We start from the raw sequence: 57,671 nt of genomic DNA, 5'->3' as shown, positions 1-57,671 counted from the left end.
CAGCTGTAGAAAGCTATATGGCGCTTGGATTCATCCTTCTGGCCTTGCTCTTTATCCAGATGATGGTCTCACCCCTTTACTGGCTGCTGATGTCTGAGTTGTTTCCTATGCGAGTGCGCGGGGTCCTGACAGGCCTGTCAGTATCATGCCAGTGGATTTTCAACGCTACAGTGGCCTTTCTCTTCCCTATCCTCCTGCACTCTGTCGGACCGAACACATTTTTTGTTTTCGCGCTCATCAATGTGATGTCGTTCTGTTTCGTGGCACGCTTCTTGCCAGAAACAAAAGGTCTCTCACTGGAAAAACTGGAAACCCATCTTCAGACTCACCTTTCTCCTAATACTTAAAAAATGCAGAGTTTTTTTCAGTATGGGATGAAGCAACCATCCGTTTCAGTGACGATATTGGAAAGATGACTTGCCTCCTTCGGGTTGCCATAAAAGGTTTTGGCAACCCGAAGGGTGGATTTTCTCTCAAAAGTTTTTTCGGCTAATAATCAAAAATATTTTCAAAGCCATTTTTCTAAAATTCTTTCCTACTGCATAAATTATTTATTCCTTAGACAACTTTCATGCTGCGTCACGCGTTGTAAAAGCCGTTCAGTAGTCTTTTGGTTCTGCCTAAGACATGACAGAAAGTGGTATCCTTATGATTGCACGTCTTTTCAGGACTACGATCGGCGGCGCTCTCGCCTCTACCGGAGCAGCCCTTGTCCTCAGCCGCGTCAGGACCGGTTCTTATGGTCCTGGTGTAAACTGCACTGCACATTGGCTTTATGGGAACAAAGCTGCGGACGTGAATAAGCTGGATGCTGCTCACTCCCTTACGGGCATAGCAACAAATACAGCCGCCGTTCTTTTCTGGAGCTGGTTCTATCATAAAGCCTTGGGACGGCAGCCGAAGATGATGCGAGCTCTAATTGCGACAGCCGCGCTCGGACCTGTATCCTGTCTAATAGACTACAAGGCCACACCAAAACGCTTTACGCCGGGCTGGGAACTTGTATTTTCACGCACCGACATGGCCATCATCTATTTAGCAATGGTCCTTGGTATGCTCTCGGGAACTTTCCAGACATCGCCCTCTTGTGAAAAAAGCGAAAGCTCCAAGACAGGACGTGTTGTCAGTTAGCCCCGATGACAGCGGCAACGAAGTTGCACAGAAGATTGATTTCAGCTTGTCATAGCGCGTTGCAATCCCCCGCTCTTCAAGCTTTTCGATAAAGGGATCGGCGTCATAAGCCTTGTTTGCGATGACGGTTTCGGGATCGACTTCATCGAGGAATGGCATGGATTTTGGTGGTTAGTCCGTCACGGGACCGTTCGACGGTATCGATACAGCACGACTTCGGTAAACAGGTGGTTATCCGCAACCTCCCTACCGACATGACCTTTGCGACCCGTGAGAAGATCTTTTATCGACACCCACGGATCATCGCTCAGACCCTACCGTGCATTCACACTCTCCCCGTCCATAAAAGGGGAGAAAACATCACAGATCAAACGGGAGTAGAAGCGGCATAATCCTCCCGTTTAACTGACGACACGCCTTAATCAGCCAGTAACGGGTTATGAGCAACCGCAGCTTCAAACCCAGTGAAACTCTTTTCAAGGTCAAGTTGAGTCCGGGCTTTTTCACTTTGCGCTGTGAAGTCCTGACAGGTTTTGCTTGTCAGGTCCTGACAAGCTGGCACCACATGTCCATCGGCCCAAAGACTTTCTCCCGGTATAAAAGAATAGATGAGGCCGTTGCGTGATAGCTCTTTCATGTCCTGATAGCTCAGAGGCCATGTCGTCGCGGCGCGTAGATACTCCTGCGTCAGGTCCCCACGGGATACGCCCTCATCGTCAGTAGACAGCGCAACAGGCACACCGGCTCGTCTGTACAGAGCAAACGGATGAGATTTTCCCTTAACATTCAGAATAACGTCATTACTCGTCAGGTTGATTTCAACCATAACCTTTTTCTGTGCCATCTCTGCCAGCAGGTCAGTCGCATCCTGTTCCCACGCAATATCAATGCCGTGTCCGATACGACGTGCATTCGCAATTTCTACTGCCGAACGAATGTGATGGGCCAGTCCTTCTGGCGGAACCAGACCGGGGGTGAGTTCACCCGCATGCAGGCTCAGTTTCACATCGGGATACTGCGCATTGAGCGCCTGAAACATGCGCATATGCTGATCATAATCCCGCATGGCTATCACATTATCTTCGGGCGCAACGATATTTACCCCAACAAAACGCGTATCCGTCCGCACAACCTCATACCCGGCATAGAGCTGTGCAAATACAACAGAGGGCTGAAAAGTACGCACGGTCTGATATAAATACCGCACTTTCACACCACACCCCGGGTGCGCCTGAGGGGTCCCGCACTCCAACACATGCTGAGCCTGCTGTTCCATCTCATCGGTCTCGTGCCGGACATCTGCGACCAGTTTAGGCAGAAGAGGCTTGAGCGCCTGTTCAGCCTGCGGATAATTTTCATCCTTGAGGGGATGCGTCATTCCGGCAGCAATCATGCCACCCAGACCAGGCGAAATCATCAGTTCAACATAATGCACATGGTCTAATGCCGCCCGGTCTTTGACTTCTGCCAGACTATCCCCTGCATGCTTTTGCGTGATGGGGAAAAAACGGTTGAAGGTTGCAAAAAAATGGTCATGCCCTGAACGATCATTCGCAGTGGGCACAAAATCACGCATGGAAAGAGCATCAATCATACCATTTTCCGCATCCGGATTGGCTGACAAGGCCGCTGCCGGCACCTCCCCTTTATCATGCCCTGTGCAGCCATGCGGCAGAATCTGGCCATGATCCAACGCCACGCACGCGCCATCCTGCGCAGCCCATTTCAAATAGCTTTCCGCATAAATGGCTCCGACCATGTGATTATGAAGGTCAGCCCCCTTGGGAAACTGGCGCAGGAAGAGCGCAAGACGGGCGGGGTCTGACTGGAGTGTTGTAAAAATATGTGCCGTTTTCTGCTCATCTGTTGTTTGCGCCAGACATAGGGTGGCGGAAAAAGGCAGAATTGCGCAGGCCAGAAGCAAAGAGCGGAAAAGCATGAAGCACCATAGATGGAGGAATTGACAGGTTCGAGATAGCAGCCCGGAGAAGCCCGAGAGAGCATTTTTACAGTATAATGATAAAATACGCTCTTGTCGCAACCGTAACTAATGTCACAGTCCATTTTCTGCGCAGCCCCTTACTCCGCTGGCGCTTTGACAAGAGAGGTATAGAGAAGATCAACACGCAGCTACTTTTTAGATCTCTGCCGGAGACTGCCTGCTCTCTTTCAGAAGAGTTTCCTTGATGCCCTCCAGATCATCGTCTGTCAGAATCCGATACATTTTGGGTTTCTGAATGAGAGCCTCATATAAAGGAACTTTGGAAATATTGCAGAGAGCCTTACTGCACGAGCCTATCCAGCATTGCAGGCAGAACAGGCAGTGGCACATCCTGTTTTTCAGCTCCCGCTTCCCCTACTCCGGTTGCCAGCCATGCAGCAGCAGCGCTGTCTCCGCCGGAAGGAAGCCAGTTTTCCGGCGTGTTTATCCAGCTCAGAAGATCCTGCATGACACGCGCCCCCTGCCGATCTCGCAGCAGCAGGTGATGCCCGCCAGAGATAAGGTCCAGCCGTGTTCCCGCAGGCATTCTTTGCCAGACAGGCACCATGGCGGTGGGCGGAACAAGCTGATCATGGTCGCCATACACACACAACACAGGTCCATGCAGCCGTGGGGCTGCGAGTGCCGCCTGCTTCATCAACGTCACAAGGCCTTGCAGGGCTTGCAGCCGCGTGGCGCGTAGAGTCAACGGGTCATAATACAGGCGAGCCAGCGCCATGATGTTGTCACTGGCCACCTCATGCACGGGGAGTTCCCGTCCTGTTACAAGAGAGTTTGGAAACAGCTGCGCCATAACGCGCAACGGTAAATCTGTTGCCCAGCTAAAATTCCACACAGCAGGAGCAAGTAGAATGGTGCCTGCAACATGCGGCGCATCAGGCTGCGCCATCAGCTGCATCAACACCGCACCTCCCATACTTTCACCCACCAGATAAAGCGGCGTCTGCGGATAGGCCTGCTGAAGCTGCACGACTTCATCACGCACATCTTCCACCATCCGTGTAGTTCCCGCCCAGCCGCCTCGCTGAGGGGCCTGCCCGAACCCGCGTTGATCAGGCGCGACAACCGTCACCCCATGAGCGGCGAAAAACGGGGCGGAAGACTCCCACGCATCCCGGCTGTCATTAAACCCGTGTAGTGCCAGCAGAATGGCGCGAGGCTGCGCAGCAGGCCAGAGACGAGCCGGAATTTTCGCCCCGTCCGAAAGTGTAAAAATCTTCTGCGGCGCGACCATCTGCCCTAGCTGCGCAAAACGTGCCGGAGGCTTTGGCACAGGCGGCAATGTTGTACTGCACGCCGGAAGCATTAGCGTCCCGCAGGCTACCAGACACGACAGCACGACTTTTCTGAGCGTATGGAACACTGATCTGCTCACGCGGATGGGAAGGAAGAAAGCATGGAAAAGCACATTTCAACCCGCTATCATTGCTAACAGATCCGCGCCAGTCAGGACTGATCCGGACTGAAAGCATGATGCGCCTTTGCGGACACACTACCCTGCCTTAACACCAAGGATGTGCCTCCATGCTTCTTCAAGCTGCCAACCCTGTTCCGCGCCCCCGGCTGGGGCATATTGAAACTATTGTGGTCGACCATCGCAAAGTGGCGTGTGATGGCGGCCTGGCCGCGTTGGGGCATCCCCGCGTGTGGCTTGCCATTGGCGGGCATCAGACTGTTTGCCCGTACTGCTCCCGCCTGTTTGTGTTGCAGCCCGGTGCATCAGACGCAGGCCAGCATTAAGACACAAGTCCCATCCATTCATACACTATTCTTTTGCGTGAATTTATTTTTGCACGTATTTAATTGACATTTATTGGGCCTTCTCAATACATATTCACTCAGCAGTTCTGCTGCCTGACACGCTGTGTGTTGCGCGCCTTTTAACCGAGGCAGCAGCACCTGATTAGATTAAGCAAGGATCCTTCTGCATGCGTTCTACCGCTTTTTTCCGCGCCCTGCTGCTGGCAACAGTTCTGGCTGTCCCGACAGTCGTTGGTCTGGCGCAGCCTGCTGCGGCACAAAACGCGGTTTCCGGCACGGCAAACGGCCCTGTGCCTCAGATTGGCTCTGCGCCGATTACAGCGGTCGCGCATCCTTATGCCGCACCAGATGGCGCGCAGGCTGCTGTGGACGCCGCCTTTGCAGAAGCCCGCAAGACAGGCCGGAAAGTGCTGATTGATTTTGGGGCCAACTGGTGCCCGGACTGTCGCGTTCTGGCGGGTGTGCTAACGAACCCGGCTGTCAGCCCGTGGGTTGATCAGACATTTTCCGTTGTGTCCGTGAATGTCGACCACTTTAACAAGAATATGGATATTGCCAAAAAGTTCGGCATTACCATTAAAGCCATTCCGGTCGCTCTGATCGTCACGCCGGACGGCAAGGTGCTGAATGGCGATGAAACACTCGCCTTAGGTGACGCGCGCCGTATGTCTGGCCAGGCAGTTGTGGACAAGCTGGCAGCGTGGGCCAAACGCTCCTGACCGGAGATCAGACAGGCGGCAGGTACTGCTCTATCTGGTCCAGTTCGCGCAGAACTGATCCTATATCGAGAGGTTTTTCAGACTGCGCAACATGGTCGTCGTCCTGCTGCCCTGTAGGCATCAGCTTCCCCCAGTAAAGCAGGCCGGCCTGCATGCCCATCAAAAGATTACAAGGGTTCTGGTGATGTTCGGCCACCAGTTCAAACATCACGGTACCGGGCTGGCACCAGACACAGTTGGCCATTCCAGACCCCAGTTGCCCCATAATCAATCTGGCGCGCCTGAAAGTCTGAATCTGTTCGGCCGCCGACAGATTTTCTGCCCGGACACATAAAAACCCCCGCGCCTGCAATGCCGCTGTTAGCTCGGCTTCGTTCGGGATTCTGCGGTTACTGGCAGGACCGCGTTCAATAAAAATGCGCAGATCTCGCGGGCCAGTGGAGGGCTGCGCCGCTGCGAGAGAGTCGTAAGCTGCCCGAGAGAGGGGCGAGACCGAAAAATCTGCCGCCCCACGTACATAATCTGCATAGAGCACCCGGCGGAACGCATATTGTTTGCCGTGCTCCGTCGGAATGCCCTTTTGAGCATCAAACCCGGACAGAGCCAGCGTATCGGCCTGCCAGGAGCGCATGCTTGCAGGCAACATGAGCCGTGCATCCTGATGCCCGGTTATGCGCAACGCGTGCAAGGTTGGCAGCGTATGGGAGAGCCAATGGTAATAATTACTGTTCCAGTGATCACAACAAACTGCTGCAGGCGTAGATTCGTCTGGCACCGACACCAAATCCTCAGGCCGCACCGTCAGCGTCGCGACAACCGCAGGGTCCTGCACATAGGCCGTTTCAAGCAGCGGTTTTCCGTCCTTAAGAAAAACCATCAGGGAGCGATCCAGCACAACATCCCGCAGTTCGTACAGACGCAGCGTTACCGGCTCGGAGACCCACCCTCGGAACACAGAAGTTTCACCTGTTTCCAGAACGCCGCCATTTACCAGAGACACAGGCACTCCGGGAACAGTTTCCAAAACGGTCACACGGCTGGCAACGTCTTTAAGGCTCATCGTACTCGTGTTGACTGTGCGCCGGAATAGTCTCCTGAAAAAGCCCATTGGTCCCTGCTCTTCTTTCTAGCCTGTCCAGAATGCATGATCGCGTTTTCTCTCCATCCTACCGTATTCTGGTGCGGCTCTGGTGACAAATTCCGGTACGTCCATTACCGCGTTCTATGCCATCAACAGACCATGCTATGATGCGTTACCTTTCCAGCCCCCTCTCGCTCTTTTTGTCTGAGATCCTGCATGCCTCGTTTTTGCTCTTCCCCTCCTGTTCTTTCTGCCTCAGCAGCAAACCGTTCCGCTCGTGCGCTGACACACCTCATGGTGCGCTGCCTGTGGGGACTGGTCCTGATGTTCGCGGTTGGCGCAAACCTAAGCGGGGGTGATCTGGCAAGCGGATGGCAGTCGGCAGACGCAGCAGAAAGCGCGCCGGTTTCCACCACCGGGCACAGCGTCGCCACCCTGATAACGGACACAGACACAACAGATGGGAAGGCCCCGCTACATGTTGCTCTGAGGCTGAAACTGCAGGACGGCTGGCACACCTACTGGCGCAACCCCGGTGACGCGGGAGAAGCACCGGATGTGACCGTGACGGCAGAGGGCGGCACAAGCGGGAAAGCCTCTACCATTCTGTGGCCAACGCCACACCGCATTCCCGATGCCTCGCTGATGTCCTACGCTTATACGGGCGACGTTGTACTGCCCATGGAACTGGCTCTCCATCCGGCGGAGGGGCAGGCGCCCAGCCCAACAACCCTGAAGGCCCATGCAAGCTGGCTTGTGTGTGAAAATGTCTGCGTGCCGGAAGAAGCTGATCTGGCCGTAACCTTACAGCCGGGCCCGGCTCACCCCTCTGCCGAAGCGCCCCTGTTTGCTGCGGCGGCAGAGGCCACACCCGTGCCCTCCCCTTATGCTGCCACCGTCTCGGCAGATGGCACGTTGAGCATCAAGGGTAACGACCTTTCCGCCCGCTCCGTACAGGATGCGTGGTTCATGCCGGATGAGCCGGGGCTGATTGATCAGGCCGCTGCTCAGAAAGTTGCTGTGCAGGACGGGGGTCTCACCCTGCATCTTAAGCGCCTGCCAGACTTTGCTTCCACACATCCCCTCAGCGGATTGCTGGTTTTGAAAGATGCAGCGGGCAGTGAAAGAGCTTTATCTCTCACAGCCAGACCAGTTCCTGCTCTGGCAGGCGCAGCGTCCACAGTCAGCCAGAGCGCAACATCCTCCCCGCTCGCCAGCACGTTGACGCAGGCCGGATTTTTGCAACAGGTGGTGTTTGCCTTTCTGGGCGGCATGATCCTGAATCTGATGCCGTGCGTCTTCCCCATTCTGGCCATGAAAGCTCTTTCTCTCGCGCGACTAGGTAAAGCCGAACGCCGCACACAGGTCACGAGTGCCGCCTGCTACAGTCTGGGTGTGATGGTGACGTTTCTTGTCCTGGGGGGCGTAATGATGGGCTTGCGTGTGGCTGGTGCAGCGGCAGATTGGGGCTTTCAGTTTCAGTCTCCCCTGTTTGTCACACTGGTGACCTGGCTGCTGTTCGCCATGGCGCTTAACCTGCTGGGCGTGTTTGAATTTATGCCTGTCTCGGCAGGGAGTTCCCTGACAAGCCATGCCCATGGCCACTGGCATGATGTGGTTACGGGCATTCTGGCCGTGGTGGTCGCCACGCCCTGCACGGCTCCGTTCATGGGGGTTGCCATTGCCGGGGCGCTCTCCGGCCCGCCTGCAATGGGACTGATTGTTTTTGCCGCCATGGGCCTAGGACTTGCTGCTCCTTATCTGCTGCTGACCACCATACCCGGACTGGCCGCGCGTCTGCCCAAACCCGGCGCATGGATGCAGTATTTGCGCCAGTTTCTCGCGTTCCCGCTTCTGGGCTCCTGCGTGTGGCTGCTCTGGGTGGCATCGCTGGAAGGCGGGGCGTCCGTTGTGCTGCTGCTGGCGACAGGGCTGGTGCTGCTCGGCTTTGCGGCATGGATTTATGGCGTGGCACAGGTGCGACTTATTCAGCAGGGACATACGCGCACCAGCACGGCTTTACATGGTCTGGCTCTGCTGGGGCTTCTGGCGGCACTGGCGCTCGTTCCAGCCCTGCGCCATGAAAGTGCAGCACCAGCCGCCAGCGGTAGCCTGACCACCGGGCTGCCCAAAGGAACGGAACCGTTTTCCGAAGCACGACTGAAAGAACTGCACGCCGCAGGCAAACCCGTTTTTGTGGATATGACCGCAGCATGGTGCATCACCTGTCTGGTCAATGAGCGGGTGGCACTGGATATTCCCAGCACGCAGGCCGCGTTTGCAGCCCGTGGTGTGACAGTACTGCGGGGAGACTGGACCAATCATGACCCCGCCATCAGCGCATTTCTGAAAGCGCATGGACGTGACGGCGTACCGTTCTACCTCTATGTGCCAGCCAACGGCCCGGAGGTCGTGCTGCCGCAGATCCTGACACCGGGACTGGTTGCAGGCACGGTGGCGAAATAGCTTCATTATCCCGTATGGAAAGTTCCACCCGGAACGCTATCTGGTCCAGATAGACGTCATCAGGCCCCCGTCAAAAATGGGGGCCTGATCAGAAAGTCCTCTGCTGGAAAAATCAGGCGGACTGTGACAAGCGAACGTCTGCTTTAGGGTTGCTCAGCAGATAAGGGCCGCCTGCACGCACCTCGAGAAGCAGAATCCCCAGCCTTCCCTGTGTCATATGTTCACACAATGGCAGGACAGCATTGCCATTTGTCCAGGCGCACACTTCCTCTCCTGCGCCATACCACCCTTCCGACGTTTCAGTCTGCACATGAGAGGTTATCTCGTAACTCCGGCTGCCTGAAACAAAGACAATTTTAGCAACCATTACCCCAAGATAACGCCGATCATCCACAAAGGGACCAATCACATCTGAAGGCCGGCTGGCACGAGAGACAATACGGACAGACTTTGTATGCGGTGGTAGCATGAAGCTGTAGTGCGTACCATCATACCGTAACGGGCGCACAGTTCTCCCTGCCTCAATCACCAGATGTAAATCCGGATCACCTGTCAGCTCAGCCATTTCAGACACTGGCTGATCCTTACACAGTGTTTTTGCACGTTGCTCGAGTTTGCGGAACAACGGCTCCACAACAGCACGATCAACACACAACGGAGCCGCGGCATCTTTTTCCCAGGTACGGGAAATGCCATAGAGACGTGTGACCTTGCCGGTCTGCTGGAAAGACGATCCGGATCGGGTATCAAGGTAACTTTCGGTCAGCACGTTATCGGCCATGATGACAGAATGCTGCTCTGTCTCTACGTGATAATACGTGTAGGACGTGATGGTTTTATCATAAAAAACAGAACTGCCGTTGACCAGCATCCGAACGGGTACAAAATTCCCCTCAAAGAACAGGCAATGCTCCGGCGTGATCAGCAAATCTTTGGACGGAACTCCCTCGGCAATGGCATCCTTGCAAACACGCACCGGGTAACCTGCCATATCGTCCGACAGTGCGCTGTTCACTACAACAAACTGCCTGCCGGCCCAGACTACAGGCTGCGTTACAGTCTGCCCGTCGATATAGGTAACAAGAACATCCCCGACCTGAATTTCTTCGACCGGCACACATCCCTTACTCGTTTCAATCATCGCCCCGGCAAGGAAACAGGCGCCTGTGTCACTCTGCTCACCGAACAGAATATAGCCATCCCGGTACAGAGCTGTTGGGATCGCATTGCCATTCGTGTTTGTGACGAAGTTTTTCAGAGTGACAAGTGTAGTCGTATTGCCATTGACCGTCCCCTGAATCAGCAGGTCATTCCCGCTTATGCTGGTTGTTAGCGTATTCGAGCTATAATCAGTATAAGACTGAATCTTGATCTGATCCCCGTAGACGAAATTCTGTACATGCAGATCCAGATTGGACAAGCTGGAAAGCGACGTATTTTCAATCTTCAGAAGACCACCGGGGGTATTATGAAAGTCAATTTTTGCAGTCCCACTGATGTCATCAATGAGATTGTAAAAATAGACAGACCCGCCACGGATGTTGATCTTGGGTGACATCAGGTTTGAGCATTCCAGACCAGCAACAAAAACGCCACCGCTGTTTACGTTATAAACACCCTCAAAACCTGTAAAAACATGGTTCACCACCAGCTTACCATTGGTGATATTATAAACACCTGTGCGACCATTAAAGTCGTTACTGATAGAGAGTGTTCCGTTATTAATATTGATTGTGCCGCCAGCAGCATCCTGCAGGATACCCGCAGTGTCTGACTCGTCTCTTACAACCTGAACCGTCGCACCCTCCGTAATATTGACGGTGCCCGCATTCAGATTGAGATAACCTTTGATGGTAAGGGTGGCCCCGTTATTGACATTCAGAATGTCACCATTCGTGCCCAGCCCTTCCGTGGCATCGGCAGGAGGAGCCTCCCAGTTTTGGTTGCCATTGCCAGCCCAACTTCCCATGGACTGGTCTGTCGTAATGTTCGTGATAGACATTTTGATATCTTTCTTGTTTGGAAAATATCAATTTTCTGCATGCGGGCTCGACAGCGCTCTTCCGTAAGGGAAGTCCTGTGGAAGGAGGGAAGACGTAAAGATATATGCAGAATGTTGATATTATCTCTTTATTTTGGACATCAATCCCCTATCTCAGATGAAATAAAAAGAATATATCAATAAATGTAAAATTCCTGTGAGTTTGTTTGTTTATATATTACTAAAAATATAGATATTTAATGCTTCTTTATAGTGTTTCTGTACTCAATATTTCAATATACCAATGAAATAGTATGGAAAGTCTGCCGCCCGTGCCGCCTCAATGAGCATCACGTCCCCGCTTTGCGTATGCCCCAGATATTTTTAAAAACCAGTCTGAAGAGACACATAAGCTCCGGTTTGATTTCGGTAAGTCGCAATGGTCCCTAGAGAGACATAAGCTGCTGTAATATTTAGGTGCTTATTTACAAAATAGCTGGCGTACACATCAAACCAGTTGCTCTCAGGTGTGAAATTCTGGTTGCGCGGCTTGGTCCGATATTCCACCCCCACAACCAGCCCTGGAATAAAGGATGGTAAATAGCCGAGCGATCCTTCAAACTGCGGATAATAGTTGTCGTTCCGATCCCCTCCGAAGCCAAGAATGCCCCACTGGTTGCCTTTGGTCAGGCGCATGGTGGTATCCACAAGCAGGCCCAGTTTGGGGAACAGTTTAGTGGCGGCAATATAGACGTCCGCGCCATCGGTATGTTTGGAACCCACGGCATGAATGACCTTTGCATCGCCATCATGCTTATACATAGCCCCCACAGCCACCTGCGGCAGAAGGGTTTTATCCAGCACATGGCCAAAAAGCCGGACCTTGATGCCCCCTGTATCCAGATCAAACTGATAGCCATGACCAATACCCAGCTTGCGCCCGGTTGAGCCAGTACGGAAGAAGTTGTGCGCGTAGGAAATTTCCACGCGGTCATAAAACCCCATGACGGCACCCACATTCTGGTCCGTATAGTTGGTCAGGCTGACATAGCTGTAGTGAAACGCCATCCCCATACTTTTCTTGCTGCCATAGCCCCCAATAGTGGCCCAGCTGGCAATACCGCCGCCACTTGAGCCTTCCAGAGAACTCAGACCGCTGGTACCCAGAGTGCGCTGACCATCGAAAATCTTGTCAAACGTGAGCCCGGCATCCGGTTCATCAGGAGCCTCTCCGGAAGAGGCCTGTGCCGTCCCTGTTGTGGAAGACGCTGGTTGCGCAGCCACCGGTGCCAGCGTGACACGCGGGATGCTCCCTGTAACCTTACCCGCAGAAGATGCTGCGGCCGACGGCGTTTGCGCTCTGGCATTCTGGGCAGACACAACAAGCGCGAAAGCCGCCAAAACCGGAGCGAACAGTTCACGTAAACTCTTCAACCTAAGTCCGAATGTTGTGGCGCTGTTTTGCAAAATCAGCAGGACCTGTGTGACCTGTTTCCTACGCTGAAAACCCATGCGACCAACCTTGTTTCTCAGCATAGTGCTCCCCTGAATGCTGCTGCCCTGACATCTCAGACCATCGAGACACCCCACACTGGTCTGAAATGCCTTATGAAAATTTCAAATTTTTGCGATGATTTTCAAAAACACGCTTTTAGGGCTTGTTATTACGTGTTTCATCGCCCCGGAAGAGAACGGACATGCTGGCTATGCATTGTGTGACAAACCCTAAAATCATGCCGCCTTTACAGGCTGATATCTCTGTCTATATTCGTACGTATATAGATGTGTAAACAGATCGAGGCCGTTCTTTTCGTGCTGATTTCAAACTATAAGTTATTCATACTCTGCATATTTCTGAGGGGTCTGGCCGATGAGCAGTGTGCAGGAGACTCGGTCGGGTCTGGCTAAAGGGCCGAAGAACACCTCCCTCGTCTTGCAGGCTCCTTCCCCACCCCTGTATGCTAGGCAAAGAAGGGGCACATATGCCCACCTCCTCCATCCGTCTCACCTATTCCGGCCCTGGCCTGCAAGAGTTTCATGACCAACACAGATACACCCCACCTGGTACTGGTAGATGGCAGCGGCTTTATTTTCCGCGCCTTTCATGCCCTGCCTCCCATGACCAGCCCGGACGGGGTGCCCGTTAACGCCGTTTACGGGTTTACAAATATGCTGGCCCGCCTGCTGCGAGAGCATGTGGGCACCCATCTGGCGGTTATTTTTGATGCAGGGCGCCAGACATTCCGGACGGAAATTTACCCACAATATAAAGCGCACCGGCCCGAGCCGCCGGAAGATCTGCGCCCCCAGTTTTCGCTGATCCGTGACGCCACGCGGGCCTTCAACGTGCCTGCCATTGAGCTGGCCGGCTGGGAAGCGGATGACCTGATTGCCTCCTACGCCACAGCCGTGCGGGAAGTCGGGGGCACCTGCACCATCGTCTCTTCCGACAAGGATCTGATGCAGCTGATCGGCCCCGGCGTGTGCATGCTGGAACCCATGAAGCAGACCGCCATCAGTACCCCGGAAGTAGAAGCCAAATTTGGCGTCACCCCGGATAAGGTGGTGGATGTGCAGGCTCTCATGGGCGACCCAACGGATAACGTGCCCGGTGTGCCCGGCATTGGCCCCAAGACGGCCTCTGCCCTTGTAAATGAATACGGCACGCTGGAAGCCGTGCTGGCTGCGGCACCGGAGATGAAAAAATCCAAGCGCCGCGATATGCTGATTGAGCATGCCGAGGCCGCGCGCATCTCCCGCAAGCTGGTGGAGCTGGCGCGGGATGTGCCGCTACCAGTGCCGGTCGAGGAGCTTGGCGTTCGGGAACTCGACAAGCTGATGGTGGCCGAGTGGCTGGAGAGCATGGGCTTCCGCTCCGTGCTGAGCCGTCTGGGTGTTGGTCATCCCTCTGGCGCGCACGCTCATCGCACCGCCCGCGCCGCAGCGCATGCGTCTGTTACCGGTGCCACCGCTCCCACAGGAGCAGAAACACCCGTCGCTGAGGCCGGTCAGTCTGCCGAAGTTGCTGCTTCCCTCACCGCCGAATACGGCCCGTATGAAACCGTGCGCACGGCGGAAGAGCTTCAGAAATGGGTCAGTGCTGCGCAGGAAGCGGGCATTTGCGCGGTCGATACAGAAACCGACGGACTGGACCCGCTGCATGCCAACATGGTCGGCATCTCTCTGTCCACCGCCCCCGGCAAAGCCTGCTACATTCCTCTGCGGCATGAAGGCACGCTGGAAGAACCGGCTGGTGAGCAACTCCAGCCCACTGCCGCACTTGATATTCTGCGCCCCCTGCTGACTGACCCGGCGGTTCTGAAAATCTTCCAGAACGGCAAATTTGATCTGCTGGTGTTTGACCACGCCGGGCTGGATTTCTCCACCATCGCGCCGGTGGATGACACCATGCTGATCTCCTACGCACAGTCGGCCGGGCAGCATGGACAGGGGATGGATGAGCTCTCCACCCTGCATCTGAGCCATACCCCCATCAGTTATGACAGTGTAACCGGCACTGGGCGGAACCGCATTCCGTTCACACACGTCCCGGTTGCTCGCGCTACGCCTTATGCAGCCGAAGATGCCGATGTCACGCTGCGGCTGTGGTACGTGCTGCACCCCACGCTGCGCACCAATCAGGCGCTGGCGCTGTATGAACAGCTGGAACGCCCGCTCTCCCCCGTGCTGGCTGGCATGGAAAAAGCCGGGATTGCGGTAGACCGCGCCGAACTGGGACGTCTTTCTGAAGATTTTGCCACCCGTATGGCCGTCATGGAAAAAGAAATTCATGAGGCTGCAGGACGGGACTTCAATGTTGGCTCCCCCCGCCAGCTTGGGGAAATCCTGTTTGATGAAATGGGCCTGAAGGGGGGCAAGCGCGGCAAGGCGGGCGCATGGAGCACAGACTCTTCCGTCTTGCAGGATCTGGCTGATCAGGGGCATGACCTCCCGGCCCGCGTTCTGGCATGGCGGCAGCTGGCCAAGCTGAAAAGCACCTATACGGATGCTCTGCTGCGTCAGGCCACGGTGGATGACCGGGTGCATACATCCTTCCAGATGGCCATTACCTCAACGGGCCGCCTGTCTTCTAACGACCCGAACTTGCAGAACATCCCTATCCGCACGGAAGAGGGGGGCCGTATCCGGCAAGCCTTTATTGCACCACCCGGCAAAAAGCTGATTTCGGCTGACTATTCTCAGATTGAACTGCGCCTGCTGGCCGATGTCGCCAATATTCCGGCCCTGCGGGAAGCTTTTGCTCTGGGGCAGGATATTCATGCCCGCACTGCCTCGGAAGTGTTCAATATCCCGCTGGAAGGGATGGACAGCCTGACCCGTCGGCGGGCCAAAGCCATCAACTTCGGGATTATTTACGGCATTTCCGCTTTTGGACTGAGCCGCCAGCTTGGCATTCCCGCAGGGGAAGCGCGCGCCTATATCGATGCCTATTTTGCCCGCTATCCGGGCATCCGTGATTACATGGAGCGCATGCGTGAGCAAGCCAAAGCCAACGGCTATGTGCTCACACCATTCGGGCGACGCTGCTACGTGCCGGGCATTCATGAAAAGAGTGCTGCACGCAGGCAGTATGCGGAACGGCAGGCTATTAATGCCCCCCTGCAGGGTGGTGCCGCCGACATTATCAAACGCGCCATGGTCAAGCTGCCGCGCGCCCTGAAAGATGCGGGTCTTTCCGCCCGCATGCTGCTCCAGGTGCACGATGAATTGCTATTTGAAGCCGACGCCGCAGAGGCCGAGGCTGTTGCGGCTCTGGCACGCAAGGTGATGGAAGCCGCAGCAACACTGTCCGTACCGCTGGTGGTTGAGACAGGGATAGGCGGAAACTGGGCAGAGGCACATTAAGTTATGACACCAAGTGAAAAACGATTTGCATTGATTGCAGCTGGCGTTCTGGTTGTGGCCAGCGTGACCGGCTACGTGGGCACACGCGTTGCCCTGCATTATGGTCCAACGCTGGATACGTATGGCAATGAGGTCGGCGGTTCCTTCCGCCTGATGGATGCCACCACCGGCACCATGACGGACCAGACCTTCCGGGGCCGATGGATGATGGTGTTGTTTGGCGCAACCCATTGTGCGGAGGATGCCTGCACCCCGGCGCTAACCAACATGTCCGCCGCACTGGACAAGACTGACCCCGGCAAACGGAAAGCTGTCATTATTTTTGTCAGCCTTGACCCGGACCGTGATGATGCCGAACGCCTGCGTCTGTATGGCCAGAGCATCAGCCCTCGCGTGGTCGCGGGCACAGCTGCCCCCGGCCCGCTGGCAGATCTGGCGAAGGAATACCACACCACGGTTGAAAAACTGCCTGATCCGGAATGGACCTATGCCATGCGCATGTCCCCCCGCTTTGTCGTAATGGACCCAAACGCCCGTTATGTTGGCACGGTCGACGCTAATCTCAGCGCCGATGCCATGACGGAGGCGCTGAAGAAACTCATTCTACCCAAAAATTAATATTAAACCGCATATCTTATTGCGCTATTCGGAGAACCCAGCATGCCTGAAACAACGCCGCAGGATTCCTTGTCTGTTCTAAAAGGCCTCTCAGCCTATGGCAGAATTTCGGGCCGAGTGGTTTTTCAGACAGACGCGCAAAATCAGCCTCTTCCCATCCCGGCTTATGACGGACAGCCTGTGCAGGCCTTCAACCGCGGGCTCTCCCTCTATCACGCACGGGCTGATGCAGGAACGCAAACGGTCAGGATGCCGCTCACACAGCTTGTCCTGTTTAGTATGGAAAATGCCCGTTTTGTGCTGCACCCCGGTCTGGATGGCATGATTATCGATAGCCAGAACCAACCTGTTATTGAACCCTCCTGCTTCTGCCAGCATGACCTGTATCAGCACAGCCACCGCCTGCCGGACATGCCCGTGCACGAGGAACAGGATGAAGTGTTTCTGGGGTTTGATGCCGCCTGGCGAAATTATTACCACTGGATGCTGTACGGAGTCTCCAAAACACAGCTGGCCAGCAGCCTGCTCTCACCCCACGTCAAGATGGTCGTACCAGAAATGCCGATGGCTGCTGCGACCCGCCACCCGACTTTTACAACGCAAACGTTTGAAACCTCTCTGCGCCTTTCAGGCGTTCAGGATCGCATTTTCCGCGCACCGGATGGCGTTCACCATGCTAAAAAACTGCACTTCTTCTGGCACACACCTACCATGCCGGAACTTTACCTGAACTGTGCCGAACCTTACAGACATTTTGACGCCATGCCGGTTCCGCATCGGCCTGATCTGCCCACACGATTTTACGTCACGCGTGAGGGAGGGCATGACAGCCGCATCAGCCCCGAAGAACAAACCCAGATTGAACCCGTTCTAGCACAGAAGGGGTTTGAAAAAGTCTTTCTGGAAAAAATGGATCTTGAAACACAGATTGCGCTTTTCCGGCAGGCTGACTGCATTCTTGCTCCACATGGCGCAGGCCTTGCCAATATGGTCTTTGCACGGCCGGGCACAAAACTTTTGGAACTCAACCGTCTTCTGGATGGCCAACCTCATTTGAGAAACTGCTTTTACGTAATCACTCTGCAACGCAAACAGCCCTATATGGTCCTGAATCTGCAAGACCAGCCCCTGACATCTGAGTTGCTAGAAAATGCTTTAACCAGACTGGAAAACACGCCAACCCCGTTTTAAAAGAGAGTTCCCATGTCCTGCTCTGCCGAGTTTTTGTCAGACCTTGTAAGCCGGTTTTCCAGTCGGGCATCTGCCTATGACCAATCGGGCGAGATCGCGACAGATAATCTGGCAGACCTGCACAAAGCCGGGCTCCTGGCGCTGACAGTTTCCCCGCGCTATGGGGGCGGTGGGAAAAGCCTGAGGGACGTTCTGCCTCTTATTGGCACCCTTGCGCAGGGAGACCCATCGACAACCCTTATTCTGGCCATGCAGTGCCTGCACCATGCCAGCATTGCGGCAGACCCGCACTGGCCGGAAGAGGTACGCCGCATGGTCTCTGAAGCTGCTGTGCAGGACGGCGCGCTCCTGAACGCCTTACGTGTGGAACCAGACCTCGGCACACCCTCACGCGGCGGAATTCCAGCCACGCGCGTCAGCCGGAAAGACGGACAATGGGTTCTGAACGGCTGCAAGATTTATTCCACAGGGTCCACGGCCTTGCGATGGGGGATTGTGTGGGCCGCAACTGATGAGGAAACCCCTCGCACAGGCCATATTCTCGTGCCGCTGGATGCCCCCGGAGTGCGCATAGAGCACACATGGGACCAGCTCGGCATGCGGGCAACGGGAAGCCATACCATTCATTTTGAAAATGTGGTTCTGCCAGAGGCTTTTCTTGTCGATTTACGCAAACCGGAAGACTGGCGAGGCGCAGGGCAGGACCTGACGCTCTGGCATGCGCTGCTGATTGCCGCCCTGTATGATGGTGTGGCGCGGTCTGCGCGGGACTGGCTGGTAACTTTCCTGCATGCCCGTGTGCCGGCCAATCTGGGCAAGCCCCTTGCCTCCCTGCCCCGCTTTCAGATGGTGATGGGTGAGATTGAGGCTTTACTGCTCACCAACCGGGCTCTTCTGGCAGACAGCCTGACACGATATGAGCGGGGGCAGTGCAGCGTGACAGACGCCAATCTGGTCAAACATGTCGTGACAGACAACGCTATTCGCAGCGTAGAAAAAGGCGTGGCGGCAATTGGTAATCCGGCTCTGAACCGTTCCAATCCTCTGGAACGCCACTTGCGCGATGTTCTCTGCGCCCGAATTCATACGCCGCAGGTTGATACTGCCCTGACTGCTGCCGGTCGTGTCAGGCTGGAACAGCCATGACAAGACCTTAAGTGGACTGGGGCTCGCGACAGTTTTCAGAAATCCCAGGACGCTCTCATTTTTTAAAAAGTGAGAGTATACGGAAAAGTTTAAGAAACCGATCGTTCTAAAAAAACGAAATCTCATTCCCAATAAAAAAAACCTGTCATGACCAAATCTGTCACAACAGGTTTTAGAATTTTTTTAAGGTTATAAAGAAACTATTTTATCTCAAAAGTGCGCGTCAATACGACCATAATAATATCCGCCGGTCATTGGCACCTGAGCCGAGTTCGCATCATAGATACGCGCGCCATAGTTGTTGTTCAGCGGGTTTACCTTGCGCGGGCGCACGTTGAAAATATTGTTGGCACCCACAGCAAAGTGCCAGTGCGGATTGACACTATATCCCACTTCAAGATCAGTCAGCCAGCGCGGTGTATTTTTGAACTGAGCAAAGCAACTGTTGGAATAGCGTAAGGCTTTGCCGTTGTTGTCACAAATCGCACTGGAGGGTGTCCAGTCCTGATAGCCCAGCATGGTCGTGGTTTCACCATAACGCGTCTGACGCAGGTTCACGTCCCATTTTCCAACGGTCCAGAACGCATTCAGGATCAGCTTGCTACGCGGATACGCCGTGGTGATGTAGCTGGCAGTTGCCGCAGTGAGCAGAGACGTCGGGACGCCATTGACCATAGTGGACGCCACGTGGCTTAGGCGCGTGCGGTTCAGGTCCAGTGATGCAGAAAGATTAAGGTTTCCATAGCGATTCATCCGCACCAGATAATCAGCTTTCAGGTCAAACCCCTGCGTACGGGTACTGGCCCCATTGGCAAAATAGTAAGTACTGACAGCATTGGGGTCCAGACCGGAAGGCAGCACAAAACCGAGTTGTTGCAGCGCCGCAATCGCTGTTGAGCCATTGGTGGAGCCACCGGCAATAATACGGTCACGAATATTGATCTGATAGACATCTGCTTCAACATGCAGGCCTTTCAGAGGTTCGACAACCAGACCACCACTGGCATTGGTAGAGCGTTCCGGCTTAAGGGGCGCAGCCCCCAGCAGACGGGCCGCGGAAGAACTGACCGGCAACAGACCAGCTACCGTCGTTGCCCCCACGTTAATTGAACTAAAGTGCTGCTCTGCAAGCGTTGGCGCACGGAAGCCGTTGCTGATGGTGCCACGAATTGCAATGCGTGGCGTAATTTCATACCGGGTCGAGATTTTACCGTTTTCAGTGTTGCCAACATCCGTATAATGCTCGAACCGGCCAGCAAAATCGACATCCCAGTTCTTCAGCGGATGGAAATCACCATCCAGATATCCTGCCCAGATATCGCGGCTCCAGTTCCCGGCATTCTGCGGGCTGAGGCCAACATAGCCGGCCATTCCCCCAGCCTCGTAAGACGGCGGCGTGCCAGCCTTGATCTGATAAGTTTCCAGACGATGCTCTGCCCCGAACGCAATGGTGGTTGGGGTTGCAAAGCCAGTCTTGAAATTCCTTCTGAAATCAATCGTATTTGTCCACTGCGCCATGCGATAGCTTTCCGCACGTGTGGTAGTGGGAGACCATCCACACCCGTCTGTGGAGACATAAGCGCTGGTGCTGGTTGGATTACTGCTGCGCGGAATACATTTGCTGCTTAGCATCCCGGCGTTGATGCTGTTTTTGTCTCCAATGGCATCTTCATCCGCGCCATAGGTCGTGCTGAGATCCCACGCAAACCCAAAGAAATTATCCCCTTTCAGGCCCAGCGTTGCGGCGTAGTCATTTTCTTCAATCGTTTCGAGCGGCGAGAACCCGGACGGATAAATCGTCGGCATCGTATTGGGTGTGCGATAGTTCTGATACGATTCAGCATGCCGGTGAGCATAAGTAATCAACCCATATCCCTGCACACCCTCTGTCAGCGTTTTGCCAAAGGCAATACTCAGGTCTTCACGGGTCTCCTCTGGCGTGCTCATCACTTTATTGGAATTTTTCGGCACAGAAACTGGTCCGGTATAAAGTGCTGTGCCAGCCCCTGCAGGAGCAGATCCCATTAGACGATGGTCTTCCGTGTAGGGCACCATATGGTCTGTATGGTAGACTTGTCCGCTCAGATGCAGATAACCATCTCCGCCGAGAGATAAACCGCCATCAATACTGGTCTGATACTGCCAGCCATCGCCATTATACGCATTGGCGCCAGTCTGCGCACTCATGTTCAGACCGTGATTGGTTTTGCGGGTAATAATATTGACCACACCGGCAATTGCATCAGAGCCATAAAGTGCTGCTGCGCCATCTTCCAGCACTTCAATATGGTCAATAGATGCGGCGGGGATCATGTTCAGATCCACGGGTGTTGCACCAAATGCCGGACCGGCATCCGCATAAATATTGGCCGTTGTATGCCGGCGTTTCCCATCGACCAGCACCAGAACCTGATTTGGATTGAGCCCCCGCATACGGATTGCCGAGGTCAGCGCCCCGGCATCATTCCCCATAGTGCTGACATTGATGGACGCATACGTGCGCGTCAGCGCATCCGCCAGGTTCATTTGTCCGGACCGGCGCAGCGTGGCGGCAGACAGCACGCTGACAGGAGATGTGCTCTGCCGGGCCTTGCGGTTGACGGCATGCGTGCCAGTCACAATCAGGGTTTCACCACTGTTAGCCCCGGAGGCTTTATCTGAGGTTTGGTGTTTTGCAGCTTTTGGCCGCTTTGACGCGACCTTTTTCGCATGCCCGGTGCCCGCAGGCTGTTGCTCATCAGCAGCAGTCGCGGCTTTGGAAACTGGTCCTTCCGCCATCAGACCAAATGTCAGAATGGTTGAAACCAGAAACGCTTTCCTGAGTGTCATGCGTGTATCCAGAATATTATCAAAAATGGAAAAATCACGCGTCTGTTACCAAGAGCATCCACTCGAAACAAAGTGAAACTATTATGACATCATCAAACCTATATACTTTCTATACTCATTTTAATTTAGCAATCCAGAAACATACGTTAAAAGAAGCGTACAAACACAAAACATTAAATGTAAATCATAATTCATTATTAAAGGATAACTATGTTCCATCTCGACAGACGTTCTCTGATACAGGCAGGCAGCCTTATAGCCCCGGCTCTCTGGGCAGGGCGTGCCAGGCCGCTCCTTGCTGCACAGGAAGTGCCCGCAACCCGTGCACGCCTGAACGTAACAGAAAACCCGTTTGGCCCTTCGCCCGCTGCACGCAAGGCAATTATGGCCTGTGTGCCTCAGGCCCCGTATTATGTGGAAGATGAACACACGTTACGTGATAAAATTGGTCATCATGAAAATCTTGAGAGAGAAAAAGTCGCTTTATCAAATGGATCTCTGGATGCGCTGTCTCTGCTTTCCAGCGATATCGGCCGCAAGGGCCATCTTCTGGCACCGCAGCCAACCTATGCCACACATCTGAACTATGCCCAGCGCCGCGGTGTAGAAGTGCGCTATGTACCTCTCGTTCACCATGCGATTGATCTGGATGCTCTCCGGCAGGCCATTACCCCCGAGACGGCAATGGTGTACCTTTGCAACCCCAACAATCCAACCGGCGATATGCTGGATCATACAAAACTCCTTTCATTTTGCGAAGAGGTTTCCAAAAAAATCCCTGTTGTTGTGGATGAAGCCTATTTTGAACTTTTACCGTCAGCAGAGCAGATGACTGTCTCATCTCTGGTACAGTCCGGGCATGATGTGATTGTTGCCCGCACATTTTCCAAGGTTTATGGTCTGGCCGGACTTCGGATTGGCTATATTCTGGCGCAACCCAACCGCGTGAAGCAGCTTTACAGCCTTACCACCACGTCCCGTAATCAGGCTGGCTATGCCGCCGCCATGGCATCCCTTGGGGACAAAACGTATCTCAACGGTGCAATTGCTTATCTTAAGTCCTGCCGTGGCATGATTTATGATATCTGCCAGAAAAATGGTCTGTCTTTCCTAAAAAGTCACGGAACCTTTGTTTACGTCGATACACAGCGACCGGCAGAAAAAATGAAAGCTGCACTGGCGCAACGGGGCGTCGATATCCGGGTGTTTGATGCCCCAGCCTACCAGACATGGATCCGTGTTGGCACAGCCACCCCTGCGGAACTGGACCTGTTTGGACGCGCGTTACCAGCAGCGTTGCAGGATGTGCCCAAAGCCTGAATGAACCTGCTGGCATCAATCCACTTTTATAAACCGTTACGCTTTGTGCATTGTGTGTCACACCGCGCCCTTTTAAGGTCTCTCCCCAGAGCATGGGGTGTGAAACATGGTGCAGAAACAGTCTTTTTATGTGGGATATGTGCTGGCCGCTCTGTGCGCCGGTACAGCCCCACTTTCCTGCGCACACGCTCAACCTGCTCCAGCGCCACGACTAGCCACCCCATCCTCAGACGCTCATAAAGGCGGCACCTTACGGCTGGCTGCGCAAAACTCCGGGGGCACGCTGGACCCGCAAGTCTCTTATATTTCTCTCATCAAGCAACTCGAAACGCCCGTTTATGACGGGCTTCTGACATTCCCTAAATTTGCAGGCGTCAAATCACAACCCGTCATTGCCGATCTGGCAGAAACTGTCCCGAAGCCAGAAGACGGTGGGCGAACCTATCGGTTTACGCTTCGTCCCAATCTGCATTTTTCCAATGGTCAGGTTGTAAATGTCGAAGATGTCGCTGCGTCGTTCCGGCGTCTCTTCAAAGTCGGCAGTCCAACTGCGGGCCCGTATTACAGTCATATCGTTGGGGCAGATGCCTGCCTGCATGACCCCGCGCACTGCACACTGGCAGGCGGCATAGAGACTGATCCGGCCACCCGCACCATTACCTTCCATCTGACGGAGCCGGATGCCGAATTTCTGGACCGTCTGGCCTGGTTTCATGCCGCCATTCTCCCGGCCAACACACCACCCTATGATACCGGTAATATCGCCCCTCCGGGTACCGGACCCTATCGCGTAACACGCTATGACCCCGCCACAGGCATGGTGCTGGAACGCAACCCGTATTTCCGAGAATGGGCGCATGATGCGCAGCCTTTTGGCTATGCTGATACCATTCAGATCACCTTCGGGCTGGACCCGGAAGGCGAAGTGACTGCTATTGAAAATGGTCAGTATGACTGGATGTATGAAGATGTGCCGCTGGACAGGCTTGGAGAAGTTGGGAGCTGCTATCCCGAACAGGTGCAGATTTATACACTACTGCTTTATTATTACGCCGCCCTGAATGTCCGGATACCGCCGTTCAATTCGCTCAAGGCACGGCAGGCGCTGAACTATGCCATTAATCGACATGCCATGGCGATCTATCATGGCGGTGCTGCGGTCGCGACGCCCCTCTGCCAGCTTCTGCCCCAGGGTGCGCCGGGTTATGAGCCCAGTTGCGCCTACACCAAAGGAGCATCACCTGCGCATCCTCTGCCGGAATGGCAGGCACCAGATTTTGAAGAAGCGCGTAAAATGGTGCGGGAAAGCGGCACAGCGGGCCAGAAAGTCACCATTATCGCACCTCTGGAAGGGCGCTATGCCGCCATGGCCATGGAATTACGCAGCACACTGGCCAGCCTTGGTTATGAGGCCTCTGTGCGCAGCATGACGCAGACTGTGCAATTTCCGTACGTGCAGAATAGTGACAACCATGTGCAGCTTGCCCTGACAGGATGGAATGCGGATTACCCCTCCGCGTCCACGTTCCTGCAAACCTTGTTTGCATGCGCCAGTTTCCGCCCGCATTCCGATAATTCACCCAACATGTCAGCCTTTTGTAACCCGGAAACAGACGCCCTGATGAATAAGGCTGCCGCCGCTGCCCTGACCAGCCCGGCAGACAGCACAAAGGACTGGGCAGAGGCTGACCGCGCCCTGATGGCGCAGGCTCCCGCCGTGCCGCTGGTGCAGATCAAACGCGTCCGCCTGTTGTCAAAACGCACGCGTAACGCCATCGTAACACTTAATGATGAAATCCTGCTTTCCCAGCTTCAGGTCCGATGACAGCTGAAGCGCCTCCCCCACCCGGCCCATGGCGGCAGGCGATGCGTGGACTTGCACGCAACCGCGCGGCCATGGCAGCCCTTGCCGTTCTGGTGCTCATCACCCTGAGTTGCGTGCTGGCCCCGCTCTATGCGCGGGATATTGCACGGACTGACCCGTTCACCTCCAACGTCGCTGGCAGCATCATGCTGGACGGGCATGAGGTGGATATCATGCAGCCAAACGATAATCCGCTGCATCTGGGCCTCAGCCCCATCGGGCCGACCGGCCACGCAGCCTATCTGCTGGGCGCGGACAGCCAGGGGCGCGATGTCGCGGCGCGCATGCTGTATGGTGGCCGCAATTCCCTGCTGATTTCTTCCTGCGCTGCGGTGCTCTGCCTGTTTCTGGCGGCTACCGCTGGCATTGCCGCAGGCTTTTTTGGTGGGGTGGTGGATGCCGTCCTCTCCCGCCTGATGGATATCATGTGGGCGGTGCCGGTCTATCTGTTTGCCATCTCGCTCTCCATTGTCACGGTGAGTCAGGGGTTAAAGCTCGGGCCGTTTGTCGTGGAAGCGGACAGTCTGCTGATCCCTATTGTCATTATCGCGCTGGTCTATGTGCCGTATGCGGCCCGGCCCATCCGGGGACGAGTGCTGGCATTACGGCAGGCGGAATTTGTCACCGCGGCCCGCTGCCTTGGCGTGCCACGCTGGCGGGTTGTGCTGTTTGATATTCTGCCTAACGTGACGACCACGCTCGTCGTGCTTGGGCCGTTGCTGATGGCGCTTTCCCTGCTGGCGGAAAGCGCACTCTCTTTCCTCTCCATCGGTGTGCAGGCTCCGGCGGCATCATGGGGCACCATTATTCAGGATGGCGAGGGGCTGATTTACACGCGCCCCATGGTCGCCATTGCCCCCGGCCTCGCCATTGTGCTGGTAGTGCTGGCGCTGAATATTCTGGGTGACGGCCTGAGGGATGCGCTGGATGTGCGCGATGCCGCACGGCGGTCCTCATGAGGAGGGTTGACGCATGATGATGGCGCTCCTTCGTCGGCTCGGGCAGACGGTATTTGTTTTGTTCGGCATTTCTGCGCTCGTGTTTCTGGTCTTCTTTGCCACGCCGGGCGCGGATCCTACCGCCCGCATTGCCGGACGCAACGCATCCCCCCAGACCATGGAAAAAGTGCGGCAGGAATACGGGTTTGACCGCCCTCTGCCTGTGCAATACGCCACCATGATGAAGAAGCTGTTCATCACGCAGGACCTTGCCTCCTACGTGGACCGGGGTGAACTCGTAGTGCCGGAAATCGCGCGTGCGGCCCCGGTTACGGTCTCTCTGGTCTGTGGGGCAGCCGTCATCTGGGTTGTGCTGTCCATAGCCATGGGGACCATCGCCGCGGCCATGAAAGGCACATGGGTTGATCGTGGACTGATGATGCTGGGGCTGATCGGCATTTCCATGCCGGTCTTCTGGCTGGGGCAGGTTGCCAATCTCATCACGCAAAGCCGGTATCATGACACATGGCTGTTCTCATGGGTGCCGGGGCTGGGTTACGTGCCGCTGACGGAAAACCCGTGGGGGTGGTTCAAGGCGCTGGTCATTCCATGGATCGTTCTGGCCGTCATGTTCATCGGCATTTACAGCCGCGTTTTGCGGGCCGATCTGGTAGCACTCTCCGGCGAGGATTTCATGCGCACAGCACGGGCCAAGGGGCTTTCTCCTACCCGTATTCTGCTGCGGCATGGGCTGCGCACCTCTATGGTGACCTTTGTCTCCCTCTTCGGGCTGGATTTTGCACAGCTTGTGGGCGGCGGTGCCTTGCTGACGGAAGTCGTGTTCGGTCTGCCCGGTGTAGGGCGGCTCACCTATCAGGCACTCACTAATCTAGACCTGCCCCTGATTATGGCCACCGTGATGTATTCCGCCGTGTTTGTGGTGCTGGCCAATGCGGTGGTGGACATCCTCTATCTGTTCCTGGACCCGAGGGTGCGTGATGCCCGCTGAGACCGCCCCTCCGATGACCGCCCCCTTGCTGGAGGTGCGTGACCTGTGCGTCAGCTTTCCCTCCCGTGGGCGGATGATCCCGATTGTGGAGCATGTGTCCTTCACGCTGGGCGAGCGGGATATTCTGGGGCTGGTGGGGGAATCCGGCTCGGGCAAATCCGTAACCGCCATGGCGCTGATGGGGTTGATTGACAGTCCCGGCGTGCAGATTACCGGCTCGGCCCTGTTCCGGGGGCAGGAACTGGTCGGACTGCCGCAAAAGCAGCTCCGACGCCTGCGTGGGCGCGAGATTGCCATGATCTTTCAGGACCCGATGACGGCCTTTACGCCAGTTTATACCATTGGCTGGCAGATTGATGAGCAGATCCGCGCGCATGAGCGCCTCTCCCGCAAGCAGGCCCGCGCCCGCACGGTAGAACTGCTGGCGGAAATGGGCGTGCCTGACCCGGCCCGCACGGCAGACCGCTACCCGCATCAGCTTTCTGGCGGCCTGCGGCAACGCGCCATGATCGCCATGGCGCTCTCCTGCAATCCATCTCTGCTGATTGCAGATGAACCCACCACAGCGCTGGACGTAACGGTGCAGGCGCAGATTCTGGACCTGATCCGCTCCCTGCGCAGCACCTACGGTTCTTCCGTGCTGCTGATTACGCATGATATGGGCGTGGTTGCAGAAACCTGTGACACGACTTTGGTGCTGTATTCAGGCCGGGTGGCGGAAACCGGCCCGACAGACGCCCTGTTTGCCCACCCCGGCCATCCTTATACAGCAGCACTTCTGGCCTCCATCCCACCGCTGGATGGCCCGCGCCCGCATCGCCTGCCCGCCATTGCCGGGGCACCGCCTGCCCCGCTGGAACGTCCGGCTGGCTGCGCCTTTGCGCCTCGGTGCTCGTATGTGCATGATAGCTGCCTGCCTGCACCACCACCTCCACTGGTGCCGACGGACAACACAAAATATCCTTCTGGAGCACCAGTGTTGCAGCCTGGCCAGTTCGCCGCCTGTGTTCTCCCGGCAGAAGGCACTCCCTTACCGCCTCGGCTGATAAACACAGACCTTTCTTCCGGGGAGCCGCATCAGTGACCCGACCATCTCCCCCTTCCTCCGCTCCATACGCAACAGACCCGCATGCCAGTGCCAGACCACTGCTGGACGTGCGGGACGTGCGCAAGACCTATCATCTGCCACGCGGGCAAACTTTGAAGGCGGTTGATGGAATTTCGCTTTCTGTCATGCCCGGAGAAGTGCTGGGGCTGGTTGGGGAGTCTGGCTGCGGGAAGTCCACGCTGGGCCGGTGCCTGCTCCGTCTTACGGATGTATCCACCGGGCAGATCCTGTTTGAAGGGCAGGACATCACCCATCTGAGTGAACGCGCTCTCCGACCGCTGCGGCAACGAATGCAAATGGTCTTTCAGGATTCCTATGCCTCGCTTAATCCGCGCCGTCGTATTGGGGATTTACTGGCCGAGCCGCTCAAGGTTCATCCCGGCCCGGACGGACACAAACGCTCCCGCACGACCATCACAGCCCGTCTGCGCGAATTGATGGATCTGGTCAGCCTGCCCGTTACGGCGCTGGACCGTTATGCGCACGAATTCTCCGGGGGCCAGCGGCAGCGTATCAATATCGCCCGTGCACTCGCACTTTCACCCCGGCTGGTAGTGGCGGATGAGCCGGTGTCTGCGCTGGATGTTTCCGTGCAGGCCCAGATTGTCAATCTGTTTGCCGACCTTCAGGCCCGACTGGGACTGACCTACGTGTTTGTTGCGCATGATCTGGCTGTGGTGCGGCAGATTTCCACCCGCGTGGCTGTCATGTATCTGGGCGCTGTAGTGGAACTGGGCGAAACGGATGCCGTGCTGCACCACCCCGCGCACCCTTATTCTGCCGTGCTGACCGCTGCGGTGCCCCGCCCTGTGGTGGGTGCTGCTCGTGCAGCGCCGCTGGGTGGCGACATTCCCAGCCCGGTCGCGCGGCCTGCGGGCTGCCGCTTTCATACACGCTGTCCGTTTGTGCAGGACCGTTGCCGGGCAGAAGAGCCAGCCTTGCGCAGGATCGGACCGAGCCATTCTGTCGCGTGTCATTTTCCGCTGGCAGAAGGTTGAGTGGGTCAGTATGCAGAAAAGCCCGCATCTTGCAGGGTCTTCACTCTGACGGATAAAGCCTGAGCCCGCATGTTCCGCCTCTCTGCTTTAAGCGCCTGTGTGCGTTTTTATGCCTCCCTGCTGGGAATTGCCGTTATTTTTCTGGCACTGGATGCCGGAGCTTTTGTGCTGCGGAGCCTGCTGCCAGAAGGGCCTAGGCGGCGGAAAGTAGGCCGCTTCTGGCTCTATCATGTCGCCCGTTTTGCCGTGCGCTTTCTCCACACCATGGGCATTCTGGACTGTGACCTGCATGAGCTGACTGCCATCCGACAGGAAACCGGGCTGGTGCTGGTTGCCAACCACCCCTCCCGTCTGGACAGCCTCATTCTGGCTGCGGCCCTGCCCCGGTTGGTATGCGTGACCAAAGCCTCCATCTGGGAACGACCAACACTTGGCAGCACCCTGCGCACTGCGGGCTATATCCGGCATGATAGTCTGTTAAAACTTATTGGGCCGGCCACAGAGAGCCTGAAAGAAGGCTGTCAGCTTCTTCTGTTTCCCGAAGGGACACGCTCCCGCGCAGGAGCAGAACCCGGACCGTTTCAAGCCGGCTTTGCCGCCATTGCGCAACGCACCTGCTCAGCCGTACAACCCATCCTGATCGAAACGGATTCTCCCTATCTGGCTCAGGGCTGGCCCTTCCTGCGTCGGCCGCCTCTCCCTATGCGCTACAAGATCCGCCTTACTCCCCGCTTCCACGCTCCCGCCCGAGACGAGGCCAGTGGACGCACACTGGTGGAAAAGACGGAAACACTGTTGAAACAGGGGCTAACGCAAATAACGTTACGAGACACGTAACGACTAGAAGATCGAAAATCAGAGCACTAAAATAGAAAATTTTACCAAAAAACCATTCTGCTTTATGAAAGTTCACCCTGACAGCCTATTTTTCTTTCTGGATATTTCGTGATGCCTGAAAACTCCGCCTCCCCCGCAGAGCGCCTGCACGCTGTTCTGGCCACCCTGCGGACCACCATGGACACGCAGATCAGCAGTGCACCCTCGGTGCGGGAAGAACACAGCCATGGGGAGGCGATGAATGCCGCCTGTTTACCAGAGGCGGTGGTTTTTGCAGAAAGCACCGATGATGTTTCCGCTGTGCTCCGTGCCTGCCACGCCCACCGTGTGCCTGTGGTGGCTTTTGGGGCTGGTACATCCGTTGAGGGACATGTCGTCCCCCCGGAACATGCCATCAGTCTTGACCTTTCCCGTATGACCGGCATTCTTGCGGTCAATGCAGAAGATCTGGATTGCCGCGTGCAGGCTGGCCTGACACGCCAGAGCCTGAATGCGCAGATCCGCGATACCGGCCTGTTCTTTCCGGTAGACCCCGGTGGGGAGGCTACACTTGGGGGCATGTGCGCCACCCGCGCCTCTGGCACCGCTGCTGTGCGCTACGGCACCATGAAGGAAAATGTTCTGGGGCTAACTGTCGTTCTGGCAACAGGTGAGATTATCCGCACAGGCGGACGTGTGCGAAAATCCTCGACCGGGTATGACCTGACGTCTCTGTTTGTCGGGTCGGAAGGCACGCTCGGAGTTATCACGGAAGTCCAGCTGAGGTTGCACGGGCGCCCTGAAACATTGTCTGCTGCTGTCTGTCAGTTTGAAAATCTGCATGATGCTGTGCAGACTGCCATGGAAATCATTCAGTGTGGCATTCCCATTAACCGCGTGGAACTGATGGACCCTGTTCAGATGCAGGCCTCCATTCAGTTTTCCAAACTGGAAGGGTACCGCCCTCTTACCACGCTGTTTTTTGAATTTGCCGGGGCCCCCGCCGCAGTGCAGGAACAGGTGAGCGCAACGGAAGCTCTTGTGGAATCGAATAACGGGCTTGGTTTTGCATGGGCGGAAAGCGCGGAAGACCGCTCCCGTCTCTGGAAAGCACGGCATGATGCGTTCTGGGCTGCCAAAGCACTGGACCCGCAGGCGCGCGTCATTTCCACTGACTGCATTGTGCCGATCTCCCGCCTCGGCACTCTGATCGATGGGGTCTATGAGGATATCAAAGCCTCCGGGCTGCGCGCCCCGCTGCTGGGCCATGTCGGGGATGGGAATTTCCACACCCTGATTATTACGGAAGACACACCGGAAGGACACGCACAGGCCTGGGAGCTGGACAAGAAAATTGTTGCCCGTGCACTGGCTCTGGAAGGCTCATGCAGCGGGGAGCATGGTGTCGGCATGGGCAAGCTCGATTTTCTGGAAACGGAACATGGAGCTGGGGCCCTCAGCGTTATGCGCGCTCTGAAAAACACTATGGACCCGCACCATATTCTCAATCCCGGGAAGCTACTGCCCGCAGGACCAGTTTATCAGGGATAAAAGAGTAGTGTCCCACGTGGAGAGAGGAAGAAGTGTCACAGAGTTTGTGGTTCTTATTCTCTCTCCGATCATGCGAAATGCGTTTCAAGCGGGCCACCATCGCCTGCCTGTAATTAACTTCATGCGGCAAACACGAGTTCATAGAATGTGTTAATAGATATCTTTTAATGCAAAAATTCTATGCAATAACGCGATTAAGGGTCATATGTTTTTCACAGTTTTGAATATATTGGACCATAAGGGCCTTGAATGATTACAGAAAATGCGATTTTTCGTAAATTCTTAATCAAAATCCTTTTGATTATAAAATATTCTACAAAAAAAAGAAAAAGCTTTTCCCCTCAATGCTTCATCCCTTCCGCATCTTCTGGAAAGATGGGAATATTTGCAAAGAGTGCAGCCAGATAATGGGTTGATTACAATGGGGATCGGGATTGTACGCCTGCTTTTGGGCATCCCCACAGCCTCCGAACCTTTTGAGCTCATCAAATCACGCTCACAGTCCCGGCTCTGTCGTATTTTACTCGTCGCCACACGGCTGCGGTTTTCTCACTACACCTTAGCGTATGAGGAATTCCAGTCTCTTCTGGCCAACTATACAGACCTTGATCTCCCTGCTTTTCAAATTCTGGCGCAAGCCATGTGTTTTGCTACGAACAAGGCTGGCTGGTGTTCATTTTCAGGCTCAGGAAAAATCCACCTTACTTTCCGCAGGCCCGTTGACCAGCAAGATATCAATCTTGTGATGGATGGCGTCAGTTACCCCATCTCATCTTTTAAAATACTCTTACATGACCAAAAAATATCTATTCTTCTTGAGGAAGACTGGAAAGATTTCAAACACATTCACGTCACGGTTCAGCACGATACCTTGCTGGGTGGTCTATTTCAAATCCCGCATTTTCTCAAAACGGAAGGATTTGTTTCATCCGGTCCGGATGGTCTTTCTGGCTGGGCTCGTCGTCCCGCCAACCCGGAAGCTGCTGTAAAACTTTTCCTTAAGCCTCATGACCATAGTCAGAAGCCTATCCACTTTTTAACCGACACGATAAAATTCTTTACCCCGCAAAACATTGCCGGCGATGCAATCAAGCATGCTTTTTCGATAAAAAAAGAAAAGCTTGAACCTAAAGGAACACTGTTCAGCGTTTACTCTGAGCGCGGAAAACCTTTGTACGGAAGCCCCGTTGCTCTTGACCCGTTTGCAGAGAGCGCCAGGCACTATGCGCTAGAGGTAGCGCGCCTTTTCCCGGCTGCATCCATAAAGAAATGTGCTTCTTCTTTGCGCTTTCCCTCAGAAAATTTGAGAAAAACACGCAAATCCTTTCCTGTGGCAATCATTATTCCGGTTTACGATGGTTTTTCCGCCACAAAGACCTGTCTTACTCTTTGCCTCAAGCACAAAGCGCCACATGCCCGACTTATCATCGTCAATGACGCTTCTCCCAATCCTGATATTCTAAAATACCTCTCTTATATCGATAAGAAACCTGATGTCTTTATTATCCATAATCAGAAAAACCTCGGTTTTCCAAAATCTGTCAACCGCGGTCTGCGTCACAGAAGAGAACATGAAGATGTTGTCTTACTCAACAGTGATACACTGGTCTGTCGTAACTGGTTGACTCAACTTCAGAGAGCCGCCTATGCGCAGGCCGATATTGGGACAGCAACGCCTCTTTCAAATAATGCCACCATTTTCAGCTATCCTTCCGCCACCGGGATCAACCCCATTCCTGATGCCAGAGCCTGTCAGGATATCAGCGCTGTCATGGGCAGGCTCTGGCGTGGAGAAACGATTGATGTTCCGACGGCACATGGATTTTGCATGTATGTCAAATCTGCCTGTCTGGAACAAACTGGTTTGCTGCGTGAAGATATTTTTGCACAGGGCTACGGGGAAGAAAATGATTTTTCCCGCAGAGCTGCGGCGTTAGGCTGGCGGCACGTCGCCTGCATGGGGACCTATGTCGGGCATGCTGAGAGCCAGTCTTTCAGTCCCGTTAAGTTCGACCTGATTGCCAGAAACCTGCATGTTCTGAATAGACTGCACCCGGGTTACGACCAGCTTGTAGCGCGCTGGCAGAACCGGGACCCTCTTGCCCCTTACAGAAAAAAACTGGACCTGGCACGCCTGCATCAAAATAGACCGTTTTTAAAATCTGTTATTCTTATCATGCACGATCGTGAAGGTGGAATTCTGCGCCATGTCTGGCACCGTGCATCTCTTTATGAACAAGCAGGTATTTTTGCATTTATCATGGCACCAGACGTCCATCGTTCTGGCCGTCCTCTCTGGAGATTAACATCACTCCGGGACAAGGATTATCCCAACCTCACAATTCCCCGCAATGCCTTCAGTTTCAAGGCAATTTATAAAGATCTCAACTGTGAGAAATTTGAAATTCACAGCTATATTGGAAGCACAATTGAAAAAATTTTCAGTCTTTCTGAACTTGGCCTGCCGTATGATGTCTACATTCATGATTATTCCTGGTTTTGCCCGCGTATTACGCTGGTAGCGGATGACAACCATTATTGCGGAGAACCCGAACTTCAAAACTGCCTAAGCTGTGTAAACACCTTTGGCAGTCGGACTAATGATCCCGCTCCTTTACAAAAACTGCGATACTGGAGCCATTGCCTTCTGGGCCAGGCACAACGCGTCATTTGCCCATCCAAAGATGCTGCAAACCGTATCAAACGACAGTTCACAACCATTCAGCCGGAAGTTACTCCGTGGGAACATATTCTGAATGTTAATACGCTTTCCTTTCCTGAAAAGGCGTACCATCAAAAACGTATTATAGGGATTCTAGGCGCAATCAGTATTGAAAAAGGCTACGATATTCTTCTTGATTTAGCACGCTTTATCAAAAACAATCATATTCCAATTCATCTGGTGGTTATTGGCTATAGCTGCAATGACCCGCCGCTTCTGGAAACGGGCGTTGTTACGATAACTGGCCGTTATGAAGAATATGAAATTCAGACGCTCACCGAAAAGCACGCAATCGACTGGTTTTTTCTGCCGTCTCTTTGGCCTGAGACATGGTCGTATGTGTTAACGCACATCTGGACGAGTGAGAGAGCCGCTATTGTGTATGATATTGGCGCGCCGGCAGAAAGAATAAAGCAGAGCGGGGGTGGGCTGGTGATTCCACTGCACACCAGCCTGCCTTCTCTTATCGCCATTCTCATGGCGCCGTATGACTATCTTGGCGCATTTAAGACACAGGGGGATGCGCTTGCTGACCTGTCACCACATCCTGCGTGAGTGATAAGGTCGAATAAAACGAGTGTCCGGTGACTGTATCAGCCCGTCACCACAGTCAGGTTCCAGGCGGGACTGCTCTTTTCTTCCGGGGGCTGAATCCATAAAGGCGTGGCGTTCGGCAGGCGGACATTGGCAGGTAGGCTCATGGCAGCCCGTAACGCCCTAAACAGTGCGCCGTGTGCGACAATCAGCGGAATGCCTCCCGCTTCCGTCGCCCGGTTAACCGCAGCCACAGCACGCGCCCGCAGGTCTGCAAATGGTTCGGCACCGTTGGGAGTATAATCTCCGGCAATCCAGCTATCATACCAGTCACCCATCGGCTGGCCTTCCTGCTCACCAAAGCAGACTTCTTCCAGCCCGATATCGGTCGTCAGAGGCAGAGAAGCATGTCCCTGCGCCACCAGTCCCTGCTGCACAATAGTGGCCGTTTTCAGCGCCCGGTCGAGCGGGGAACTGACAATATGCGTAATGGGCGCATGAGCTTGAATGCCATCCTGAAACAGCTTCGCCGCCGCATCGGCCTGCGCAATCCCCGTGGCATTCAGGGGCACATTAGTGCGCCCCTGAGACAGACCTTCACGGTTCCAGTCAGTCTGGCCGTGACGAAGATACCAGTAAGAGCGGGGGAGAAGCTGTGCCATGGATCTCAATCAAACAGGGAGGAGACGGAGCTTTCATCAGCGACGGCCCGCATGGCCTGCGCCAGCAGGTTGGAAATGGTCACCTGCCGGATGTTCTTCGCTGCTGTCACACTTTCAGTAGCCATGATGCTATCCGTCAAGGTCAGCATTTCAATCGGAGAGTTGGCTACGCGTTCGACAGCCTGCCCGGTCAGCACGCCATGTGTCACGTAAGCGCCGACAGACGCCGCACCGTTATTGGCAATGGCCTGCGCTGCGTTGCACAGAGAGCCACCACTATCGACGATATCATCTACCAGCAGGCAGTGGCGGCCACGCACGTCACCAATCACGTTCATCACTTCAGACACACCAGCGCGTTCACGCCGCTTGTCGATAATCGCCAGATCGGTGTTCAGACGCTGCGCCAGCTGACGCGCACGCACCACGCCGCCTACGTCAGGGGAGACAATCATCAGGTCACGATCGCCGTAACGGCTGAGGATGTCACGCGTAAACAGCGGGGCGGCGTACAGGTTATCCACCGGGATGTCGAAGAAGCCCTGAATCTGCATGGCGTGCAGGTCCAGCGTCAGCACGCGGTTCGCACCAGCTTCCACCAGCAGGTTGGCAACCAGCTTTGCGCTGATGGGCGTACGGGGGCCGGATTTACGATCCTGCCGCGCATACCCGAAATACGGGATGACCGCAGTGATTCGCCGGGCTGACCCACGCCGCAGCGCGTCCAGCATGATCAGCAGTTCCATCAGGTTGTCATTTGTCGGGGTGCAGGTGCTCTGGATGACGAACACATCCTCGCCACGCACATTTTCATGAATTTCGACAAAGACTTCCATATCCGCAAAGCGGCGGACAGTCACATTACACAGAGGCAGGGACAGTTCCGCGGCAACGGCCTTGGCCAGCGGCAGATTGCTGTTACAGGCGACAATCTTCATGATAAGGAGGGTTCCCGGCTTTTCTACGTTAGGGTGAGACGGCTACAGCGGGGCCGGGTTTAGCAACCACAACGGCTGTTGTCATCCATGAGAGACGCTCGACAGGGCAGACAAACACGCAGCGTGGCAAAAAAGCACAATCTGAGCGCGTCCCCCTCACCCGTGCTCTTGCACACCGGCACTCTGTTCTCTATCGCCATGGAGTATCATGGACAGCATGCAGACCACTCCCGCAACCGGATATACTCCCTCCTCCAACACGCCGGAGCCGGTGCTTACCCTTCTGCCGGAAAAAGGCGCATCCTACGTTGCCCATGCCTGGCAGGATCTCCTCTCCGGCATGAAGCTCGCACGGCTGGGGGCCACGCTGGGGTGGCTGGATATCAAGCTGCGTTACCGAGGCTCCATCCTCGGCCCGTTCTGGCTGACCGCCTCAACCGCCGTCATGGTGGCAGCCATGGGCGTGCTGTATGCCTATCTGATGAACATGGATGTGCATAAATATCTGCCCTTCCTCACCCTCTCTCTTGTGCTTTGGGGGTTTGTGGGCAGCACCCTGCAGGATGGCTGCACGACATTTACCTCCGCCGCAGCGCTCATCCATTCCGCCCGCATGCCCTACAGTCTGCATGTGCTGCGTGCCACGGTACGCAACCTGCTGACGCTGGCGCACAACATCCCCGTGGTTGTGGTCGTTTTCCTGTGGTTCCGGGTCGCTCCCACGTGGTCCTGGACCATGGGTGCGGCGTGTGCCCTGTGGATTTTTGACAGCTTCATGGCCACGCTGCTGCTTGGCATTCTGGGTGCGCGCTTCCGCGATGTGCCGCCGATTGTGGCCAGCACTCTGCAAATCCTGTTTTTTGTGACCCCTATCCTGTGGGCCCCGGAACTGATGAAAACAGGGCAGGACTGGCTGCTGCTGGACCCGTTCTTCCCGCTGATGGAAATTGTGCGGACGCCGTTTACCGGAGATATCGTCAGCACTGCCATCTGGCCCGCAGCCCTTGCGTGGTCTGCGGGGCTGACAGTGTTCACCTTCGCACTCTTTGCCCGCATGCGGGCCCGTCTGGCTTATTGGGTGTAGCGCATGGTCGGTATTACAGTCCGCGATCTGGAAATCTCTTTCCCGCTTTACCACGGCAACGCTCGCAGCCTTAAAAAGACCCTACGCAACTCTCTGAGTGGCCGATTTACCCATGATGAGCGGGAACGTGTGGTGGTGCAGGCTCTGCGGGATGTCAGCTTTACGCTTAACCCCGGTGACAGGCTTGGTCTGGTGGGCGGGAATGGTGCTGGCAAGACCACGCTTTTGCGCGCTCTGGCAGGCATTTATGAACCCGTGAACGGCAGCGTGACCGTTCGCGGACATATCGGCACGCTGCTGGACCCCTCACTGGGGATGAACATGGAACTGACGGGGCGCGAGAACATCCGCCTGCGCGGCATGTTTGCCGGACTTTCCCCGTCCGACATTCGCGCGGTGGAAGACGATGTGGAAGCCTTTGCCGGACTGGGCTCCTTTCTGGACCTACCGGTACAGACCTACAGCTCCGGCATGACCGTGCGGCTCTCCTTCGGTCTGGCCACGGCCATCATGCCCGATGTGCTGCTGATGGATGAATGGTTCATGGCGGGAGACGCCTCCTTCCGCCAGCGCGCCCGCAAACGGCTGGAAACGCTGGTGTCCAAGGCGGATATTCTGGTGCTGTCCAGCCATATGGCGGATGTCATGGCTGATTGGTGCAACAGACTGATCTGGATGGAGGAAGGGCGTGTCCGTATGGATGGCCCGGCTCGTGAGGTGCTGGAAGCTTATCTGGGGCACCCTCTGGAAGATCTGGAGAAAAAGGAGACGGCGCCTGACCCCATCCTGCCCGCATTGGAAACGGATGAACCTCTTCCCACTCCCTGACCTTCAGACCCTCCTGCCCCCTGCCGTGCGCTCCCGGCAGGCAGGGCATTCAGCTTTCTCCATTCGCGCCGCGTAGCGGACATGACATACTCCCCGGCACTACGCCGGATTGACACGATACGGCACCCGCAAGGTACCAGAACGGAGCATATATGACCCGGCAACCTCCGCCCGGCAGACAGAAGGCCTGCTTTACAACCGGCAGCATCATGCGGCACGTGATTGTCATGGCGGGCACCGGGGCCATTGGCCTGATGGCCGTCTTTGCGGTGGACATGCTCAACATGGTCTATATCGGCCATCTGAATGACCCGGCCCTGACAGCGGCCATCGGGTTTGCCGGGGCCGTGCTTGGCCTGCAGATTGCCGTTTCCATTGGTATGACCATTGGCCTGAGTGCAGCCACTGCGCGTGAGATTGGTGCAGGGCGGCATGAGGAAGCCCGACATATCGCGTCGTCCTCCCTGATTGTCACGCTGGTCGTGGCGCTTCTGCTCGGGCTTATCACCTCCCTTGCTGCGCATCCTGTGCTGCATCTGTTTGGTGCACAGGGGGCTGCGCTGGAACATGCCACGGCTTATTTGCATGTTGTCAGCCCTTTTCTGCCGTTGATCTGCGTGGGGATGGCGGCATCCTCTCTCATGCGGGTCGTAGGCGATGCCAAAGGCTCCATGCACATCACGCTGCTGGGGGCCGTGGTGGCTGCGGTGCTGGATCCGCTGATGATTTTCGGGCTGCATGAAGGACTGACCGGCGCGGCCATCAGCACCGTACTGTCCCGCCTTGTGGTGGCTGGCGCAGGTCTGCGCGGGGCCTTGCGGCATGACATGATTGCCCGCCCCAACCCGTCCCGCATTCTGTCGGATGCCCGGCATGTGGCCGGTGTGGCCATGCCCGCTATTCTGACCAATCTGGCCACGCCTGTTGCCGGCGCTTATGTGACCGGTGCCATGGCCAGTTTCGGGCTGGAGGCCGTGGGCGGACAGGCCTCCATCGAGCGGATGGTGCCGGTGCTGTTCTCTCTGGTCTTTGCCCTGACCGGTTCAGTTGGCCCCATCATGGCGCAGAATCTGGGTGCCGGGCAGTATGACCGGGTGCGTGAGACGCTGACGGCAGCCCTTAAGCTCGTCATGATCAGTGTCGGTTCCACATGGGTCCTGCTGGCCGCCCTGCAGGATTACGTGGTGGCTGGCTTCCATGCACAGGGCAATGCTGCTCTGCTCATTCATCTGTTCTGCTCATGGACCATTGGTGCCTTCCTGTTTGTCGGCATGTTGTTTGTGGCCAACGCGGCGTTCAATAATCTGGGCTTTCCGCTCTATTCCACCGCCTTCAACTGGGGGCGGGCTACACTGGGCACGGTCCCCTTTGTCTGGTTTGGCAGCCGGTTTGGTCCGGCTGGGGTGCAGCTGGGGCACGCAGCGGGCGGGATTGTTTTTGGATCCCTTGCCGTGATTACCGCGTTCAGAGTCACGCGCACACTCAGCAGCCCATGCCCCGCCCATGTTCCGGCGGGACCGGGGGAAGTGCCGGTTTCAGACGTCCCGACCGTGAGCGCGGAAGCTGCCATGGCGGAACTGGACGAGCTGGAAGCCCCGGCCTTTCGTGAGACGGACAGGAATGAAGATCATGTCAAAACTGACCACTGAAGAACGTAATGCACTGCCGGACGATGCCTTTGCCCTCCCCGGCCGCCGCTACCCTATTCCGGATGCCACCCACGCGCGGGATGCGCTGGCCCGCGCCAGTGAAATGCTCCACCGGGGCAGCCTGACACAGGATGAATACGATACCATTCACACAAAAGCGGAAGAGGTTCTGCGCCGCGAGCGCATGTAACGCGTAGCACTCCGGCCGGAGATACCCTCTGGCCTGAGATCAGAACGCGTGGCATCAAGGCCGGATGATTTCTCTTTCAGTCTCCGGCCCGTTTTTTCATGCTTAATCGCCTGTATGCCCGCGTGTTACGGCACGCAGCCAGCCCCAACGCCCCATGGTGGCTGGTGGCTCTGGCCTTTGCGGAAGCCAGCTTTTTCCCGCTTCCGCCGGAAACGCTGCTAGTGCCTATGGTTCTGTCCCGCAGGGATAAGGCATGGGTCTATGCTGCTCTCTGCACGGTTGCGAGTGTGACGGGCGGGATTCTGGGCTGGGTGATCGGGGCTTTTCTGCTTGAGCATCTGGCCCTGCCGATTGTGCATTTTTACCACGCCGAACATACGCTGACGGCCTTGCAGGACAAATTCCGCCAGTGGGGCGTGTGGATTATCCTGCTCAAGGGGCTGACCCCGATTCCTTACAAATTCGTCACCATTGCCAGCGGCATGGCACGCTTCGCGCTGCTGCCTTTTATTGTGGCCAGTCTGGTGACCCGTGGGGTGCGGTTTTTTCTGGTCGCCGGACTTTTATGGAAATTTGGTGCGCCGATTCAGGATTTTCTGGAACGCCGCCTGCCGCTGGTGATGGGGGTTTTTGCCATCCTGCTGGTAGGCGGACTGCTCGCGCTACGGTATCTGTGACGCCAGATCTCTGCACGGCTGCCGCGCTGTCCCCTGCCTTGCAGGGCAGGCGGTTCCGGCGCAAGACAGCATAAAGAACACACTCTACAGACTGAATGCAGGGAGACGATGAGCATGCCAACGCAGATCGCTGTCATTACCGGTGCCGGAGCAGGCATTGGCCGGGCTGCCGCCCGTGCGCTGGGCCGTGCAGGCTTTGACATCGCCCTGCTGGGCCGGAATGAAGACCGGCTGAAAGACGCAGCGCAGGAACTGGCCGCCCATTCCATCCGCACGCTGGTAATCCCGGTAGATGTGGCGGACGCCGACGCAGTTGAGCAGGCCGCTATTCAGATTGAAGCTGAGCTTGGCCCCATTACCGTCTGGGCCAACTGCGCCGGGGCAACGGTAGTTGGGCAGGTTGCCGTGCTGTCCGCCAGGGACATTCAGCGCGCGACGGAAGTCACTTATCTGGGGAGCGTGAACGGCACACTGGCGGCTTTAAAGCACATGCGTCGCCGTGGGCATGGGGCCATTATCAATCTGGATCTGGCGCCTTCTCTGCGTGGCCTGCCTTTGCAGGCGGCTGAAAACGGCGCTCGCTCCGCCCTGCGTGGTTTTTGTGAAAGCCTGCGCCCGGAGCTGCTGCATGATGCGGACCGGATTCGGGTTGTTATGGTGGATCTGCCCGCCATCAACACGCCCCGCTATGGCTGGACCCGCAACCTGACGGGCAAGCGCCTGAAGCCCGTTGGCCCGGTTTATGAGCCGGAAGTGGCGGCAGAAGCCATTTGCCGGGCAGCCTTTACGACCAGCCGCTCCATCTCCATTGGCCCCAGCACCACGCTGGCTGCCATCTGGCGCATTCTGGGTCCGGGCTGCCGGGAAGCCCGCATGGCTGAGCATGGCTACAAAGCCCAGCTGGAAAAAACCTGCGCCGACAGCACCGCTGCGGATGACCTGTTCAAATCCGCTCCCGGCGCATTTGCCGCGCATGGTGCGTTTGATGAAAAAGCCCGACGCGTGGACAGCCCCCTCTCCTTTTTTGTGACCTCCAGCGTACGGGCAGGCCTGTTTGGCGCGGCACTGGCTGCGGGGCTCACGGGCCTGATCACCCACATCCGTAACGGCCGCCGTTAAGGAGCGCTTTGTTGCGCCAGCCATGCTGGTGCCACAAAATGCGGGACAATCCTTATCAACACGATGCAGACCAGCTTTCGGAAAACCCGCTGACAATCAGCACGGGGACCGCAGGCTGGCTTCCGCATGACTCTTTGCTGGCTTTTCCCTCTTTTTTGGGGTGAGGCTCGCTTTAAAACCGGAGGTTCCCTCGCGTGATCCCGTCTTTTCTGCGTCGCTCCCTGCTCGTGGCGACTGTTTGCGGCGTGAGTGCTGCCGTTCTCTCCCCACTGTCCGCTCAGGCTGCCACCACCACCCTGCGGGGCAGCGTGACGTATCGGGAACGGATGGCCCTCCCGCCGTCGGTTGTGGAAGTTCGCCTGCTGGATATTTCCTTAGCGGATGCTAAAGCCCCCGTTCTGGCCAGAACATCCCTGCGTGCCACGCGGCAAGTGCCTATTCCCTTCACATTGAAGTTTAACCGCGCCTTGCTGAAAGCTGGCCACAGCTACGCACTCGACGCCACTATTTTTGTGGAAGGCCGACCGTGGTTTGTCACCACCACGCAGACGCCGGTGCCGAAAGGAAACACGTCTGACATCATGCTGGTTCTCAGCCGGGCCTCTGCCAGCACTACCGCCAGCCCCACTGGCACGTGGAAAGCCGAACGGCTGGGCGATGCCCCGGTGACGGAAAGCGGCAAACCGCCGATGGTAAGCATTGCAGAAGACGGCACGGTATCCGGCTTTAGCGGCTGCAACCGGGTACACGGCAAGGCCACACTCGATGGCGCAAACATCACTTTCGGCCCGATGATGACAACACGCATGGCGTGCCCGCCTCCAGCCATGGCGACAGAGCAGCTTTTTCTGAAAAATATGGAAGCGACGCGCGGCTGGCATCTGGCTCCGACGGGCGATGTGCTGGCACTGGTCGATGCGCAGGACAAGCCAACCGTTGTATTCCGCCGTCAGCCTGCTGAAGCTGATGAGAGTGCGACCGGCACACATCCGTCGCAGAGCACCCTGACACCACGTTAAAAGGCTTCTGTCCGGCGTGAGCCAGAACGGCTCACGCCGAGCAGGCCAGCTTAGTTGAGCTTGCCGCGGCTGGCCTTCTGGTCACGCCGTATCTGCTCGTGCAGCTGCAGAGCCTTCCCCAGACGGTCCGCATCCTGCGGCGCAAGCACCAGCCCGACCGGACCATAAGCCGGGTGCTGGAACGCCAGCAAAGACCCATCCGTGCGCGCCTCAGGCTGCACAGCCCAGCGGGTGCGCGTGACAGGCGTAAAAGTCGCCCCTTCAATCGGCGGGATTTCATGATCCGCCATCATGGTCTGACGCAAGCGCCCCAGCACCGTAATCAGGCTCGTCACTTCCTCCAGCGAAAGTGGCACTTCAACCGTTGGTTCATCACCCTGCCCCGGCAGAGTCATCTGAACAGTGGTGTTGTCTTCAGAGAGAGTCAGGTCAATTTTAGAAGACATACGGCCCCCCTTTATTATGGACGTCACTTTATCAGAGTTCTGACCAAAGTGCTTCCGGTTCTTTTCTTCCGCGGGTTCAGACCAGACCGCCACCCCAGACCCACCAGCCGGGTTCTGCCTGCGCCAGACGCGCCGCAGCCGCCTGCGCACTCTGCACGGAGGGGAACAGACCAAAGCAGGTCGCGCCAGACCCGCTCATGCGGGACAGCAGGCAATCGGGGAGCGCCTCAATAGCCGACAAAACAGTTTTAACCGGCGGGCACACCACACAGGCCGGGGCTTCCAGACTGTTATCAAGCTGGGTGAGATCCGCCACCATAGTCGCGGCATCTGTCCAGCGCGCTGGCAACGGCGCACGCGGCAGAAAGGCACCATCGCGCTTGCGGAACACATCCGGCGTCGAGACAGCCTGACCGCAATTCACCAGCACCATGCCGCACTCAGGCAGAACTGGAGCAGCACTGAGCTCCTCGCCAATTCCTTCCATGCGTGCACTCTGGCTGGCCAGACAAACTGGCACATCTGCACCCAGCTTTTCCGCCAGACGCAGCAGCGTGACGTGATCGACCTGCGCATTCCATGCGCGGTTTAACAGCCGCAGTGCCGCCGCTGCATCGGCTGAACCGCCGCCAATGCCGGACGCGACGGGCAGATCCTTCTCCAGCACCAGACGACCACCGCGCACCTGAGCCTCCGGGCCGCACACAGCTTCCAGTGCCGCAGCAGCTTTCATCACCAGATTATCCGGGCCTGCGGCATCGCTCAGGGCCGAACCAAAACGCCCGGCGAGTACAAGATGCAGGGCTTCCGGCCCCGGCTCATATCGCAGGCGGTCACCCGCTCCGGCAAACACCACCAGACTGTCCAGCAGATGGTAACCATCAGGCCGTTTGCCTGTGACATGGAGATAGAGGTTGATCTTGGCCGGAGCGGCTTCAGTCAGTGTTTGAGTGGTGGGGTCCATCGTGGCTGATGTCACGGCGTGTGATTTCCTCCGCTTTTGGCAGGGCCGCTCTCAGCCGGAGGGGCACTCTGCTGCTGTGTGGCTTTATTGATTCCGGATGCTGAGGCGCGCGCCAGTGCGGCTCGGATCAGGGCTTCATCCGTTGGTTCAGGATGCAGACCAAGGGCGACGTTCCACTGGTCCACTGCCTCACTCTGTCGGCCGGCGCGCCAGTAAGCTTCCCCCAGATGATAATTCACTTCCGGATCTTCCGGCGTCTGCTCGGCCGCGTGTTCCAGCAAAACAGTGCCGCCTGCCAGGTCCCCCCGCTCCACCTTGATCCATCCCAGACTATCCCGAATGGCGGCGTCCTGCGGGTCCAGATCAACCGCCCTGCTCAGCAGAGTTTCGGCCTCAGCCAGATTCTCTTTGCGCTCCGCCATGGAGTAACCGAGGAAATTGAGCAGCAGCGGTTCATCCGGGGCCAGTTTCAGCGCCTGTTGCAGGTCCGCTTTCGCGCGGGGCCAGTCGCCTGATTCGTGATACGCCACGGCGCGCAGGAACAGGAGAGACCAGTCCATCGTCTTGCTGGCTGTCGCCTGTGTGACAGCCTGATTATAGGCTGCAATAGCCCCTTTCCAGTCCTTCTGAGCAGACAGGGCATTGCCCAGCGCCCGCACGGCCAGCGCCTGCCCTCCTGTATCGTGCGCAAGGCGCGTCAGGATTGTACGTGCTTCATCCAGATGTCCGGTAGAGCCATCCACCAGCGCCAGACGGAAGGCGGCGACGGGATAGAGCGGGTCTGTTTGCGGGATACGTAGCAGCGTCTCACGCGCGGCAGTCTGGTGGCCTTCATCATCCTGAATTTCCGCCAGCATCAGCCGGGCCTCCGCCAGATGCGGGTCCAGCCCCAGCGCAAAACCGAGCATCAGGCGAGAGGCTTCATCAAACTGATGATCCGTCGGGCCGGGATGCTGGCTCCGCCCCTGCTGGCGGCCCTGCTGACGCAGGAGAAACGCCGTCAGCACATACGCGCGGGCAATACCGCTCTGCGCGGACGTGACGGGAAAATGACTGATGGTGGCCTGCAACTGCGCCCCGGCCAGCGCCAGCACCGGGTCTGCCTGAATCATGCCCCGCATGAGGGAGCGCGCTTTGTCCTGCTGCCCCTGAGACCAGAGCCATGCGGCCTGAGACCGCGTGAGCAGAAGGTCATAGCCCGGCATCATTTTGGCGGCCTGCGCAAACAGGTCTCCCGCACGTGCGGTCTGGCCCGCCGTCTGCGCGATCATCGCCGCGTGCAGCGTATAGAACGGCACCAGCACAGAACCCTGAATATGGGTCAGGGACGCAATGGCCTCATCCGCATGGTTCTGAGCCTGCTGACACCATGCCTGAAGCAAGGGCATGATGAGATGCGCCATGGGGTCAGCCCCGGCCTGCTGATAGAAACGAGCTGCTTCCGTCCAGTCAGCCCGTGTTGTGGCGTCGTTCCCCAGCACCAGCGAGGAGATGATGCTCTGCCCCTCCGGCAGTCTGGCGGTCCGGCGGGCCAGCGGCACGGCCTCCGGGTCCCCGGCCAGCACGCTGCGGATAAAGGCCTGTTTCAGAAGGTCCTGATTGGTAGGGTCTGCCGCCGCAGCAGCCCGAAAAGCACGGGCTGCGTCCAGATCATCCCCCTGATGCGTGGCAACCACGGCGGTCAGGAAGGCACCCGAATCGATATGAAAGGCCGCCGGTGAGGGGTCATTTTTTGTCTGAAGCGGAGTAGCCGGTGCTTTATCCGGTGGGGCTGTCTGGCTGGTTTCTGCCCCTGTAGGAGCAGCGGCAGACGCGCAGGGAGTCAGAACCGAAGCCGATAGCAGCAGGAAAACCGTAGGCAGAAGGCGACAAAACAGCATAATGACCCTATCCAGGAGCGGCAGAGGCCCTAACAGGCCATTGGATACGCCCCGTTCCGTCAAAGACTGGGGAGACATGACATGAACGGCGGATACTTCTCTACCCTGCCCGCAGCCAACCGCCAAACCGGCCCCTCAGTTTTCTGGCAGTTTATCTGATGGACGCCGCTCTGTCTCTTCTGCGCCTGTATGGGGAATGGGGGGTGGATACCGTGGTGGGCGACTCCCCGGTAGACCAGCGCCTTGCCCGGTTGGGGAAAATGCGTTTCCCCGGTGAGGACCCCGCGATGCGGCGCGCACCGGATGGCCGCCTGACGAGCACTCAGAGCCGCGCTGCGCCGCCTGCCCCTTCTTTTTCTGGCCAGACTCCCCCGCCTTCCGGAGAGAGCGCCCGCCCTCTGAATTCGGCGGCGCAAAGTGGCCCGGCTCTGCTGGCGCAAACGCTGGCACAGGCGCGGACTCTGGCTGCGGCGGCCAGCACGCCGGAGGCATTGCGCACAGCTGTTGATGGCTTTTCCGCATGTGCTTTGCGCACAACTGCCATGCACACCCTCTTCCCCACAGGCCCCCTTCACGCGCCGCTGATGATCATCGGTGAGGCACCGGATGCGGATGAAGACCGGAGCGGAGCAGTCTTCTCCGGGCTGTGTGGGGACCTGCTGGCCCGCATGCTGACCCCGCTGGGACTGGACCGCCAGACCCTGCTGCTGGCCACGGCTCTCCCGTGGCGGCCACCGGGGGGGCGCGCGCCCACAGAGGCTGAACTCAAGCTGTGTCGCCCCTTTCTGGAACGCGCCATTGCCCTGTTTGCCCCCCAGCGTTTGCTGCTGTGTGGCAGGCTTCCGGCCCGGATGCTGCTGGATGCCAAAACGCCCCTCCCCCGCAGAAGCTGGGGGCCTGCAGCCATACCCGGTCTGGCCTCGCCACTCCCCACTCTTGTTATGCGTCACCCGCTCCAGCTCCGGGCCAGCGCCACAGCCCGCAAGGAAATCTGGCAGGACCTGATGCTTGTTGCACAAACGCTACGGGACAACGGCTGAATCCACGCCCGAGCCAGAGGAACATCCTGAAGTCTCAATAATAAAGCCGACTCTATTCAGGCGGTAATTTCCTTATGGATCACAAGTAGTTCCTCCCCTATTCGCCAGCTATTCACAGCAGCGTTTTCCCGTTTTCTGACACACACTTTCTGAGTGCTTACAGAGAGTAAACTTGCTTTTTGGCGCAGAACCTCATAGACCCCGCCAGCCATGCGAGCGATAGGACAGATCCCTCATCAAATCGCGGCAAAGGCCTTCATGGCCGGAGCCGCCCTTTTGGCCGGTGCTTCCGTCGTAGCGACGAGAGCCTATGCCAAGCTCCCCGGGACGGGGCAGGACACGCACAGCGAAGAGCTTGCGATGGTCATGCCACGACAGGCGTTTCCGGAGGGGGATGACATTCCCCTGCCAAAGCCGCTCTCCCCGGAAGTCAGCACCCAGATCAAATCTATCTTCCGCCTCCAGAGACAGGGGGCCTTTGCCGAAGCCATCACCAGCACAACCCGGCTTACAGACGCCACCCTGCTGGGCGATATTGAAGCTGACCGCTATCTGAACCCCTCCTACCATCCGGGTGCGACGGAACTGCGGGACTGGCTGAAGAAATATGTCTCCTACGCCGACGCAGCCGCTATCTGGGCCCGTCTGGCAGCCCTGCCCCAGCATGGAGGGCCGCTGCCCCCCGTGCCGGTCTCCACTCACCTGGCGCCGGACCATACCAGCATCCCTGCTGACCCGCTGACGCTGGACTTTACCCGTAACCCGCTGCTGGACCGCACCTTGCGCGAACGCACCGGTTGGGGCCTGAAGGGCGTGCACAGCGCCCTGCATCTGATTACCGCGACACCGGGCATGACGCCCGCCTACGCCGCCCAGCTTCAGGCAGAAACCGCTCAGGCCATGCTGAATGCCGGGGAAACGGATGTGGCGCTGGAGATCAGCCAGACCGCAGTGGAAGGCTCCCGGAACAAAAATGCTCTGGCGGGCTATGTGGCCGGACTGGCCCTGTGGCAGCAGGGGGAGTATGAGCAGGCCGCGCCTTTCTTTGAAAAAGCCTCTCATGCCGCAACCGCCACGCCGGAAATGCGTGCCGCCTGCGCCTTCTGGGCCGCCCGTGCGCATGAAAAGCTGGGGCAGGACCATGCCCGCCATACCTGGCTCCAGCATGCGGAAGCCTTTCCAACAACCTTCTACGGACTTCTGGCCACCCGCATTCTGCACCATGTGAGCGGCAGTCATGAGCATGAGCACGACCATGTGCGGAAAGTCAGCTTCTCCCCGCTGGAACCCTCAGGCAAAGCGCCCTCGGCACAGGTTCTGACGGAAATTGATATCGAAGCTGTGGGGGCAACCGATATCGGGCGGCGTGTGTTTGCGTTGCTACAGGTGGGAGAACAGGAACGGGCCGAAAACACGATCCGCCGGGCCTGGCCGGACCTGCATGATGTGACCCTTGCCCGCTCCTTCCAGCTGGTGGCGGATGCCGCAGGCCTGCATGACCTCTCTGCCGAGATGTCCGATGCCCTTCAGGCCCATACCTCCGCACAGGGGCCGGAGCAGCAAAATCTGCCCCTGCCCCTGCTCAAGCCACGCCACGGCTTCATCATGGACCCGGCGCTTGTTTATGCGCTGACCCGGCTGGAATCGAACTTTGACCCCCAGGCCGTCTCCGGTGCCGGGGCGCATGGCCTGATGCAGATCCGCCCGCTGACGGCTGATTTTGTGACAAGCCCGCCCAATACGCTGAACCACCGGTTTGAAAACGCGACAAGCGCCTTACATGACCCCAGCCTGAATCTGGAAATCGGGCAGCGTTATGTGCAGTATCTGGCCGACCTGACACGCCATAACGCCCACACCCCTCTGCGCGGTGGCGACATGATCCGGCTGCTGGCCAGTTATAATGCCGGCCCTACGGCGCTGGCCCGGTGGGAAAAAGCGGCCTCGTCCTCGGATGATCCGCTGCTGTTCATGGAACTGATCCCCAACACGGAAACACGGGATTACGTCCATCGGGCGCTCTCCTATCTGTGGATCTATGCCGCCAAGCTGAAACTGCCGACGCCATCCCTCACCGCGCTGGCACGGAATGAGTGGCCGGATTTTGCGGATGAGCAGGCTCTGGCCCACACCATCAATACGCGGGTCTTGCACTAAGCAAGATCATTCAGGACTTAGCAGGACCGTAAAGCCTGCGTTTCCCGAATGAGTGTGTGAATAAATGAGAGTTTGTTCACCACCCCCTGCGTGAGCACAAACGGGTAAAAATCAGGCAACCCCATGGACCGGTTCAGGCTGTTGACCGCATACGTCAGCGGCAGCCATGCCTGCATGATTTCCTCAAAAGAAGCCTCGGTATAAGGGTCGCCATGCCGGGGGGAGGATGAGGGCTGCGCCCCGGCCAGCGCCGGATTGATCGAGACCCCATAGGCCCATGCTGTCTCAAGTGTTGAGACAATATGGAGGTAATGCGCCCATGTTTCCGCAAAATCTTCCCACGGGTGAGACGTGGCATAAATGCTGACGTGATGCGTCTGCCAGTCCGTTGGGCGCGGGCTGTCGTAATAGGTTTGCAGAGCCTGCTGATAATCGGCCCGGTCATCCCCAAACACCACGCGGCAGGCATCCAGCCGCCCGGCATCCCTTACCAGAACATTCCAGTAATAATGCCCGACCTCATGCCGGAAATGCCCCAGAAGTGTGCGGTAATATTCTCCCATTTCCACACGCATCCGCTCACGGCAGGCATCATCCGCCTCCCGCAGAGCAATGGTAATCACACCATTATTATGGCCTGTCATCACCGCAGAAGAGCCGTCTGGCGGGTCATCCAGAAAATCAAACACCAGACCGCCATGCGGATCTTCCAGCCGGGTTTTCATGGGTAGCTTCAGGCGCAACAGCGTGTAAAATAGCCGATGCTTTGCAACTTCCAGCTTATGCCAGCGTTCCAAATTTTCCGGCTTATCCAGATTGGGAATGATGCGGTTGAACCGGCAGGCAAAGCAGAAAGACGGATGCCCGGATTCATTGGGCATTGTCATCCAGTTGCACACGTCATGCGCATGGTTGGCGCAATAGGCCAGTTCCGCCTGACGAATCCGCGGCTCTAAGGGCCGCCACAGGCCTCCCTCAACAGGTTCCAGTGCAGACAATACTGAGAGCCCCGGCAGATACCCGAGCTGGTGTTTGCAATGCTCACAGACTGTGTTTTCAAAAAACAGAATCTGCTCACAGGACTGACAGGTAAAAAGCCTCATGCTGATCACTCTCTTGCGTCCGGGATCGTAACGCAAGGAAAACCAGCAGGTCAGACGCTGTCCGGCATGACCAGACGATCGGTTTGCATGGACACATCAAATGTGGCTTTGCACTGGTCCAGTAAGCCCGTGACCGGAGCGGCCTGCTCCGGGGCGGGTGTGGCGGCCAGCGGCAGGTGCCCCTGCGCTGTCAGCAAGCCGGACGTCGTATCAAACCCCACCCACCCGGCACCGGGCAGAAAGGCCTCGGCCCATGCGTGCAGGTCACAGGTCAGGGCCTCCTCGCCCTCCGCCGTCTGGCTGGACTGGATCAGATATCCCGAGACAAACCGGGCCGCAAAACCCAGATGCCGCAGCAGGGCAATCATCAGCCAGGCGCTGTCCCGGCAGGAGCCAACACCGCGCGCCAGCGTTTCTTCCGGGCTCCAGACGCCGGGTTCCAGCCGTAACTGATAGCCGATGCGTGCCGCCAGAGCGCGATTGAGCGCCACCAGCATATCCAGCGTATCGCGCGGAGCTTTTTCAACCCAGTCCGTCAGAAACGCATGCAGATGCGGTCCGGCAGGGGGCGTTGCGCAATACAAAGCCAGCCCAGTCAATTCTTCCGATGTGTAAAACGGGTGCCGGGAAACTGCGGGGGCCATCTGAGCTTGACGAGAAAATATGCCTCCCCCCGCCTGCTGCTGTTGCTGCACAGGGGTCTGTTGATGCTGCGCGGGCGCACCTTTTTCCCGCAACGTCGTGGTCAACACGGCAGGTGGCGTCCAGCGACGGGCCGTTGGGGCCAGCGTGAAATCAAAGGGATTTCTGGGCGTCAGATCGGCCTCAAGCCGCACGGTGATGTCGAAATGCGTCACGCGTTCCGCAAAGACCACTTCCGCAACATGATTGCCAAAGCCATCCTGATGCCAGCTCTGTTGGCTGGCTGCCGGATCAACGCGCAGAGCATAGGAACGAACAGGCGTTCTGGCAGAACCCGAAGGACGGAGGCGGATGGTCTGCGGCCCCAGAAAAACAGGCCGGTCATACCGATACCGGGTCTGATGGGTCAGCATGACGTGTGAACTCATGGTGGTACGGCCCTGAACACCCTGCTCATGCTGAAACGCCCTGCTCCTCTCCTGCCACAGGACGGGAGAAACCGCTTATGGCGTATGACTGCGCATACGGTATCAGCATTAATCCATGGCATACCAGCCCCTTGCGCATGATATTCCGATAAAAGAACAAATTTCTGTTTTGCCGCTTGGCAAACGCCTGAAATCCTGCTCGTCTTAAGTAATTAACCGTAACGAAACGGCATGCAGAGGCGCAGGTTTCCGGACCCGCCAGAGTGTCGGACCTCATATCGGGAGTCAGGGTATGAATGACACGCCACTCCATGCACCCGTTCAGGCGGCTGGTATTTTTGCCGCTTATGATGTTCCGGATTTCTTCTGTGAACTCATGAACCGCAAGGATGGCATCCCCCCGGCCCTGCAGGATGTGAAGAACCGTCTGGCGCATTTTACGCTGGCTGACCTGCGGCACCGCACAACAGCCGCGGAGGCCCAGCTTTACCGGCTGGGCATTACCTTTACCGTCTATTCAGACCGTGAAGCGATAGACCGTGTGCTACCGTTTGATGTCATTCCCCGCGTCATTACTGCTACGGAATGGGACCATATTGAGCGCGGCGTGCAGCAGCGCGTTCAGGCCATTAACCTGTTTCTGCACGACATCTATCATGACCGCGCCATTCTGCGGGACGGAATTATTCCGGCAGACCTCGTGCTGAACAATCCGAATTACTGTGAGGCCATGGTCGGGCTGAACGTGCCCGGTGGCGTGTATGTGCATATTAACGGCACAGACTTAATCCGTGACCAGAACGGGCGTTTTCTGATTCTGGAAGATAATGCCCGCACCCCCTCCGGTGTGTCTTACGTTATTGAAAACCGGCATATGATGCTGCGGCTTATGCCAGATCTGGCCGCCGGTCTGCCGCTCCGCTCCGTAGATGAATATGGACTAAAACTGCACCAGAGCCTGTGCGAAGTCTCGCCCGAAGGCGTTCTGGACCCGCAGGTCGTGCTGTTGTCTCCCGGTATTTATAACTCCGCTTATTTTGAGCATGTTTTTCTGGCGCGTGAGATGGGCGTGCCACTGGTGGAAGGTAAGGATCTGGTGGTGGAAAACCACCGTGTGTTCATGCGCACCGTGGCAGGGCTGCGGCCTGTCCATGCCATTTATCGCCGTCTGAATGATGAGTTTCTGGACCCTCTGGCTTTCAATCCAGACAGCATGCTGGGCGTGCCGGGACTGGTCGAGGCCTACCGCCGCGGGAATGTCACCATTGCTAACGCGCTGGGTACCGGTGTGGCGGATGATAAAGCCGTCTACGCCTATATGCCGCGCATTATCCGTTATTATCTGGATGAAGATCCCATTCTGGATAGCGTCGATACGCATATCTGCGCAGAACCGGACGGGCTGGCCTACACACTGGCTAATATGGACAAGCTGGTTATCAAACCGGTTGGCGAGTCCGGGGGCTATGGCCTGCTGATTGGTCCGCATGCCACGCAGGACGAACTGGACGAATTCCGCCGCCGCCTGAAAGAAAACCCCGGCAATTACATCAGCCAGCCGGTGGTCAATCTTTCCGTCTCCCCCACCCTTTGCCCTAATGGTGTGGAAGCACGCCATGTGGATCTGCGTCCCTTTGCGCTGACAGGCCGCTCCACATGGGTTCTGCCGGGAGGCCTTTCCCGCGTGGCGCTGCGAAAAGGGTCTCTCGTCGTTAATTCGTCACAGGGGGGTGGCTCCAAAGATACGTGGGTGCTGGCATCATGACTGAAATTTCAACAGGCCTTTTCCAAATGCAGCCGGGCCTGAACAATCTGCTCTCCCGCTACGGCGAGTGCATGATGTGGCTGGCGCGTTATATGGAGCGTATTGAAAATCTGGCCCGGCTTCTGGAAGTTACGGAAAGCTTTGTCCGCGGGCCGGATGGCCAGCCAGGGTGGGACACCATTCTGCAGATCCATTCTGATGAGGACTGTTTTTACGCACGTCATCAGACCGTCACGGAACAGGACGTCATTGCCTTTTACGTAACGGAAAAGGAAAACCCGAACTCCATCAAGGCTATGGCCCATTCCGTGCGGGAAAATGCCCGTGCTGTCCGCCCGTTGATTTCAACAGAGATGTGGATGCAGCTCAACGTCTTTACCCGCTGGGTGCTGGACCTGCAGCCCGCCGATATCCGGATGAACAGCCTCTCCGGCCTGTGCAACCGGCTGAAGCAGGAATGCCAGACCCATTTTGGCATTACCGAAGGCACACTCTACCGGGATCAGGCCTGGCTGTTCTATTTGCTCGGCAAACACCTGGAACGCAGTGACCAGATTACCCGGCTGATTGATATCCGATACCATACGCTTCTGCCGGGCCATGAGACGGTCGGGTCTGAAATTGATATTACCCAATGGGCGTCCATCCTGCGATCCGCTGCGGCGTATCATGCCTTCCGGCGTTTACAGCCTGTGATGACAACGCCTGCCAATGTTGTGGGATTTCTGTTGAAAAACGATGCCTTCCCGCGTTCCCTGACCACCAGCCTGCGCCTGCTGGACAGCACACTGAGCACTCTTGCCGGGCATGGCAGCCTGCGCCGCCTCTGCGCCCCTATTCAGGAACGGGTCGCGGAACTGCGCGTCACTCTTGCAGACCAGACGGTGGACGACATCATCATCCGTGGCCTGCACGAATATATGCAGTGGATTCAAACCCAGATTTCAAAAGTCCAGCAGGAAACAGCGCTGGCCTTCTGGCCTGTGACACCCCATTGCGGCACTGCCTCTGGGCAGGCCCAGCAATAACCACTCAGATTTGTCCACCATCTGTTACCCATAAAAAAACGGCCTGACAGAGTCCTCTGTTCAGGCCGTTAAATTCTGTGACGTTCTGGCTTTCAGTTTTCCGCCAGAACCTGTCGGCTGGCCCGCACGCGGGAGACGCGCCGGCCTTCCATTTCCAGAACTTCAAACAACCAGCCGGAATAGACCACCTTATCCCCGATGGCGGGCACACGACGGAGCAGAGCCAGAATGAGACCACCCAGCGTGTGGTAACTACCCTCATCCGGTAGGCTCCGGAGGCCGAGGCGGTCCTTCACTTCATCAGCAGAGTCCGTGCCGTCCATCAGAAGCACATCATCCTGTGTGGGGGCGTGATGGGCTGCGGTGGCCTGAGAAGCATCATGACCGCCCTCCCCCACAATGGCGTCAAACAGGTCAGACGCTGTCACGACGCCTTCAAACGAGCCGTATTCATCAAACACAAACGCCATACCCAGAGAAATGCTGCGCATCCGCTCCAGCATATCCAGCGCTGAAATACTGTCCGGCACCACCACCATCTGCCGCAGGCCAGCTTCTATAGAAACAGGCATGCCATCCAGCATACGGTCCAGCATATCCTTGGCCAGAACAACCCCGACCGGGTTATCCACACCACCTTCACACACCACCAGACGGGCATAGGTTGTCTGCTTGAGCGCCTTGATCAGCGCATCCCGGCCAGCATGGCGGTCAATCCAGTACAGCTCATTGCGCGGCGTCATAATGGCGCGCACGGGTCTGTCCGCCAGACGCAGCAGGCGCTCGATCATGGTGCGCTCTTCATGTTCCAGCACACCGGAGCGAGCCCCTTCCGCGATATAGGCCTTCAGTTCTTCTTCCGTCAGCGTCTGGCTCACGGCATCGCCCGCCCCCATCAGCTTGAGCACGATGTTGGAAGACTGACGGAGCACCCACACCACAGGGCGCGTGGCATGCGCCAGCATTTCCAGCGGGAGAGCCAGACGAGCAGCCATTTTTTCCGGTTCACGCAGCGCCAGCTGTTTGGGCACCAGCTCGCCCAGCACCAGCATGAGAGCCGTAATGGCAAGCACCACCAGCACCATGGAAACCTGCGCGGCCACAGGGCGGAGAAAATCGATCTTCTCCAGCATGGGGGTGAGATGCGCCTCGACCTGCACCCCGCCGAATGTGCCTTCCAGAATGGAGACCAGCGTCATGCCGACCTGCACTGTTGGTAGGAAAATCTGCGGATCTTCCGCCAAACGCATGGCGCGGTCTGCGCCTCGCATGCCCTGCTCCCGCAGAATAGCCAGACGGGGCATTCTGACCGAAATCAGAGCCAGTTCTCCCATGGCAAAAACGGCGTTCAGAATAACCAGTAAAAAAATGATAAGAATGGAAGCAGTCATGAAATACGGTGGCCCTGCGTGACGACGGAAAGTGCACGATAGGGGATGATGGCCCCCGAGGCCAGTATGCGCTGACCATGCCTGCCAGAGCGCATCCTTATGCGAAAAATGGGTTTAGCCTCCACCTCTTATGCAGGCAACGTATGCCAGCCAGAGCGACAAATCAGGGGAAAAGCAGCCTCAGCCGCCTGAAAGACCGTACAAAAAAAGAGCGGCCCCTGTGCAGGAGCCGCTCCTTTCATGGAGTCGCAAACTGAGAGAAGGCTCAGTCGGCGGCAGTTGCTTCGACCGGAGCCGCCGCTTTGGCCGGAGCCGCATCGGCATTGGCTGCCTCGGTACGGATCACCTTCACACGCGGAGCCTTGGCAGGCTTGCGGGCGGCGATTTCTTCCATCTGCTCTTCCACCTGCTTGGAGAAGACGTACTGAGCAGGCCGCTGGTTGGCGAGGGAGATTTCCGGAGCCATCGGCTTTTCGGTTTCCGGGCCAAACAGAGCGACTTTTGCAATGTGCCAGGGGCGACGCACAGCATCCATCACAGCGGTGGATTCGTAACCGGAGTGCACCATGCAGTCGGCGCATTTTTCGTAGTTGCCGGTGCCGTAATCATCCCACTTGGTGTCTTCCATCAGCTCATTGAAAGACTTGGCATAGCCTTCACCCAGCAGATAGCACGGGCGCTGCCAGCCAAAGACGTTACGCAGCGGCTTGCCCCACGGGGTGCAGTGATACTGCTCATTGCCTGCCAGGAAGTTCAGGAACAGCGGAGACTGCGTGAACCGCCATTTCTTGCCCTTACCCAGACGGAAGATGTCACGGAAGAGCTGCTTGGTTTTCTGACGGTTGAGGAAGTGTTCCTGGTCAGGCGCACGTTCATACGCATAACCCGGAGCCGTCATAATTCCGTCCACGCCCATCGCCATCACTTCATCAAAGAAGGACGCCACGCGCTTGGGGTCAGCCCCGTCAAACAGGGTGCAGTTGATGGACAGACGGAACCCGCGTGCCTTGGCCTTTTTGATGGCCGCAACGGCGCGCTCATACACACCGTCCTGACAGACGGAGGAATCGTGCATGGACTTATCGCCATCCAGATGCACATCCCATGAGAAGAACGGAGAGGGTTCATACTCATCCATCTTCTTTTCAAGCAGCAGGGCGTTCGTGCACAGATAGACGTATTTTTTCCGGGCGATCAGGCCACGGACAATTTCCGGCATTTCCTTGTGCAGCAGGGGTTCGCCCCCGGCCACGGCGATGACGGGTGCGCCTGCTTCTGCATCCGCATCCAGACATTCCTGCACGGTCATGCGCTGGTTGAGAATGGCTGCGGGATAATCAATCTTACCACACCCGGCACATGCCAGATTGCAGCGAAAAAGCGGTTCAAGCATCAGAACCAGCGGATAGCGCTTGCGCCCGGTGATGTGCTGTTTGACGACATAACTGCCGACCCTGACGGCCTGCATTATAGGTACGGCCATAAACCCCCGCTTTGGCGCATCTGAGACGCCTGCATCATAACTGAGTGAGACACTTCATAATCTGTCAAAACGTGACCATGCCGGGCAACTGCCCCTGCACACCGTATAACGGCCACCGGCAGGTGCTGTGCACATAGCCACGTATGGAACTGTTCGCCTGCATATAGGTTGGCTCGTTTGTCAAGCTCAAGCCTTTTTCAAAACATGTGGCAAAAAAGACACAATATGCACTTACTTTTAATTGCAGGCTTGCGCTCAGGCCAGAAACATTAAACCAAAACGCCTTATATCGCGATGTGTGAAAATATTTCGCGCGACGTTAAGACACACTGACGGTAACGAAATCCCGCCCAGCCTCCCCAGGACGGCATTCCGCTTCCTACAAGAAAAGAAGATGGAAACGATCGCATGGACAGTTCTCACGACAAAAATGCAAAGCCTCGGATTCCCACCCTTGGCCGTTTTCCTGCTCTGGACCGGGTGAGCTACCCGTCTGACATGCGGAACCTCTCGGTCGAGCAGCTCAA

General features: G+C 56.9%; 44 protein-coding genes (1 of these 44 running past the window's edge). 29 read left to right on the top strand and 15 right to left on the bottom strand.

Translation table 11 applies throughout. The features are described 5' to 3' along the window. Together HK23_RS03390 and HK23_RS14705 are read left to right on the top strand one after the other, a co-directional pair. Nucleotides 1-347, top strand: the 3' portion of a protein-coding gene (locus tag HK23_RS03390; protein ID WP_086652865.1) for a sugar porter family MFS transporter. 1,048 nt of this gene lie to the left of the window's left edge; the window shows 347 of its 1,395 coding nt (coding positions 1,049-1,395); its start codon lies off the left edge, out of view; its stop codon occupies nucleotides 345-347. Between the two features lie 301 nt (nucleotides 348-648). Beyond that, nucleotides 649-1,131 (top strand): hypothetical protein, encoded by a 483-nt coding sequence (locus tag HK23_RS14705; protein ID WP_256940044.1) that lies wholly within the window; start codon nucleotides 649-651, stop codon nucleotides 1,129-1,131. A 418-nt stretch (nucleotides 1,132-1,549) separates the two neighbouring features. On the opposite strand, the gene HK23_RS03380 is transcribed toward HK23_RS14705, so the two are convergent. Together HK23_RS03380 and HK23_RS03375 are read right to left on the bottom strand one after the other, a co-directional pair. After that, nucleotides 1,550-3,070 carry an adenosine deaminase family protein gene (locus HK23_RS03380; RefSeq protein WP_086652864.1) on the bottom strand — a complete coding sequence of 507 codons (1,521 nt, stop codon included), beginning with the start codon at nucleotides 3,068-3,070 and terminating at the stop codon, nucleotides 1,550-1,552. Between the two features lie 343 nt (nucleotides 3,071-3,413). Further along, a complete protein-coding gene (locus HK23_RS03375) occupies nucleotides 3,414-4,439 on the bottom strand; it encodes a lysophospholipase (protein ID WP_256940043.1) in 1,026 nt (341 codons plus the stop codon). 218 nt (nucleotides 4,440-4,657) lie between these two features. Here HK23_RS03375 and HK23_RS03370 point away from each other — a divergent pair, with 218 nt between their 5' ends. Together HK23_RS03370 and HK23_RS03365 are read left to right on the top strand one after the other, a co-directional pair. Beyond that, nucleotides 4,658-4,873, top strand: coding sequence for a zinc-finger domain-containing protein (locus HK23_RS03370; protein ID WP_063907771.1), 216 nt, complete (start codon nucleotides 4,658-4,660; stop codon nucleotides 4,871-4,873). A 188-nt stretch (nucleotides 4,874-5,061) separates the two neighbouring features. Further along, on the top strand, nucleotides 5,062-5,613 hold the full coding sequence (locus tag HK23_RS03365) for a thioredoxin family protein (RefSeq protein WP_086652863.1): 552 nt from the start codon (nucleotides 5,062-5,064) through the stop codon (nucleotides 5,611-5,613). A gap of 7 nt (nucleotides 5,614-5,620) precedes the next feature. On the opposite strand, the gene HK23_RS03360 is transcribed toward HK23_RS03365, so the two are convergent. Continuing rightward, a complete protein-coding gene (locus tag HK23_RS03360) occupies nucleotides 5,621-6,673 on the bottom strand; it encodes a glycosyltransferase family 61 protein (RefSeq protein WP_179193777.1) in 1,053 nt (350 codons plus the stop codon). Between the two features lie 237 nt (nucleotides 6,674-6,910). Here HK23_RS03360 and HK23_RS03355 point away from each other — a divergent pair, with 237 nt between their 5' ends. Next, entirely contained in the window at nucleotides 6,911-9,160 is a 2,250-nt protein-coding gene (locus tag HK23_RS03355; protein ID WP_373270302.1) for a protein-disulfide reductase DsbD family protein, read from the top strand. Nucleotides 9,161-9,272: 112 nt separating this feature from the next. Here HK23_RS03355 and HK23_RS03350 read toward each other — a convergent pair whose 3' ends face one another. Beyond that, entirely contained in the window at nucleotides 9,273-11,162 is a 1,890-nt protein-coding gene (locus HK23_RS03350; RefSeq protein ID WP_256940042.1) for a Hint domain-containing protein, read from the bottom strand. 363 nt (nucleotides 11,163-11,525) lie between these two features. Continuing rightward, nucleotides 11,526-12,575, bottom strand: coding sequence for a DUF3034 family protein (locus tag HK23_RS03345; RefSeq protein ID WP_256940041.1), 1,050 nt, complete (start codon nucleotides 12,573-12,575; stop codon nucleotides 11,526-11,528). Between the two features lie 603 nt (nucleotides 12,576-13,178). On the opposite strand from HK23_RS03345, the gene polA reads away from it, so the two are divergent. The 4 genes from polA to HK23_RS03325 are packed head-to-tail and all read left to right on the top strand — an operon-like array spanning nucleotide 13,179 to nucleotide 18,962. Then, nucleotides 13,179-16,007, top strand: coding sequence for a DNA polymerase I (polA, locus tag HK23_RS03340; RefSeq protein WP_086652861.1), 2,829 nt, complete (start codon nucleotides 13,179-13,181; stop codon nucleotides 16,005-16,007). Between the two features lie 3 nt (nucleotides 16,008-16,010). Beyond that, on the top strand, nucleotides 16,011-16,625 hold the full coding sequence (locus HK23_RS03335; protein ID WP_086652860.1) for an SCO family protein: 615 nt from the start codon (nucleotides 16,011-16,013) through the stop codon (nucleotides 16,623-16,625). Nucleotides 16,626-16,667: 42 nt separating this feature from the next. After that, the gene (locus HK23_RS03330; protein WP_086652859.1) at nucleotides 16,668-17,816 is read left to right on the top strand and encodes a glycosyltransferase family 61 protein; all 1,149 of its coding nucleotides are present in this window, start codon (nucleotides 16,668-16,670) and stop codon (nucleotides 17,814-17,816) included. A gap of 12 nt (nucleotides 17,817-17,828) precedes the next feature. Next, nucleotides 17,829-18,962, top strand: a complete 1,134-nt coding sequence (locus HK23_RS03325; protein ID WP_086652858.1) for an acyl-CoA dehydrogenase family protein — start codon at nucleotides 17,829-17,831, stop codon at nucleotides 18,960-18,962. A 210-nt stretch (nucleotides 18,963-19,172) separates the two neighbouring features. On the opposite strand, the gene HK23_RS03320 is transcribed toward HK23_RS03325, so the two are convergent. Continuing rightward, nucleotides 19,173-21,791 (bottom strand): TonB-dependent receptor plug domain-containing protein, encoded by a 2,619-nt coding sequence (locus HK23_RS03320; protein WP_086652857.1) that lies wholly within the window; start codon nucleotides 21,789-21,791, stop codon nucleotides 19,173-19,175. 210 nt (nucleotides 21,792-22,001) lie between these two features. On the opposite strand from HK23_RS03320, the gene HK23_RS03315 reads away from it, so the two are divergent. From HK23_RS03315 to HK23_RS03275, 9 genes are all read left to right on the top strand, one after another. Further along, complete coding sequence (locus HK23_RS03315) at nucleotides 22,002-23,111, top strand: pyridoxal phosphate-dependent aminotransferase (RefSeq protein WP_086652856.1); 1,110 nt, start codon at nucleotides 22,002-22,004, stop codon at nucleotides 23,109-23,111. Nucleotides 23,112-23,217: 106 nt separating this feature from the next. Beyond that, the gene (locus HK23_RS03310) at nucleotides 23,218-24,936 is read left to right on the top strand and encodes an ABC transporter substrate-binding protein (RefSeq protein WP_086652855.1); all 1,719 of its coding nucleotides are present in this window, start codon (nucleotides 23,218-23,220) and stop codon (nucleotides 24,934-24,936) included. Further along, complete coding sequence (locus HK23_RS03305) at nucleotides 24,933-25,934, top strand: ABC transporter permease (protein WP_086652854.1); 1,002 nt, start codon at nucleotides 24,933-24,935, stop codon at nucleotides 25,932-25,934. Before HK23_RS03310 ends, HK23_RS03305 begins: the two co-directional genes overlap by 4 nt. Nucleotides 25,935-25,947: 13 nt before the next feature. Continuing rightward, nucleotides 25,948-26,922, top strand: a complete 975-nt coding sequence (locus tag HK23_RS03300) for an ABC transporter permease (RefSeq protein ID WP_086652853.1) — start codon at nucleotides 25,948-25,950, stop codon at nucleotides 26,920-26,922. Then, nucleotides 26,912-28,006 (top strand): ABC transporter ATP-binding protein, encoded by a 1,095-nt coding sequence (locus HK23_RS03295; protein WP_086652852.1) that lies wholly within the window; start codon nucleotides 26,912-26,914, stop codon nucleotides 28,004-28,006. The genes HK23_RS03300 and HK23_RS03295 overlap by 11 nt, the downstream gene beginning before the upstream one ends. A 65-nt stretch (nucleotides 28,007-28,071) precedes the next feature. After that, the gene (locus HK23_RS03290) at nucleotides 28,072-29,028 is read left to right on the top strand and encodes an ABC transporter ATP-binding protein (protein WP_086652966.1); all 957 of its coding nucleotides are present in this window, start codon (nucleotides 28,072-28,074) and stop codon (nucleotides 29,026-29,028) included. A 69-nt stretch (nucleotides 29,029-29,097) separates the two neighbouring features. After that, complete coding sequence (locus HK23_RS03285; protein ID WP_086652851.1) at nucleotides 29,098-29,865, top strand: lysophospholipid acyltransferase family protein; 768 nt, start codon at nucleotides 29,098-29,100, stop codon at nucleotides 29,863-29,865. A 111-nt stretch (nucleotides 29,866-29,976) separates the two neighbouring features. Then, nucleotides 29,977-31,395 carry an FAD-binding oxidoreductase gene (locus HK23_RS03280; RefSeq protein WP_086652850.1) on the top strand — a complete coding sequence of 473 codons (1,419 nt, stop codon included), beginning with the start codon at nucleotides 29,977-29,979 and terminating at the stop codon, nucleotides 31,393-31,395. Nucleotides 31,396-31,816: 421 nt separating this feature from the next. After that, on the top strand, nucleotides 31,817-34,672 hold the full coding sequence (locus HK23_RS03275; protein WP_086652849.1) for a glycosyltransferase: 2,856 nt from the start codon (nucleotides 31,817-31,819) through the stop codon (nucleotides 34,670-34,672). A 38-nt stretch (nucleotides 34,673-34,710) separates the two neighbouring features. Here the strand turns inward: HK23_RS03275 and HK23_RS03270 are convergent, their stop codons facing one another. Beyond that, complete coding sequence (locus tag HK23_RS03270; RefSeq protein WP_086652848.1) at nucleotides 34,711-35,313, bottom strand: histidine phosphatase family protein; 603 nt, start codon at nucleotides 35,311-35,313, stop codon at nucleotides 34,711-34,713. Between the two features lie 5 nt (nucleotides 35,314-35,318). After that, nucleotides 35,319-36,251 (bottom strand): ribose-phosphate pyrophosphokinase, encoded by a 933-nt coding sequence (locus tag HK23_RS03265; protein WP_063907761.1) that lies wholly within the window; start codon nucleotides 36,249-36,251, stop codon nucleotides 35,319-35,321. A gap of 217 nt (nucleotides 36,252-36,468) precedes the next feature. On the opposite strand from HK23_RS03265, the gene HK23_RS03260 reads away from it, so the two are divergent. The 7 genes from HK23_RS03260 to HK23_RS03230 all read left to right on the top strand — a co-directional run bounded on the left by HK23_RS03260 (nucleotide 36,469) and on the right by HK23_RS03230 (nucleotide 42,817). Next, nucleotides 36,469-37,335, top strand: coding sequence for an ABC transporter permease (locus HK23_RS03260; protein ID WP_256940040.1), 867 nt, complete (start codon nucleotides 36,469-36,471; stop codon nucleotides 37,333-37,335). 3 nt (nucleotides 37,336-37,338) lie between these two features. Beyond that, entirely contained in the window at nucleotides 37,339-38,163 is an 825-nt protein-coding gene (locus HK23_RS03255) for an ABC transporter ATP-binding protein (RefSeq protein WP_086652846.1), read from the top strand. Nucleotides 38,164-38,315: 152 nt separating this feature from the next. After that, on the top strand, nucleotides 38,316-39,812 hold the full coding sequence (locus HK23_RS03250) for an MATE family efflux transporter (protein ID WP_256940039.1): 1,497 nt from the start codon (nucleotides 38,316-38,318) through the stop codon (nucleotides 39,810-39,812). Continuing rightward, entirely contained in the window at nucleotides 39,793-40,002 is a 210-nt protein-coding gene (locus tag HK23_RS03245; protein ID WP_043551466.1) for a hypothetical protein, read from the top strand. Before HK23_RS03250 ends, HK23_RS03245 begins: the two co-directional genes overlap by 20 nt. A 98-nt stretch (nucleotides 40,003-40,100) precedes the next feature. Next, on the top strand, nucleotides 40,101-40,679 hold the full coding sequence (locus HK23_RS03240) for a YqaA family protein (RefSeq protein ID WP_086652845.1): 579 nt from the start codon (nucleotides 40,101-40,103) through the stop codon (nucleotides 40,677-40,679). Nucleotides 40,680-40,793: 114 nt separating this feature from the next. Further along, nucleotides 40,794-41,798 carry an SDR family oxidoreductase gene (locus HK23_RS03235; protein WP_086652964.1) on the top strand — a complete coding sequence of 335 codons (1,005 nt, stop codon included), beginning with the start codon at nucleotides 40,794-40,796 and terminating at the stop codon, nucleotides 41,796-41,798. A 194-nt stretch (nucleotides 41,799-41,992) separates the two neighbouring features. Next, complete coding sequence (locus HK23_RS03230; protein ID WP_086652844.1) at nucleotides 41,993-42,817, top strand: YbaY family lipoprotein; 825 nt, start codon at nucleotides 41,993-41,995, stop codon at nucleotides 42,815-42,817. A 50-nt stretch (nucleotides 42,818-42,867) separates the two neighbouring features. Here HK23_RS03230 and HK23_RS03225 read toward each other — a convergent pair whose 3' ends face one another. From HK23_RS03225 to HK23_RS03215, 3 genes are all read right to left on the bottom strand, one after another. After that, on the bottom strand, nucleotides 42,868-43,263 hold the full coding sequence (locus HK23_RS03225) for a hypothetical protein (RefSeq protein ID WP_086652963.1): 396 nt from the start codon (nucleotides 43,261-43,263) through the stop codon (nucleotides 42,868-42,870). A gap of 76 nt (nucleotides 43,264-43,339) precedes the next feature. Continuing rightward, nucleotides 43,340-44,227: a 4-(cytidine 5'-diphospho)-2-C-methyl-D-erythritol kinase gene (locus tag HK23_RS03220; protein WP_086652843.1), complete on the bottom strand. Its 888-nt coding sequence runs from the start codon at nucleotides 44,225-44,227 to the stop codon at nucleotides 43,340-43,342. A gap of 11 nt (nucleotides 44,228-44,238) precedes the next feature. Next, nucleotides 44,239-46,107 (bottom strand): tetratricopeptide repeat protein, encoded by a 1,869-nt coding sequence (locus HK23_RS03215; protein WP_086652962.1) that lies wholly within the window; start codon nucleotides 46,105-46,107, stop codon nucleotides 44,239-44,241. 158 nt (nucleotides 46,108-46,265) lie between these two features. On the opposite strand from HK23_RS03215, the gene HK23_RS03210 reads away from it, so the two are divergent. Further along, the gene (locus HK23_RS03210) at nucleotides 46,266-47,147 is read left to right on the top strand and encodes a uracil-DNA glycosylase (protein ID WP_256940038.1); all 882 of its coding nucleotides are present in this window, start codon (nucleotides 46,266-46,268) and stop codon (nucleotides 47,145-47,147) included. Between the two features lie 210 nt (nucleotides 47,148-47,357). Continuing rightward, nucleotides 47,358-49,304 (top strand): lytic transglycosylase domain-containing protein, encoded by a 1,947-nt coding sequence (locus tag HK23_RS03205; RefSeq protein WP_086652841.1) that lies wholly within the window; start codon nucleotides 47,358-47,360, stop codon nucleotides 49,302-49,304. 17 nt (nucleotides 49,305-49,321) lie between these two features. Here the strand turns inward: HK23_RS03205 and HK23_RS03200 are convergent, their stop codons facing one another. Further along, nucleotides 49,322-50,407 (bottom strand): zinc-binding metallopeptidase family protein, encoded by a 1,086-nt coding sequence (locus HK23_RS03200; protein ID WP_086652840.1) that lies wholly within the window; start codon nucleotides 50,405-50,407, stop codon nucleotides 49,322-49,324. A gap of 50 nt (nucleotides 50,408-50,457) precedes the next feature. After that, on the bottom strand, nucleotides 50,458-51,477 hold the full coding sequence (locus HK23_RS03195) for a transglutaminase family protein (RefSeq protein WP_256940036.1): 1,020 nt from the start codon (nucleotides 51,475-51,477) through the stop codon (nucleotides 50,458-50,460). A gap of 292 nt (nucleotides 51,478-51,769) precedes the next feature. Between HK23_RS03195 and HK23_RS03190 the strand changes: the two genes are divergently transcribed. Both HK23_RS03190 and HK23_RS03185 read left to right on the top strand, forming a co-directional pair. Then, nucleotides 51,770-53,242, top strand: a complete 1,473-nt coding sequence (locus HK23_RS03190) for a circularly permuted type 2 ATP-grasp protein (RefSeq protein ID WP_086652838.1) — start codon at nucleotides 51,770-51,772, stop codon at nucleotides 53,240-53,242. Beyond that, nucleotides 53,224-54,270, top strand: coding sequence for an alpha-E domain-containing protein (locus HK23_RS03185; RefSeq protein ID WP_373270301.1), 1,047 nt, complete (start codon nucleotides 53,224-53,226; stop codon nucleotides 54,268-54,270). The genes HK23_RS03190 and HK23_RS03185 overlap by 19 nt, the downstream gene beginning before the upstream one ends. 92 nt (nucleotides 54,271-54,362) lie before the next feature. On the opposite strand, the gene HK23_RS03180 is transcribed toward HK23_RS03185, so the two are convergent. Continuing rightward, on the bottom strand, nucleotides 54,363-55,661 hold the full coding sequence (locus HK23_RS03180; RefSeq protein ID WP_063907751.1) for a hemolysin family protein: 1,299 nt from the start codon (nucleotides 55,659-55,661) through the stop codon (nucleotides 54,363-54,365). A gap of 265 nt (nucleotides 55,662-55,926) precedes the next feature. After that, nucleotides 55,927-57,144, bottom strand: a complete 1,218-nt coding sequence (gene hpnH / locus HK23_RS03175) for an adenosyl-hopene transferase HpnH (protein ID WP_063907750.1) — start codon at nucleotides 57,142-57,144, stop codon at nucleotides 55,927-55,929. Nucleotides 57,145-57,671 lie beyond the last annotated feature (527 nt).

This window comes from Acetobacter malorum (assembly GCF_002153605.1).
GTDB lineage: Bacteria > Pseudomonadota > Alphaproteobacteria > Acetobacterales > Acetobacteraceae > Acetobacter > Acetobacter malorum_A.
This window is presented reverse-complemented; position numbering and strand designations above follow the sequence as displayed.

Bases quoted from the DNA above. Each gene is read 5' to 3' on its own strand.
- HK23_RS14705 (WP_256940044.1), top strand. From the start codon at position 649: ATGATTGCACGTCTTTTCAGGACTACGATCGGCGGCGCTCTCGCCTCT.
- HK23_RS03380 (WP_086652864.1), bottom strand. From the start codon at position 3,070: ATGCTTTTCCGCTCTTTGCTTCTGGCCTGCGCAATTCTGCCTTTTTCC.
- HK23_RS03375 (WP_256940043.1), bottom strand. From the start codon at position 4,439: ATGCTTCCGGCGTGCAGTACAACATTGCCGCCTGTGCCAAAGCCTCCG.
- HK23_RS03370 (WP_063907771.1), top strand. From the start codon at position 4,658: ATGCTTCTTCAAGCTGCCAACCCTGTTCCGCGCCCCCGGCTGGGGCAT.
- HK23_RS03365 (WP_086652863.1), top strand. From the start codon at position 5,062: ATGCGTTCTACCGCTTTTTTCCGCGCCCTGCTGCTGGCAACAGTTCTG.
- HK23_RS03360 (WP_179193777.1), bottom strand. From the start codon at position 6,673: ATGAGCCTTAAAGACGTTGCCAGCCGTGTGACCGTTTTGGAAACTGTT.
- HK23_RS03355 (WP_373270302.1), top strand. From the start codon at position 6,911: ATGCCTCGTTTTTGCTCTTCCCCTCCTGTTCTTTCTGCCTCAGCAGCA.
- HK23_RS03350 (WP_256940042.1), bottom strand. From the start codon at position 11,162: ATGTCTATCACGAACATTACGACAGACCAGTCCATGGGAAGTTGGGCT.
- polA (WP_086652861.1), top strand. From the start codon at position 13,179: ATGACCAACACAGATACACCCCACCTGGTACTGGTAGATGGCAGCGGC.
- HK23_RS03335 (WP_086652860.1), top strand. From the start codon at position 16,011: ATGACACCAAGTGAAAAACGATTTGCATTGATTGCAGCTGGCGTTCTG.
- HK23_RS03330 (WP_086652859.1), top strand. From the start codon at position 16,668: ATGCCTGAAACAACGCCGCAGGATTCCTTGTCTGTTCTAAAAGGCCTC.
- HK23_RS03325 (WP_086652858.1), top strand. From the start codon at position 17,829: ATGTCCTGCTCTGCCGAGTTTTTGTCAGACCTTGTAAGCCGGTTTTCC.
- HK23_RS03320 (WP_086652857.1), bottom strand. From the start codon at position 21,791: ATGACACTCAGGAAAGCGTTTCTGGTTTCAACCATTCTGACATTTGGT.
- HK23_RS03315 (WP_086652856.1), top strand. From the start codon at position 22,002: ATGTTCCATCTCGACAGACGTTCTCTGATACAGGCAGGCAGCCTTATA.
- HK23_RS03310 (WP_086652855.1), top strand. From the start codon at position 23,218: ATGGTGCAGAAACAGTCTTTTTATGTGGGATATGTGCTGGCCGCTCTG.
- HK23_RS03305 (WP_086652854.1), top strand. From the start codon at position 24,933: ATGACAGCTGAAGCGCCTCCCCCACCCGGCCCATGGCGGCAGGCGATG.
- HK23_RS03300 (WP_086652853.1), top strand. From the start codon at position 25,948: ATGATGATGGCGCTCCTTCGTCGGCTCGGGCAGACGGTATTTGTTTTG.
- HK23_RS03295 (WP_086652852.1), top strand. From the start codon at position 26,912: ATGCCCGCTGAGACCGCCCCTCCGATGACCGCCCCCTTGCTGGAGGTG.
- HK23_RS03285 (WP_086652851.1), top strand. From the start codon at position 29,098: ATGTTCCGCCTCTCTGCTTTAAGCGCCTGTGTGCGTTTTTATGCCTCC.
- HK23_RS03280 (WP_086652850.1), top strand. From the start codon at position 29,977: ATGCCTGAAAACTCCGCCTCCCCCGCAGAGCGCCTGCACGCTGTTCTG.
- HK23_RS03275 (WP_086652849.1), top strand. From the start codon at position 31,817: ATGGGGATCGGGATTGTACGCCTGCTTTTGGGCATCCCCACAGCCTCC.
- HK23_RS03270 (WP_086652848.1), bottom strand. From the start codon at position 35,313: ATGGCACAGCTTCTCCCCCGCTCTTACTGGTATCTTCGTCACGGCCAG.
- HK23_RS03265 (WP_063907761.1), bottom strand. From the start codon at position 36,251: ATGAAGATTGTCGCCTGTAACAGCAATCTGCCGCTGGCCAAGGCCGTT.
- HK23_RS03260 (WP_256940040.1), top strand. From the start codon at position 36,469: ATGCAGACCACTCCCGCAACCGGATATACTCCCTCCTCCAACACGCCG.
- HK23_RS03255 (WP_086652846.1), top strand. From the start codon at position 37,339: ATGGTCGGTATTACAGTCCGCGATCTGGAAATCTCTTTCCCGCTTTAC.
- HK23_RS03250 (WP_256940039.1), top strand. From the start codon at position 38,316: ATGACCCGGCAACCTCCGCCCGGCAGACAGAAGGCCTGCTTTACAACC.
- HK23_RS03245 (WP_043551466.1), top strand. From the start codon at position 39,793: ATGTCAAAACTGACCACTGAAGAACGTAATGCACTGCCGGACGATGCC.
- HK23_RS03240 (WP_086652845.1), top strand. From the start codon at position 40,101: ATGCTTAATCGCCTGTATGCCCGCGTGTTACGGCACGCAGCCAGCCCC.
- HK23_RS03235 (WP_086652964.1), top strand. From the start codon at position 40,794: ATGCCAACGCAGATCGCTGTCATTACCGGTGCCGGAGCAGGCATTGGC.
- HK23_RS03225 (WP_086652963.1), bottom strand. From the start codon at position 43,263: ATGTCTTCTAAAATTGACCTGACTCTCTCTGAAGACAACACCACTGTT.
- HK23_RS03220 (WP_086652843.1), bottom strand. From the start codon at position 44,227: ATGGACCCCACCACTCAAACACTGACTGAAGCCGCTCCGGCCAAGATC.
- HK23_RS03215 (WP_086652962.1), bottom strand. From the start codon at position 46,107: ATGCTGTTTTGTCGCCTTCTGCCTACGGTTTTCCTGCTGCTATCGGCT.
- HK23_RS03210 (WP_256940038.1), top strand. From the start codon at position 46,266: ATGGACGCCGCTCTGTCTCTTCTGCGCCTGTATGGGGAATGGGGGGTG.
- HK23_RS03205 (WP_086652841.1), top strand. From the start codon at position 47,358: ATGCGAGCGATAGGACAGATCCCTCATCAAATCGCGGCAAAGGCCTTC.
- HK23_RS03200 (WP_086652840.1), bottom strand. From the start codon at position 50,407: ATGAGGCTTTTTACCTGTCAGTCCTGTGAGCAGATTCTGTTTTTTGAA.
- HK23_RS03195 (WP_256940036.1), bottom strand. From the start codon at position 51,477: ATGAGTTCACACGTCATGCTGACCCATCAGACCCGGTATCGGTATGAC.
- HK23_RS03190 (WP_086652838.1), top strand. From the start codon at position 51,770: ATGAATGACACGCCACTCCATGCACCCGTTCAGGCGGCTGGTATTTTT.
- HK23_RS03180 (WP_063907751.1), bottom strand. From the start codon at position 55,661: ATGACTGCTTCCATTCTTATCATTTTTTTACTGGTTATTCTGAACGCC.
- hpnH (WP_063907750.1), bottom strand. From the start codon at position 57,144: ATGGCCGTACCTATAATGCAGGCCGTCAGGGTCGGCAGTTATGTCGTC.